The organism is Actinoplanes sp. NPDC049316 (assembly GCF_040677315.1).
Taxonomy (GTDB): domain Bacteria; phylum Actinomycetota; class Actinomycetes; order Mycobacteriales; family Micromonosporaceae; genus Actinoplanes.
In genome coordinates, this window is sequence record NZ_JBFAQM010000045.1 from 1 (window position 1) to 48,946 (window position 48,946).

At 73.5% G+C, this 48,946-nt stretch carries 46 protein-coding genes and 1 pseudogene; 25 read left to right on the forward strand and 22 right to left on the reverse strand.

The annotated features are described in order from the left end of the window. Nucleotides 1-355 precede the first annotated feature (355 nt). Together AB0K03_RS38610 and AB0K03_RS38615 are read left to right on the forward strand one after the other, a co-directional pair. Entirely contained in the window at nt 356-1,414 is a 1,059-nt protein-coding gene (locus AB0K03_RS38610) for a LacI family DNA-binding transcriptional regulator (RefSeq protein WP_364696269.1), read from the forward strand. A 203-nt stretch (nt 1,415-1,617) separates the two neighbouring features. Continuing rightward, entirely contained in the window at nt 1,618-2,244 is a 627-nt protein-coding gene (locus tag AB0K03_RS38615) for a helix-turn-helix transcriptional regulator (protein WP_364696272.1), read from the forward strand. 441 nt (nt 2,245-2,685) lie between these two features. On the opposite strand, the gene AB0K03_RS38620 is transcribed toward AB0K03_RS38615, so the two are convergent. Genes AB0K03_RS38620 through AB0K03_RS38630 form a run of 3 tightly spaced genes read right to left on the reverse strand, consistent with a single transcriptional unit; the run spans nt 2,686 to nt 6,532 of the window. Then, nucleotides 2,686-3,786 carry an ionic transporter y4hA gene (locus AB0K03_RS38620; protein ID WP_364696275.1) on the reverse strand — a complete coding sequence of 367 codons (1,101 nt, stop codon included), beginning with the start codon at nt 3,784-3,786 and terminating at the stop codon, nt 2,686-2,688. Between the two features lie 27 nt (nt 3,787-3,813). Then, nucleotides 3,814-4,461, reverse strand: coding sequence for a response regulator transcription factor (locus AB0K03_RS38625; protein WP_364696278.1), 648 nt, complete (start codon nt 4,459-4,461; stop codon nt 3,814-3,816). After that, nucleotides 4,454-6,532 (reverse strand): sensor histidine kinase, encoded by a 2,079-nt coding sequence (locus tag AB0K03_RS38630; RefSeq protein ID WP_364696281.1) that lies wholly within the window; start codon nt 6,530-6,532, stop codon nt 4,454-4,456. The genes AB0K03_RS38625 and AB0K03_RS38630 overlap by 8 nt, the downstream gene beginning before the upstream one ends. Nucleotides 6,533-6,703: 171 nt before the next feature. Between AB0K03_RS38630 and AB0K03_RS38635 the strand changes: the two genes are divergently transcribed. Together AB0K03_RS38635 and AB0K03_RS38640 are read left to right on the forward strand one after the other, a co-directional pair. Beyond that, nucleotides 6,704-7,339: a hypothetical protein gene (locus tag AB0K03_RS38635; RefSeq protein WP_364696284.1), complete on the forward strand. Its 636-nt coding sequence runs from the start codon at nt 6,704-6,706 to the stop codon at nt 7,337-7,339. A 173-nt stretch (nt 7,340-7,512) separates the two neighbouring features. Continuing rightward, entirely contained in the window at nt 7,513-8,517 is a 1,005-nt protein-coding gene (locus AB0K03_RS38640) for a glutathione S-transferase C-terminal domain-containing protein (protein ID WP_364696287.1), read from the forward strand. Between the two features lie 190 nt (nt 8,518-8,707). On the opposite strand, the gene AB0K03_RS38645 is transcribed toward AB0K03_RS38640, so the two are convergent. Then, nucleotides 8,708-9,202 carry a MarR family transcriptional regulator gene (locus AB0K03_RS38645; protein ID WP_364696290.1) on the reverse strand — a complete coding sequence of 165 codons (495 nt, stop codon included), beginning with the start codon at nt 9,200-9,202 and terminating at the stop codon, nt 8,708-8,710. Between the two features lie 91 nt (nt 9,203-9,293). On the opposite strand from AB0K03_RS38645, the pseudogene AB0K03_RS38650 reads away from it, so the two are divergent. Then, nucleotides 9,294-10,106 (forward strand): annotated as a pseudogene (locus tag AB0K03_RS38650) (EamA family transporter); the annotation flags it as partial. Nucleotides 10,107-10,218: 112 nt separating this feature from the next. Here AB0K03_RS38650 and AB0K03_RS38655 read toward each other — a convergent pair. Beyond that, on the reverse strand, nt 10,219-10,863 hold the full coding sequence (locus AB0K03_RS38655; RefSeq protein ID WP_364696293.1) for an NAD(P)H-binding protein: 645 nt from the start codon (nt 10,861-10,863) through the stop codon (nt 10,219-10,221). Between the two features lie 325 nt (nt 10,864-11,188). On the opposite strand from AB0K03_RS38655, the gene AB0K03_RS38660 reads away from it, so the two are divergent. The 4 genes from AB0K03_RS38660 to AB0K03_RS38675 are packed head-to-tail and all read left to right on the forward strand — an operon-like array spanning nt 11,189 to nt 18,777. Further along, the gene (locus AB0K03_RS38660) at nt 11,189-14,062 is read left to right on the forward strand and encodes an SWIM zinc finger family protein (RefSeq protein ID WP_364696296.1); all 2,874 of its coding nucleotides are present in this window, start codon (nt 11,189-11,191) and stop codon (nt 14,060-14,062) included. After that, a complete protein-coding gene (locus AB0K03_RS38665) occupies nt 14,059-15,195 on the forward strand; it encodes an AAA family ATPase (RefSeq protein ID WP_364696299.1) in 1,137 nt (378 codons plus the stop codon). The genes AB0K03_RS38660 and AB0K03_RS38665 overlap by 4 nt, the downstream gene beginning before the upstream one ends. Beyond that, on the forward strand, nt 15,188-17,605 hold the full coding sequence (locus tag AB0K03_RS38670) for a DUF5682 family protein (protein WP_364696302.1): 2,418 nt from the start codon (nt 15,188-15,190) through the stop codon (nt 17,603-17,605). Before AB0K03_RS38665 ends, AB0K03_RS38670 begins: the two co-directional genes overlap by 8 nt. Beyond that, the gene (locus AB0K03_RS38675; protein WP_364696305.1) at nt 17,602-18,777 is read left to right on the forward strand and encodes a VWA domain-containing protein; all 1,176 of its coding nucleotides are present in this window, start codon (nt 17,602-17,604) and stop codon (nt 18,775-18,777) included. The genes AB0K03_RS38670 and AB0K03_RS38675 overlap by 4 nt, the downstream gene beginning before the upstream one ends. Before the next feature lie 91 nt (nt 18,778-18,868). Here the strand turns inward: AB0K03_RS38675 and AB0K03_RS38680 are convergent, their stop codons facing one another. From AB0K03_RS38680 to AB0K03_RS38690, 3 genes are read right to left on the reverse strand one after another with little or no spacing between them, the layout of a single operon-like run. Continuing rightward, the gene (locus AB0K03_RS38680) at nt 18,869-19,702 is read right to left on the reverse strand and encodes an aminoglycoside phosphotransferase family protein (protein ID WP_364696308.1); all 834 of its coding nucleotides are present in this window, start codon (nt 19,700-19,702) and stop codon (nt 18,869-18,871) included. A gap of 24 nt (nt 19,703-19,726) precedes the next feature. Continuing rightward, entirely contained in the window at nt 19,727-20,410 is a 684-nt protein-coding gene (locus AB0K03_RS38685) for a response regulator transcription factor (RefSeq protein WP_364696311.1), read from the reverse strand. After that, nucleotides 20,407-21,810 carry a histidine kinase gene (locus AB0K03_RS38690; protein WP_364696314.1) on the reverse strand — a complete coding sequence of 468 codons (1,404 nt, stop codon included), beginning with the start codon at nt 21,808-21,810 and terminating at the stop codon, nt 20,407-20,409. The genes AB0K03_RS38685 and AB0K03_RS38690 overlap by 4 nt, the downstream gene beginning before the upstream one ends. Before the next feature lie 152 nt (nt 21,811-21,962). Between AB0K03_RS38690 and AB0K03_RS38695 the strand changes: the two genes are divergently transcribed. Next, the gene (locus tag AB0K03_RS38695) at nt 21,963-22,322 is read left to right on the forward strand and encodes a DUF6223 family protein (protein ID WP_364696317.1); all 360 of its coding nucleotides are present in this window, start codon (nt 21,963-21,965) and stop codon (nt 22,320-22,322) included. A gap of 10 nt (nt 22,323-22,332) precedes the next feature. Here the strand turns inward: AB0K03_RS38695 and AB0K03_RS38700 are convergent, their stop codons facing one another. Next, nucleotides 22,333-22,968, reverse strand: coding sequence for a 4'-phosphopantetheinyl transferase superfamily protein (locus AB0K03_RS38700; protein ID WP_364696320.1), 636 nt, complete (start codon nt 22,966-22,968; stop codon nt 22,333-22,335). A 106-nt stretch (nt 22,969-23,074) separates the two neighbouring features. Between AB0K03_RS38700 and AB0K03_RS38705 the strand changes: the two genes are divergently transcribed. The 3 genes from AB0K03_RS38705 to AB0K03_RS38715 are packed head-to-tail and all read left to right on the forward strand — an operon-like array spanning nt 23,075 to nt 24,829. Next, complete coding sequence (locus tag AB0K03_RS38705; RefSeq protein WP_364696323.1) at nt 23,075-23,992, forward strand: hypothetical protein; 918 nt, start codon at nt 23,075-23,077, stop codon at nt 23,990-23,992. After that, nucleotides 23,989-24,384, forward strand: a complete 396-nt coding sequence (locus AB0K03_RS38710) for a GNAT family N-acetyltransferase (RefSeq protein WP_364696326.1) — start codon at nt 23,989-23,991, stop codon at nt 24,382-24,384. Before AB0K03_RS38705 ends, AB0K03_RS38710 begins: the two co-directional genes overlap by 4 nt. A gap of 10 nt (nt 24,385-24,394) precedes the next feature. Beyond that, nucleotides 24,395-24,829 (forward strand): nitroreductase family deazaflavin-dependent oxidoreductase, encoded by a 435-nt coding sequence (locus AB0K03_RS38715; RefSeq protein WP_364696329.1) that lies wholly within the window; start codon nt 24,395-24,397, stop codon nt 24,827-24,829. 194 nt (nt 24,830-25,023) lie between these two features. Here the strand turns inward: AB0K03_RS38715 and AB0K03_RS38720 are convergent, their stop codons facing one another. From AB0K03_RS38720 to AB0K03_RS38735, 4 genes are read right to left on the reverse strand one after another with little or no spacing between them, the layout of a single operon-like run. Next, a complete protein-coding gene (locus tag AB0K03_RS38720) occupies nt 25,024-25,830 on the reverse strand; it encodes an ABC transporter ATP-binding protein (protein ID WP_364696332.1) in 807 nt (268 codons plus the stop codon). Continuing rightward, nucleotides 25,830-26,861, reverse strand: a complete 1,032-nt coding sequence (locus tag AB0K03_RS38725; RefSeq protein ID WP_364696335.1) for an iron chelate uptake ABC transporter family permease subunit — start codon at nt 26,859-26,861, stop codon at nt 25,830-25,832. Before AB0K03_RS38725 ends, AB0K03_RS38720 begins: the two co-directional genes overlap by 1 nt. Beyond that, complete coding sequence (locus AB0K03_RS38730; RefSeq protein ID WP_364696403.1) at nt 26,858-27,892, reverse strand: iron chelate uptake ABC transporter family permease subunit; 1,035 nt, start codon at nt 27,890-27,892, stop codon at nt 26,858-26,860. The genes AB0K03_RS38725 and AB0K03_RS38730 overlap by 4 nt, the downstream gene beginning before the upstream one ends. A gap of 53 nt (nt 27,893-27,945) precedes the next feature. Beyond that, on the reverse strand, nt 27,946-28,959 hold the full coding sequence (locus AB0K03_RS38735; RefSeq protein ID WP_364696338.1) for an ABC transporter substrate-binding protein: 1,014 nt from the start codon (nt 28,957-28,959) through the stop codon (nt 27,946-27,948). A gap of 153 nt (nt 28,960-29,112) precedes the next feature. Between AB0K03_RS38735 and AB0K03_RS38740 the strand changes: the two genes are divergently transcribed. Continuing rightward, complete coding sequence (locus AB0K03_RS38740) at nt 29,113-30,258, forward strand: DUF5925 domain-containing protein (RefSeq protein WP_364696341.1); 1,146 nt, start codon at nt 29,113-29,115, stop codon at nt 30,256-30,258. 17 nt (nt 30,259-30,275) lie between these two features. On the opposite strand, the gene AB0K03_RS38745 is transcribed toward AB0K03_RS38740, so the two are convergent. Further along, complete coding sequence (locus AB0K03_RS38745) at nt 30,276-30,626, reverse strand: hypothetical protein (protein ID WP_364696344.1); 351 nt, start codon at nt 30,624-30,626, stop codon at nt 30,276-30,278. A 4-nt stretch (nt 30,627-30,630) separates the two neighbouring features. Between AB0K03_RS38745 and AB0K03_RS38750 the strand changes: the two genes are divergently transcribed. Beyond that, complete coding sequence (locus tag AB0K03_RS38750) at nt 30,631-30,870, forward strand: hypothetical protein (protein WP_364696347.1); 240 nt, start codon at nt 30,631-30,633, stop codon at nt 30,868-30,870. Here AB0K03_RS38750 and AB0K03_RS38755 read toward each other — a convergent pair. From AB0K03_RS38755 to AB0K03_RS38770, 4 genes are all read right to left on the reverse strand, one after another. Beyond that, the gene (locus tag AB0K03_RS38755) at nt 30,867-32,081 is read right to left on the reverse strand and encodes an adenylosuccinate synthetase (RefSeq protein WP_364696350.1); all 1,215 of its coding nucleotides are present in this window, start codon (nt 32,079-32,081) and stop codon (nt 30,867-30,869) included. The two genes, AB0K03_RS38750 and AB0K03_RS38755, sit on opposite strands and share 4 nt — an antisense overlap. Then, nucleotides 32,078-33,040: a hypothetical protein gene (locus AB0K03_RS38760; RefSeq protein WP_364696353.1), complete on the reverse strand. Its 963-nt coding sequence runs from the start codon at nt 33,038-33,040 to the stop codon at nt 32,078-32,080. The genes AB0K03_RS38755 and AB0K03_RS38760 overlap by 4 nt, the downstream gene beginning before the upstream one ends. Nucleotides 33,041-33,113: 73 nt before the next feature. Then, nucleotides 33,114-34,088 (reverse strand): molecular chaperone DnaJ, encoded by a 975-nt coding sequence (locus AB0K03_RS38765; protein ID WP_364696356.1) that lies wholly within the window; start codon nt 34,086-34,088, stop codon nt 33,114-33,116. An 86-nt stretch (nt 34,089-34,174) separates the two neighbouring features. Further along, a complete protein-coding gene (locus tag AB0K03_RS38770) occupies nt 34,175-34,948 on the reverse strand; it encodes an NUDIX domain-containing protein (RefSeq protein WP_364696359.1) in 774 nt (257 codons plus the stop codon). A gap of 136 nt (nt 34,949-35,084) precedes the next feature. Between AB0K03_RS38770 and AB0K03_RS38775 the strand changes: the two genes are divergently transcribed. Next, on the forward strand, nt 35,085-36,263 hold the full coding sequence (locus AB0K03_RS38775) for a glycosyl hydrolase (RefSeq protein ID WP_364696362.1): 1,179 nt from the start codon (nt 35,085-35,087) through the stop codon (nt 36,261-36,263). 148 nt (nt 36,264-36,411) lie between these two features. Next, a complete protein-coding gene (locus AB0K03_RS38780; protein WP_364696365.1) occupies nt 36,412-38,157 on the forward strand; it encodes an IPT/TIG domain-containing protein in 1,746 nt (581 codons plus the stop codon). 344 nt (nt 38,158-38,501) lie between these two features. On the opposite strand, the gene AB0K03_RS38785 is transcribed toward AB0K03_RS38780, so the two are convergent. Next, nucleotides 38,502-39,215, reverse strand: a complete 714-nt coding sequence (locus tag AB0K03_RS38785) for a hypothetical protein (protein ID WP_364696368.1) — start codon at nt 39,213-39,215, stop codon at nt 38,502-38,504. A 138-nt stretch (nt 39,216-39,353) separates the two neighbouring features. Between AB0K03_RS38785 and AB0K03_RS38790 the strand changes: the two genes are divergently transcribed. Beyond that, the gene (locus AB0K03_RS38790) at nt 39,354-40,187 is read left to right on the forward strand and encodes a patatin-like phospholipase family protein (RefSeq protein WP_364696371.1); all 834 of its coding nucleotides are present in this window, start codon (nt 39,354-39,356) and stop codon (nt 40,185-40,187) included. Here the strand turns inward: AB0K03_RS38790 and AB0K03_RS38795 are convergent. Next, nucleotides 40,184-40,801 (reverse strand): hypothetical protein, encoded by a 618-nt coding sequence (locus tag AB0K03_RS38795; protein WP_364696374.1) that lies wholly within the window; start codon nt 40,799-40,801, stop codon nt 40,184-40,186. The two genes, AB0K03_RS38790 and AB0K03_RS38795, sit on opposite strands and share 4 nt — an antisense overlap. A 109-nt stretch (nt 40,802-40,910) precedes the next feature. Here AB0K03_RS38795 and AB0K03_RS38800 point away from each other — a divergent pair, with 109 nt between their 5' ends. From AB0K03_RS38800 to AB0K03_RS38820, 5 genes are read left to right on the forward strand one after another with little or no spacing between them, the layout of a single operon-like run. Then, nucleotides 40,911-41,432 carry a SigE family RNA polymerase sigma factor gene (locus tag AB0K03_RS38800; protein ID WP_364696377.1) on the forward strand — a complete coding sequence of 174 codons (522 nt, stop codon included), beginning with the start codon at nt 40,911-40,913 and terminating at the stop codon, nt 41,430-41,432. Further along, entirely contained in the window at nt 41,429-42,157 is a 729-nt protein-coding gene (locus tag AB0K03_RS38805) for a hypothetical protein (protein ID WP_364696379.1), read from the forward strand. Before AB0K03_RS38800 ends, AB0K03_RS38805 begins: the two co-directional genes overlap by 4 nt. Before the next feature lie 38 nt (nt 42,158-42,195). Beyond that, complete coding sequence (locus AB0K03_RS38810) at nt 42,196-42,795, forward strand: sulfite oxidase-like oxidoreductase (RefSeq protein ID WP_364696382.1); 600 nt, start codon at nt 42,196-42,198, stop codon at nt 42,793-42,795. Then, nucleotides 42,765-43,514, forward strand: coding sequence for a ferredoxin reductase (locus AB0K03_RS38815; RefSeq protein ID WP_364696385.1), 750 nt, complete (start codon nt 42,765-42,767; stop codon nt 43,512-43,514). The genes AB0K03_RS38810 and AB0K03_RS38815 overlap by 31 nt, the downstream gene beginning before the upstream one ends. After that, nucleotides 43,511-43,804: a DUF6510 family protein gene (locus AB0K03_RS38820; protein WP_364696388.1), complete on the forward strand. Its 294-nt coding sequence runs from the start codon at nt 43,511-43,513 to the stop codon at nt 43,802-43,804. The genes AB0K03_RS38815 and AB0K03_RS38820 overlap by 4 nt, the downstream gene beginning before the upstream one ends. Here the strand turns inward: AB0K03_RS38820 and AB0K03_RS38825 are convergent. Both AB0K03_RS38825 and AB0K03_RS38830 read right to left on the reverse strand, forming a co-directional pair. Then, on the reverse strand, nt 43,781-44,167 hold the full coding sequence (locus AB0K03_RS38825; protein WP_364696391.1) for a hypothetical protein: 387 nt from the start codon (nt 44,165-44,167) through the stop codon (nt 43,781-43,783). The genes AB0K03_RS38820 and AB0K03_RS38825 overlap by 24 nt on opposite strands. A gap of 55 nt (nt 44,168-44,222) precedes the next feature. Beyond that, nucleotides 44,223-45,158 carry a sensor histidine kinase gene (locus AB0K03_RS38830; protein WP_364696394.1) on the reverse strand — a complete coding sequence of 312 codons (936 nt, stop codon included), beginning with the start codon at nt 45,156-45,158 and terminating at the stop codon, nt 44,223-44,225. Nucleotides 45,159-45,415: 257 nt separating this feature from the next. On the opposite strand from AB0K03_RS38830, the gene AB0K03_RS38835 reads away from it, so the two are divergent. Together AB0K03_RS38835 and AB0K03_RS38840 are read left to right on the forward strand one after the other, a co-directional pair. Next, on the forward strand, nt 45,416-45,769 hold the full coding sequence (locus AB0K03_RS38835; RefSeq protein WP_364696397.1) for an STAS domain-containing protein: 354 nt from the start codon (nt 45,416-45,418) through the stop codon (nt 45,767-45,769). After that, the gene (locus AB0K03_RS38840; protein ID WP_364696400.1) at nt 45,756-48,635 is read left to right on the forward strand and encodes a SpoIIE family protein phosphatase; all 2,880 of its coding nucleotides are present in this window, start codon (nt 45,756-45,758) and stop codon (nt 48,633-48,635) included. Before AB0K03_RS38835 ends, AB0K03_RS38840 begins: the two co-directional genes overlap by 14 nt. Nucleotides 48,636-48,946 lie beyond the last annotated feature (311 nt).

Consider the following 48,946-nt stretch of genomic DNA (forward strand, 5'->3'; position numbering starts at 1 on the left):
GACCTTTTCACCCTCATCCACCCCGACCACCCCTCGGGGGGGGGGGGCTGGGGGGCCCCCCCGGTCCCGGCGGGCGGCGGCGCGCGCCGGCCGCCGGCCGCCGGGCCCGGCGGGGTCCGGGCACGACCGCGCGACGCCGGGCCGGGGTGCGGGGACACCGGGTGCTCGGCGGAGGAACGGGTTGGAGAGCGCTTTCCGAAGTCTTACGCCCCCGGTACATGGACGTCAATACGCGGTCGGTTCCGGAACCTTCGCACGCTCAGGGCCACCGCGTGGACGCCCGCGGCGCGCGGTGTCGGAGAGCGCTCTCCAACCTGTGCTATAAAGCTTGCATGCAGACCCGGACCCCCGCCCGATGACCGCCACGAGCGGGCGCGTGCCCGTCGGGGAGCGGCTGCCCACCCTGGAGGACGTGGCCAGGGTCGCCGGGGTCTCCCGGGCCACCGTCTCCCGAGTGGTCAACGGGATCCGCAACGTCGATCCCCAGCTGCACACCGTGGTGTGGGACGCCGTGGAACGCACCGGGTACGTGCCCAACCGGCTGGCCCGGTCGCTGGTCACCCGGCGCACCGGGACGATCGCGCTGGTGGTGTCCGATTCCGAGTCGCACGACGACGATCCGTTCATGGGGCGGTTCTTCGCCGACCCGTATTTCGGCCGGGTCGTGGGCGGGCTGATGAGCGTGCTGCGGGCGGCCGGCATCCAGCTCGCCCTGCAGATCGTCGGCACCGAGCAGCAGCGCGCCCGGCTCGTCGGCGACCTGCGGCACGGTCAGGCCGACGGCGTCGTGGTGCTGTCGCTGCCGGCCCACGATCCGCTACCCCGGATGCTCACCGACGCGGGCGTGCCCGCCGTGATGATCGGGCGGCCGGCTGACCCCGTACCGATCAATTATGTGGACCTCGCCAACGACACCGGGGCGTCCCTCGCGGCCGACCACCTGGTCGGCCGGGGATGTCAGCTCGTCGGCATGATCTCCGGTCCGGCGGACGTGCCGGCGAGCAGCGACCGCATCGCCGGTTTCCGCCGCTCGATGGCGCGGCACGGGCACGCGTGGGTGCCACAGGCGATCGGCAACTTCACCCAGGTGAGCGGCGAGGTGGCGATGCGCGAGCTGCTCGCGGCCCACCCCACCCTCGACGGCGTCTTCGTCGCGAACGACCTCATGGCGCTGGGCGCCCTGCTCGCCCTGCGCGCCGCCGGCCGCGAGGTGCCGGGCGACGTCGCGGTGGTCGGCTTCGACGACAGCAGCGCGGCGGTGGCGGCGAACCCGGCGCTGACCACGATCCGCCATCCCCTCGAGGACATGGCCGCCGAGGCCGCCCGGCTGCTGATGACCCGCATCGACGACGCGACCATGCGGGTGTCGTCGGTGATCTACGAGCCGACACTGGTGCGGCGCGAGTCGGCCTGAGCCGGCGGTCGCACACGGGGACGGCGAGCCGTCCCCAAGCCGGCACCGCCGGCACGGTCCCCGCGACGCGGGGATCCGAGCCGGAGACGCGGCTGGCAGGAGTGCTCCCGGCCTGACGGTTGAACGTCAACCCTGCAGGCGTGCCGGCTGTTCGGGCGTGGCCGTATCGTCGACCTCGAGTGTCAAGCGTGCGGGGTGCTTCCATGTGGCATGAACAGCTCCGCGCCACCCGGCGGGCCGCCGGGTTGTCGCTGCGCGAGCTGGCCGCCCAGGTGCACTACTCCCGCGGGTACCTCCACGACCTGGAGACGGGTCGCCGCCGACCGAATCCCGAGACGGCGGCCCGCCTGGGCCTGGTGCTCGGCGTAGACCTCCCGCTGTCCGACGAGGACGAGCGGCTGTCCTGGACCGCCGCGCACCCTTTCCACCCCGAGCCGGGGTCGGCTGACCACCTGAGCGTGATCCTCGCCGGGCTCCGGCGGCTGGAGGACAACCACCGGGGCGGCAGCCGTGCTCCCGCCGGTGCTGGCCCACGTGGACCTGGTGACCTCGCTCGCGGACGAGGTGCGCGACCGGGACCGCCTCGCGATGGTCGATCAGCTCGGCCAGTGGACCCAGTTCGCGGGCTGGCTCCACGCGGCGACCGGGAATCTCCAGGGGCCGGCGAGTTCTACGGCCGCGCCCTGGGCGCCGCCCTGGGGGCCAACCGGCTGGACCTGGCCGCCACCGCGCTGTCCATGCGCGGACACCTCTCCTGGCAGACCAAGCGGCCCGGCCCGTTGCTCAGCCTCACCGAGGCGGCGCTACGCCAGGCGGTCGGCCCGGTGTGATGGACGCACCGGAAGTGAGGGAGGCGGAACGGTGACGCGACACCGGCGGCGGACCTGGCTACTGACCAGGTGGTCCAAGCGGCAACAACAGGCGGTGCTCGATGCGGCTCGGGCGGCCGAGGAGGTCGAACAGCGGGCGGCCCGGCAGCGGGTGCTGAAGGCGGCCACCGAGCTGTTGCCAGAGGTCCCTCCCGTCGCTGTCCGGCGACAAGTCCGGGACACGCCGCTCCTCACCCCGGGCCAGGCCGCCCGCTCGCGGTGGGCCGACCGATGACCCCCGGCCGGGACCTGGAGAAGCTGCATGAGCGCGGCGAACGCATCGCGGTCCGCTGGCCGGGTGGCCCGTACGACTTCGTGATCCTGTTCGACTACGCCGAGGCCTCCCCTACGGGCTCCACGTTTGCCTGCACCCGGTGGAGGGCGAGGAGCGACCGATAGCGATTAAGGGCTGGCGGCCAGGAAGAGGAAGACCGCCAGCAGTCCGACGTGGATGCCGCCCTGCAGCACGTTCGCCCGGCCCGGCACGACCGTGAGCGTCCCGACCACCACCGTCAGCGCCAGCAGCACCATCTGGGTGCCGCCCAGCCCCAGCAGCAGCGGCCCCTCCAGCCAGATCATCGCGATCGCGATCGCCGGGATGGTCAGGCCGATGCTGGCCATGGCCGAGCCCAGGGCCAGGTTCAGGCTGGTCTGCATGCGGTCGCGGGCGGCCGCGCGGACCGCCGCGATGGTCTCCGGCAGCAGCACGAGCAGGGCGATGACCACACCGACCACGGACTGCGGCAGGCCGGCGCCCTCGACCGCCGATTCGATGGACGGTGAGACGCCCTTGGCGAGGCCGACCACCGCGATCAGCGCGACGAGCAGCAGGCCCAGGCTGGTCAGGGCCGCGCGGCCGGTGGGCGGGTCGACGTGGTCCTCGGCGTCGATCACCTCGCCCGCGGTGGTGATGGGCAGGAAGTAGTCGCGGTGCCGGCGGGTCTGCACGGTCACGAAGAGCAGGTAGAGGCCGAGGGAGGCCACCGCGGCGAAACCCAGCTGGGCCGGGGAGAACTGGGGGCCCGGCCGGCTGGTGGTGAAGCTCGGCAGGACGAGACTGAGCGCGGCGATCGTGGCGACCGCCGCCAGCGCTCCGCCCGTACCCTCCGGGTTGAAGACGGCGATGCGCCGGCGCAGCGCGCCCACCAGCAGGGACAGGCCGAGGATGCCGTTGCAGGTGATCATGACGGCCGCGAAGACGGTGTCGCGGGCCAGCGACTGGGTCTTCTCGCCGCCGCTGATCATCAGGGTGACGATCAGGGCGACCTCGATGACCGTGACGGCGACGGCGAGCACGAGCGAGCCGAAGGGTTCGCCGACCTTGTGCGCGACGACCTCGGCGTGGTGGACGGCCGCGAGCACGGCGCCCGCGAGCAGGATCGCACTGATGATCACCAGGGCCGGCGGCAGCTCGCGGCCCCAGGTCAGGACGAGGGCCACCACCGCGACGATCGGGACGTAGATGGTCCAGCGGGCCAGGTACGTACGGATCTTGGCAGCCATTCGTCAACTCTGCCAGAAACCCCGGTTCTACCGCCCGAGACCCGCGTCTCTTGCCCGCACGATCGCCTCGGCCCGGTCGGCGACCTGAAGCTTGGCGAAGACGTTCGAGACGTTGTTGCGCACGGTCTTCGGCGACAGGAACAGCGCCGCGGCGATCTGGGCGTTGGACCGGCCCGCCGCCAGGAGCTCGAGGATCTCCCGTTCCCGCGCCGTCAGCTGCGGGAAGACCGTGGTGGGCGTCGGCGGCCCGGCCGCGAAGAACTGGGCGATGCGGGCGGCGAGGGTGGCCCCGAAGACCGCGCCGCCGGACGCCACCGTGGTGATCGCGCGGACGATCTCCTCCTGCTCGGCGCCCTTCACCAGATAGCCGCGGGCACCCGCGCGGACCGCCGCGAAGACCGTGCCGTCGTCCTCGCTCATGGTGAGCACCACGATGCCCACGCCCGGCGCCTCCGCGGCAAGCCGCCGGGTGGCCTCGACGCCGTTGAGCTCCGGCATCTGCACGTCCATCACGACCACGTCGGGCAGCAGCCGGGTCGCGGCGGCCACCGCCTCGGCCCCGTTGGCGGCCGTGGCGACCACCTCGATGCCGTCGACGGACGCCAGCAGCATCGCCAGCCCGTCCCGGAAGACGGGGTGGTCGTCGGCGACGACCACCCGGATCGCCTCACCCATGCGCCCCCTCCAGTCCCAGCGGCAGGCGGGCCGTGACCACCGTGCCGCCGCCGTCCGGGCACTCTATCCGGCAGTCCCCGCCCAGCTCGGCGGCGCGCTCACGCAGCGACACGAGGCCCACTCCGGTCGGGGTGCCGGCCGGGATGCCGGCGCCGTCGTCGGCTGTCTCGACGACGAGCTCGTCCGCCGCCCGGGTCAGCAGCACGCGGACCGAGGTCGCGCGGGCGTGCTTGGCCACGTTCGTCAGGGCCTCGGAGACGATCCGGTACGCCGCGACCTCCACCGCCGCGGGCAACCCCGCCAGGTCGTCACCGTCGACCGTGACGGCCAGGCCCGGCGCGCGGAGACGTTCTGCCTGCTGGCGTACGGCGCCCAGCAGGCCGACGTCGTCCAGGGCCGGCGGCCGCAGATCGTGCACCAGCCGCCGGACGTCCGCGACCGCGGTGGTGACGTCCTCGCGGGCCTGGCGCAGCAACGTGTCGGCCTCCTCGGGCTTGCGCGCGGCCAGGTTGCGCGCCGCGTCGATGCGCAGGCCCACGCCGCCGAGGGTGGGGCCGAGACCGTCGTGCAGATCCCGTCGCAGCCGGCGACGCTCCTCCTCGCGCGCGGCGACGATGCGTTCCCGCCCGCGCTGCAGCTCCCCGGCCAGGTACGCGGTCCGCGCGGCGATCGCCGCCTGCCGCACCATGTCCCCCAGCAACCGCTGGTCGCGGGCCGACAGCGACGCCCGTTTCGACGGCAGCAGCAACCGGCCCACGGTCTCACCCCGGTACGCGATCGGCAGCACCTGCACGCGGTCCGGCGCGGTGCCGTAGGTGGCGACGACGCTCTCGCCGCCCGGCCGGTCCACCTCGACGGCGACGTACGGCACCCGAAAGGCGGTGGCGACGCTGCGCGCCACGGCGACCAGCTGCTCCTCCGGGCTGTCGCGGTGCTCGAGCTGCTCGGCCAGGCCCGCGACCACGTCGTACGGGTCGTCGCGGCGGCCCAGCACCAGCCGCCGGACGAGCAGCCACAGCCGTTGGCGCAGCGGCCCGTAGACGGCGGTCACCAGCAGCAGGGCCAGGACGGCGGCGTCGCGTTCGGCGAGCCGCCCGCCGAGGACGGCACCGGCGACGCCGAGCACGCACGCGTCGACGATGAGCACGGAGACGGCCATGGCGGCGTACAGGACCGTGCCGCCCAGCAGCCGGTCGATGTCGACGGCCTGCGGGGCGATGATGCCGATCGCCAGCGCGACGCCGGTGAGGGCCACGGCCGTGGTCAGGGCCACCGACGTCCAACCCTGCGGCAGCACGATGGTGGAGACCATCACCAGCACGTCGACCAGCGCGGCCCACAGCAGCCAGCGCATCCGGGCACGACGGCGGGCGTCACCCGCGGAGCGGCGGTAGCGGCCCACGACCACCACGAACGGCACGACGAGGCTGAGCGGCACGAGCGCCCCGGCGACGGCGAGCAGCACCCGCCACACCCCGTCCGGCAACGGCAGGCTCGCCGGGTCGAGGTTCAGCCCGGCGAAGGCCGCGGGCAGCGGTCCCCCGGCGTCGGCCTGTGCGACGTCCGAGGGGGCGAAGAGCAGGACGGCCGGGAGCAGGGCGGTGCTGGCCAGGCCGGCGATCGAGGCGGTACGCCAGCGCCCGCGGGGCAGCCGGCCGTCCGGGTAGAGCAACAGGATCAGCGGCAGCGACAGCAGCAGCGCCGCACCCAGCCGCTGGTAGATCCAGAACGCGGCGGCCGCGCCGGGCAGCGCCGGTTGCCGCAGGGTCGCGTACGCCAGCCAGGCGCAGGCCAGCCCGTCGTACGCCCAGTGCACCCCGGTGACGACGAGCACCCACGCGACCGGATGCCGGGGCAGCCGGCGCAGCAGCAACGCACCGGGCACGGCGAGGGCGACCCCGGACACCGCGGCTACCCAGCCGAGGTCCAGCCGCGCGACGGCGCGATGCGACGCCGGTACGGCGGCGTCGAGAGCGGCCGCGCCGGCGAGGGCGGCGAGCGTGAGGACGACGGCGGCGACGCCCACGACGGTCGGGGCGGCGCTCCGGCGCGCGGGTGCCTGCGATGTCACCGGGTCATCGTCGCAGCGCAGGTGTCCCGTACGCCCGAGGACCGGTGTCCCGGATTTCCCGGGACACGCTTCGGGACGGGCCCGGGGGCGCGCGGCCCTGCCGGCCCGGGACGCCTCCCCGGAAAAGTTCTCCCCGTCACCGACGACCTCCACTTCCGCAGGGAGAACGACATGAGCATCACCACCACGCCGGCCCCCGCCCGGACCGACGACACCACGCCGTCGCCGGCGCCGGCGACGCTGCGGCGGGCACGCCGGACCGGCTTCGCCGTCGCCGGCGGCGCGCTGATCTGGGCGGCCGCGATGGCCGCGTTCAGCCCGCAGGCCACCGACAACCTCAGCATCACGGTCAACGACCTGGGCGCCCTGCCCTTCCAGGCCTCGCTGTTCGCGCTGGTCACGCTCCAGCTCCGGACCGGGGCCACGGGTACGTCGCGGGTGTCCCGCGGCATGCTCCGCGTCGAGTACGGCCTGCTCACCCTGGCCACGCTCTGGACCGTCGCCCACGGGTTCGTGCCCGCGTTCCGCGACGACGCCTGGCTGAGCGTGCTGGACGCGTTCTGGCCGCTCTCGATGCTGGGCATGTTCATCATCGGCGTGAAGATCGCCTTCGCGGGCCGCTGGACGGGTCTCGCCCGCATCTGGCCGCTGGTCGCGGAGAGCTGGGCGGTCGTGACGGTCCCGGCCATGGGCATCCTCGGCGCGACGGCCGGCCGCTTCGTCGGCACCGGTCACCTGCTCGTCGGGTACGCCACCCTCGGTCTGATCCTGGTGCTGCGCCCGCACCTGACCGGCGCCCGCGACTGACCCGGTTTTGAGAGTGACCACTCGCGCAGGCTGCAGGGCGCGGAGAGCCGTTCAGGAGCCCCCGGGCGACTGGCTCTCCGTGCCCGGCCTCGGCGTGAGCAGCGATCTGTACCCACCACCCGGCTACGACAGTTTCCGCTTTTCAAATCCCGTGACGCGGGGAAGATGACGACATGGCCTACGTCTCCACCTCCGGCGAGTTCAGCCGCGACCAGCGCTACATCGCCACCCGCATCACCGCCGACGGCCGCGACGGCTATCCGGTCGAGCCGGGCCGCTACCGCCTGGTGGTGAGCCGCGCCTGCCCGTGGGCCAACCGCGCGATCATCGTGCGCCGGCTGCTCGGCCTGGAGGACGTGCTCTCCATGGGAATCGCGGGCCCGACGCACGACGAACGCAGCTGGACGTTCGATCTGGACCCCGGCGGCCGCGATCCGGTGCTCGGCATCGAACGGCTCCAGGAGGCGTTCTTCAAGCGCTACCCGGGCTACGACAAAGGCATCACCGTCCCGGCGATCGTGGACGTGCCGACCGGCGAAGTGGTCACCAACGACTTCGCGCAGATGACCCTGGACCTGTCGATGGAATGGGCCGACCACCATCGCGAGGGAGCGCCGGAGCTCTACCCGCCGGAACTGCGCAACGACATCGACGACATCAACAAGTACGTCTTCGCCGACGTCAACAACGGCGTCTACCGGGCCGGCTTCGCGGGCTCGCAGGAGGCGTACGAGAAGGCGTACCACCGCCTCTTCGACCGCCTCGACAAGCTCACGGACCGCCTCTCTCAGCAGCGCTACCTGGTCGGGGACACGATCACGGAGGCGGACGTCCGGCTGTTCACGACCCTGGTGCGCTTCGACCCGGTGTACCACGGGCACTTCAAGTGCAACCGGAGCAGACTCACGGAGATGCCGGTGCTGTGGGCGTACGCCCGGGACCTGTTCCAGACGCCCGGCTTCGGCGACACGATCGATTTCGTCCACATCAAGCGGCACTACTACGAGGTCCACCGGGACATCAATCCGACCGGGATCGTGCCGGTGGGCCCGGATCTGAGCAATTGGCTCAGCGAGCACGGGCGGGAGAAGCTGGGCGGACGGCCGTTCGGGGACGGCACACCTCCGCCCCCGCCGAAGGCCGAGGAGGTCGTGCCGGAGGGGCACGGGGCTTCCTGAGCCGGCTTCTGCGCGGGCGCCTGGTCGTCCGGCAAACGGCCGTGGTCGGCTTTCGGGCCTCCGGTTGACCGTCTCGCGCGGAGCGCGGGCGTCCGCGCGGCCCGTTTGCGCGCGACCGGAATCGGCGAGCCTGCCTGTTTCCGCACCGAGCGCCTTCCAGGCCGTCCACTCTTGGCGCCGGCCGCCTTCGTCAGAGGCCGCGGGGTGCGAGGGTCTCGCGAAGCAGGTCCGCGAGCTGTTTCTGCTTGCCCGGCGGCAGATGCGAGAGCAGCCGCCGCTGCTCGGCGAGACCGGCGCCGACCGCCTGGTCGATGACGTCGCGGCCCTTCGTCGTCAGCTGGACCTGGACGCTGCGCCGGTCCGTGGGCGACGGCAGGCGTACGACCAGGCCTGCGCGCTCGAGCCGGTCGAGCCGGGCGGTCGTGCCGCCGGTGCTGAGCATCATCGACGCGGCCAGGGCTCCCGGTGAGAGCTGGAACGGCTCGCCGGCGCGGCGCAGGGTCGCCAGGACGTCGAACTCGGGGCGGCCGATCCCGTACGGCGCGTACGCCTGCTCCACCGCGTCGCCCGCCAGGCGGGACAGGCGGAAGATCCGGCCGAACACGGCCATCGCCGTGGTGTCCAGGTCGGGGCGCTCCGCGCGCCACTGGTCGATGATCCGGTCGACTCCGTCGGTGGTGCTCACCCGACCATTATCTCGACGTCGAACTTCTTGACAAGAAGAAAACCGTGGCGGAGTCTCTTGATGTCGAGATACTTGACGTGGAGGTAATGCCATGCGCTCGCCGGTGCTGCTCGTGACCGCCCTGACCCCTGTCGCATGGGGCACCACGTACGTGGTGACGACCGAGTTCCTCCCCGCGGGGCGGCCGTTCCTCGGCGGGGCGTTGCGGGCGCTGCCCGCGGGTCTTCTCCTGCTGGCGCTGACCCGGCGATTGCCGCGCGGCGACTGGTGGTGGCGTTCCGTGGTGCTCGGGACGCTCAACATCGGGCTCTTCTTCGGTCTGCTGTTCGTCAGCGCCTACCGGCTGCCCGGCGGCATGGCGGCTGTGCTCGGTGCGGCGCAGCCCCTGGTCGTCGCCGGCCTCACGGTGCTGGTGCTGCGCAAACGGGTGTCGATGCGTACGGTTCTCTGCGCGGTCGCCGGCGCGGCAGGAGTGACCCTCGCCGTTCTCACCGCGACCGCGCGCCTGGATCCGATCGGGATCGCCGCCGGGTTGGCCGGCACCGCCTCGATGGCGCTCGGAATCGTGCTGACCAAACGGTGGGGGCAGCCCGGCGTCTCACCGCTCACCGTGACGGCGTGGCAGCTGACGGCGGGCGGCCTGCTGCTGGCGCCGCTGACGCTCGTGCTGGAGGGGCCACCGCCCGCGCTGACGGCTGCGAACGTCGCGGGGTACGCGTATCTGTCGCTGGTCGGCACCGCGCTCGCGTACACGGTCTGGTTCCGCGGCCTGGACCGCCTGCCGGCCACGCGGGTCTCCCTGCTCGCGCTGTTGTCACCGCTGGTCGCGACGGCGCTGGGCTGGGCGGCGCTGGGGCAGGCGCTCTCCGCGCCGCAGGTGGCCGGCATGGTGCTGGCATTCGGCGCTGTGGTGGTCGGCGCGTCGGCCCGCGACTCTGACGGCGGGGCAGGCGTCGGGGTCCGCCACGACGATCGAGACCTGCCGGGCACGGGGGCGGGCGCGCGGGAACCCGGCGCTAGCGGAGGTCGGTGTTCTCGACGATCCGGGTCGGGAAGCCCGTACGAGCCGCGCGCAGCATCGCCTTGCCGAGCCGGTCGGTTGTCGTCGCGTACCGCGGCAGGTAGCGGACCAGCAAAGGGGTGAGCGGGGCCATCACCGTGTAGACAGCGCGGTACAACCGGGTCTTCGAGGTCGCGCCGTGCGTCGGCTGGATGAACCCGGGGCGGAAGCCGTACCCGTGCTTGAAGAGCTTGATGACCTCCAGCTCGGTGCGGCCCTTCACCCGCGCCCACATCGCCCGGCCGTCCACATCGGTCCCCGCGCCGGAGACGTAGATGAAAGTCATGCCGGGGTTGTGCTTCGCGAGCGTGCGGGCCGCCGCGACCGGATAGTCGTAGGAGACACGCGTGTACGTCGCCTCGTCGACGCCGGCCGACGAGATGCCGAGGCAGTAGAAGCACGCGTCGTACCCGTCGAGCCGGTCGTCGATCGGGGTGAGGTCGGCGAAGTCACCCAGCGTGATCTCGGTCAGCTTGGGGTGACGTACGCCCGTCGGCTTGCGCACCACCGCGAGCACCTCGTCCACGTCCTGCGCCAGCAGACTCTCGCGGAGCGCGCCCTGGCCGACCATGCCGGTCGCGCCGAAGATGATGACCTTCATTCCTCGTCCTTCGTCAGCAGCGGGACGGCTCGGGTGATGATCGTGCACCGGCGCAGGACCCCGTCCGGCAGGGACCGGGACCTGAGGAAAGCCCGCCGGGGTTTCCTTTCCGGGGATGCCGCAGCGCCGGGACCCGGCCCACCGGCCGGGGCGCGCAGCCGGGCCGGACGTCCGGATGGAACGAGCGCGGACGGGCGTCCACGACGCGGGCGCCGGGGACCGCCAGCATACGCCGCCGACCGGCCGGCCACCTGTCATTCCGCCCGTGAGCTGGGACGTCACCCGTCCGGCGGAAAACGTCGTACCCGGCTTCTACAGTGCTCCGGTGCCCGTTGAACGATGGTCCGCAGCCCAGGTCACCGCCGTCGCCCCCGACGCCGGGTCGCTCAAGGGCGCCCGCAGCGTCAGCTCTCCCGGGAAGTGGCAGGAGTGCGGCCTGCTCGACGACGTGCTGTGGGGGCTGTGCAAGGGCAGCGGCAAGAATCCGTACCAGGTGTGCGTGGACCTGTCCGGTCCGGCGTACAAGTGCTCCTGCCCGAGCCGTAAGTTCCCCTGCAAGCACGCGCTGGGCCTGCTGCTGATGTGGGCCGAGGGCGGTGCTGCCGACCCGGCCGCCACGCCGCCCGCGTTCGTCGCGGAATGGCAGGCGGGCCGCGCCGCGCGGGCCGCCAAGGCGGCCGCCCCGAAGAGCGCCGGACCGGCCGACCCGGCCGCCGCGGAGAAGCGCGCCCGCCAGCGCGAGGACCGGGTCGCGGCCGGCATGGCGGAGCTGAGCCGGTGGCTCGACGATCAGGTGCAGCACGGGCTGGCGGCCGCCGAGCAGGCCGGTCACCGCCCGTTCGACACGATGGCCGCCCGGCTCGTCGACGCCCAGGCCCCGGCCGCCGCGTCCGCGGTAAGGCGGCTGGGCAGCGTGGCCGGGATCGGTCCGTCCTGGGCCGACCGGCTCCTCGGCGACCTGGCGATGCTGCGGTTGCTGGTCGCCGGCCACGAACGTCTCGACGCCCTCCCGCCCGACCTGGCGGCCACCGTGCGGGCGCGGATCGGTTTCCCCGTCGCCACGGAGGACGTCCTCGCCACACCCGCCGTGCACGACCACTGGCAGGTGCTCGGCCGGACCGACAGCGACGACGGCACGATCACCACGCGGCGCATCTGGCTGCTCGGTGTCGAGAGTGGACGGTTTGCGCTGCACCTGTCGTTCGCCGCGCCGGGGCAGACGCTCGCCGCGGATCTGGTGCCCGGCACGTCGTTCGATGCCGACCTGTGCTTCTATCCCGGGGCCGCGCCTCTGCGCGCGCTGCTCAAGGACCGGCAGACCACACCGCGCCCGATGGCCGCGCCCGTCGGCGCGACGGGCCTGCGGGAAGCGTTGAGCCGCTGGACCGACGTGCTCGCCGCCGAGCCGTGGCGTCACGACGTGCCCATGCTGCTCGCCGGCGTCGCACCCAGCGCGGACGGGCATCTCACCGACGCAGCGGGCGAGTCGCTGCCGCTGGCCGCGGGTCACCGGGAGCCCTGGTGGTTGCTGGCCGCCGCCGGCGGCGCGCCTGCGACCGTCGCCGCGGAATGGACACCGGCGGGGCTGCGGCCGCTCTCGGCGTGGGTGGACGGCAGGTTCGTCCCCGCGGCGCCCGGCGTCTTCGACGGCAGCGCGCCCCGCGCTCCCGAGCTGCCGCCCGACCTGCTGGCCACCGCGCTCGTCGGCACGGCGCGCCGGCCCTGGACGTCCTCCACAGTGGTCGTCGGTGACCGGCCGCTGCCCGTCGGGGCCGGGAGCTCCCTGCTGGAGTCGGCCGCGGCCGCCCTCGTCTACCGCCGGGCCGGCACGACGCCGGCCGGCGGGCATCCGGCCGTCGAGCCCTCCCCCGCCGAGACCGACCGGCCGCTGCCCGCCGCGGCCGGTGCGCGGCTGCTGCGGCTGTTGACCGACGGCGGGGCGCCCGGCGGGACCCAGCAGGTGCAGGAGTTGCTCGCTCAGTGGCTCACGGCTGCCGCCTCGCATGGCGGGCACGTGCCACCGGAGTCGCTGCCGGCATTGCTGGACGCCGGCCGCCGCAACACCGTGATCCGGCCGGCTGTCGGCCGGGTGGCGGGTCAGCGCGGCTCCTGGCTGGCCGCCATGCGGCCCGACTGGCGGTGGTTGCGCGACGAGGCGCCGGGCACGCCCGTCGCCGAGGATCCTGCGGTCTGGCAGACGGGTACGGGCGGAGAACGGCTGGCCCACCTCACCCGGCTGCGCGAGGCCGACCCGGCCGCCGGGCTCGCCCTGCTGCGCAGCACCTGGGGCACGGAGGCGCCGGAGGACCGCGCGCGGTTCGTCGGCGCGCTGCGCACCGGTCTCTCCCCCGCCGACGACGAGTTCCTGGACACGGTGCTGGACGACCGCCGCAAGGAGGTGCGCGAGGCCGCCCTGGACCTGCTGCAACGACTGCCCGGGTCGACCCTCGGTCGCCGGATGGCCGAACGTGCCGTCGCCGCCGTACGCCTCGAGCGCCGTACCTTCGGCCGCGACCGGCTCGTGGTCACGCCGCCGGCCGAGCTGACCCCCGAGCTGCGCCGCGACGGGGTGGCCGCGCAGCCCGCCCGCGGCACCGGCGTCCAGGCGTGGCTGCTGGAGGAGGTCGTCGCCGGCACGCCGCCGGCCACCTGGACCGAGGCGTTCGGCCGGGACCCCTCGGCCGTCGTGGACCTCGCCCGCGGCAACGACTGGGAGACGCCGCTGCTGCACGGCTGGGCGAAAGCGGCGATCGTGCAGGGCGACTCGGCCTGGGCCGCGGCGCTCGTGCACAACGACACCCGGGAGAACACCGCCGGGCTGCGCGAGGCGGTGCGCTGGGACCTGCACCTGCTGCTGCCCCCGGCCGACCTCGCGCGGATCGCCGCCGACTTCCTGCGCCGCGAGGACCACCTCGCTCATCGGCTCCTCGCCGTCCATCCCGGCGTGTGGCCCGACGAGCTCGCCGTCGCGGTCGTCGAGACGATCGCGCACCGGGCCCGTACCGACCGGCACAGCTGGCAGCTCGCGGAGCTGTGCCGGGCCGCCGCGCTCGCCATGCCACCCGCGTACGCGACGCACCTCGCCACGCTCGCGGCTCAGCTCGACCAGGATTCCGCCGACCCCTCGCGGGTACGCCCGGTGGCCGAGCTGGCCCGCATCCTCACCTTCCGCCACGAGATGCTCCAGGAGTTCCAGTGACCGACCGCACCGAACAGCGCCTCCCGCAGGCTCCCGGCGACGCCGGGGAGGGCGCGTCCGGTAAGCCCGGCCCGACGGCTCTGCGCCCGCACGCCGAGGACCAGTACGCCGACGAGCTGGCCCTGCTCGCCGCGACCGACGACCGGCCCCGCCCGCCCGGCTGGCGGCTGTCCCCGCAGGCGGTCGTGACGTACCTGCTCGGCGACGGCGCGAAGATCACCCCGAAGTACGTCGGCCCGCGCCGGCTCATGGAGGTGGCGGTCTCCACCCTGGTCACCGACCGTGCGCTGCTGCTGCTCGGCGTGCCCGGCACCGCCAAGACCTGGGTGTCCGAGCACCTCGCCGCGGCGATCAGCGGAGACTCGACGCTGCTGGTGCAGGGCACGGCGGGCACGGCGGAGGAGGCCATCCGGTACGGCTGGAACTACGCCCGCCTGCTCGCCGAGGGCCCGTCCGAGGCGGCCCTGACCCCCAGCCCGGTCATGCGTGCCATGCAGACCGGCGCGATCGCCCGCCTCGAGGAGCTCACCCGCATCCCGTCCGACGTGCAGGATGCGCTGATCACGATCCTCTCCGAGAAGACGCTGCCGGTGCCGGAGCTCAATACCGAGGTCCAGGCGCAGCGCGGCTTCAACCTCATCGCCACCGCCAACGACCGCGACCGCGGCGTCAACGAGCTGTCCAGCGCGCTGCGCCGGCGGTTCAACACGGTCGTGCTGCCGGTGCCCGCCTCGGCCGACGACGAGGTCGAGATCGTCGCGCGCCGCGTCGCCCAGATGGGCCGCTCGCTCGACCTGCCGGAGGTGCCCGCCGCCCTGGAGGAGATCCGCCGCGTGGTGACGGTCTTCCGCGAGCTGCGCAGCGGCATGACCGAAGACGGCCGCACCAAGCTCAAGTCGCCGACCGGCACGCTCTCCACCGCCGAGGCCATCTCCGTCATCACCAACGGTCTCGCGCTGGCCGCCCACTTCGGCGACGGCACCCTGCACCCGGGCGACGTCGCCGCCGGCATCGTCGGCGCGGTGGTCAAGGACCCGGTGTCGGACAGCGTGGTGTGGCGCGAATACCTGGAGACGGTGATCCGCGAACGCAGCGACTGGCGTGACTTCTACCGCGCGGCCCGCGATGCCTGACAGCACCCGGTCCGCGACGCTCGAGGCCGCGCCGCCCGCGGTGGGCGAGCGGCTCTACGGCATCCGGCATCACGGCCCGGGGTCCGCCCGTGCGGTGGTGGCCGAGCTGGACCGGCAGCGCCCGTCGATCCTGCTCGTCGAAGGGCCGCCGGAGGCCGACGACCTGGTGCGCTGGGTCGCCGACGAGGGCCTGCAGCCACCGGTCGCGCTGCTCGGCTATGCGGCGGACGATCCGCGGCGGTCGGCGTTCTGGCCGTTCGCCGTGTTCTCGCCGGAATGGCAGGCGATCCGGTGGGCGGTGACGAACGGCGTGCCGGTCCGGTTCTTCGACCTGCCGTATGCGTACCGGCTGACGGACACACGCACGCCGGACACGCCGCCGGCCGCGGGACCGCCGTCCCCGGGTGGTCAGGCGGCCCCGGGCGGTGGGGTCCTTCCCTCGGCCGGCGGACCGTCGTCTGTGGACGACGACGTCCCGTCGGCCGCACCGGAACCCGAGAATGCGGGCCGGCCGGCGGCCGGGAGCACGGCTCAGCCGCCGGCAGAGGACGAGGCCGAGACCGTGGACCAGCCGCCGGCCAGGTTCCGGCCGGTCGATCCGATCGGTGAGCTGGCGCGCGCCGCCGGGTACGACGATCCGGAGCGGTGGTGGGAGGACGTCGTCGAGCATCGGGGCATGCCCGCGTTCGAGGCGATCGCCGAGGCGATGGCCGCGATCCGCGAGTCGTCACCCGAGGATCCCGAGGATCTGGTGCGCGAGGCGTACATGCGGACCGTGCTGCGGGAGGTGCGGCGAACGCATCAGAACATCGCCGTGGTGTGCGGTGCCTGGCATGTGCCCGCACTGGCTCGCAAGGTTGCCGTCAAGGACGATGCCGCGCTGCTCAAGGGGCGGAAGAAGACGAAGGTCACCTTCACGTGGGTGCCGTGGACGTACGGGCGGCTCGCCTCGTGGTCCGGGTACGGGGCCGGGGTCCGGTCGCCCGGCTGGTACCACCACCTGTTCGCCACCGGGTCCGATGTGGTCCCGCGGTGGCTGGTCGACGCCGCCGGGGTGTTGCGGGCCGAGGGGGTGCCGACGTCGTCCGCGCACGTCATCGAGGCGACGCGGCTGGCCGAGGCCCTCGCCACCCTGCGGGGCCGGCCGCTCGCCGGGCTCGCCGAGGTCACCGAGGCCGCCGAGGCGGTGATGTGCGACGGGGAGCCGTTGCGCACCGAGCTGATCGGGCGGCGACTCGTCGTCGGGGAGCGGCTGGGCGCGGTGCCCGACGACATGCCCGCCGTACCGTTGGCCAAGGACCTGGCCGCGCAGCAGCGGGCCGTACGCCTCAAGCCGGAGGCCCTGGAACGGTCCCTCGAGCTGGACCTGCGCCGCGACATCGACCTGGCACGCAGCCGGCTGCTGCACCGGATGCGCGCGATCGGCGTGCCGTGGGGTGAGCCCGACACCGCGCGGCGCGGCACCGGCACGTTCCGGGAGCAGTGGCGGCTGCGGTGGCTACCCGACTTCGCGGTCCAACTGGTCGAGGGCAGCATGTACGGCACGACCGTGGCGGCCGCCGCGACCACGAAGGTGACCGACGCCGCCCGCGACGCCGCCACGCTCGGGGACGTGACCGCGCTGGTCGAGGTGTGCCTGCTCGCCGATCTGGGTGACGCGTTTCCGCCGGTGCTCGCCGCGCTCGACGCCCGGGCCGCCGTCGACGCCGACCTCAACCATCTGATGGCCGCGATCCCCGCGCTCGCCCGCACGTTGCGGTACGGCGACGTGCGCCGTACCGATGTCGCGGGCCTGGAGTCGGTGGCCGCCGGGCTGCTCACCCGGGTGTGCGCGGGCTTGCCCGCGGCGGTGGGTTCGCTGTCCGACGAGGCCGCGAAGGAGCTGCGCACCCATGTCGACGGGGTGCACCGGGCGGTCGGCCTGCTCGACGACGACGAGCTGCGTGACCGCTGGCTGGCCACGCTGGAGTCGGTGTCACGCCGCGCCGACCTGCACGGGTTGCTCGCCGGCCGGCTGACGCGGCTGTTGCTGGACGCGGGCCGCCTCGAGACCACCGAGGTGCGGCGGCGATTGCGGCTGCCGCTGACGATCGGCACACCACCCGCGCACGGCGCCGCGTGGGTGGAGGGCTTCCTGTCCGGGGGCGGGCTCCTGCTCGTGCACGACGACGCGCTGCTGGCGTTGCTCGACGAGTGGCTCGCCGACATCCCGGCGGACGCCTTCGACGACGTGCTGCCGCTGCTGCGCCGGACGTTCGGGGCGTTCGCCACCGGTGAGCGCCGCGCGATCGGTGAACGGATCGCCGGCACCGGGGCGCGCGGCGCGGAGACACCGGTGGAACTGGATCACGAAAGGGCGGCGCGGGCGCTGCCCACGCTGGGGATTCTCTTGGGCAGGGAGGTCGGATGACCGGCATCGAAGACCCGGCGCGGCGCGAGCGCCTGCGCCGGTGGCGGCTCGTGCTGGGTGGCCCGGCCGACGAAGCCCTGGGTACGGCGGAGGGCCGCGACGCACGCATGGACGCCGCATTGGCCGCGCTCTACGACGGTACGGGCGAGAGCGAGGGCACGCGCACGTCCCGGTCCGCGGGGCTGGGCGGGTCCGCACCGAAGGTGGCCCGCTGGCTCGGCGACATCCGTGAGTACTTCCCCAGCACGGTCGTGCAGGTCATGCAGGCCGACGCGATCGAGCGCCTGGATCTGACCAGGCTGCTGCTCGAACCCGAGATGCTGCAGGCAGTGGAACCGGACGTCCACCTCGTCGGGACGCTGCTGTCGCTCAACCGGGTCATGCCGGAACAGACGAAGGACGCGGCCCGTCAGGTCGTCCGCCGGGTCGTCGCCGACCTGGAGCAGCGGATCAGCCAGAAGACCCGGGCGGCGATCAGCGGGGCGCTCAACCGCGCGGCCCGGATCAACCGTCCGAAGCTGACGGACATCGACTGGGACCGTACGATCCGCGCCAACCTGAAGCACTATCAGGCGCAGCACCGTACGGTCATCCCGGAACGGCTCGTGGGCTACGGCCGCCGCACCACCGCGATCCAGCGCGACGTCGTCCTCTGCGTCGACCAGTCCGGCTCCATGGCGGCGTCGGTGGTGTTCTCCGGCGTGTTCGGCGCCGTGCTCGCCTCGATGCGGTCGCTGAAGACGTCGCTGGTGGTGTTCGACACGGCGGTCGTCGACCTGACCGACCAGCTCGCCGACCCGGTGGAGGTGCTGTTCGGCACCCAGCTCGGCGGTGGCACCGACATCAACCGCGCCATCGCGTACGGCCAGCAGCTCATCACCCGCCCCCGGGACAGCATCTTCGTGCTGATCAGCGACCTGTACGAGGGCGGCGTCCGGGAACAGATGCTGCGGCGGGTGGCGGAGATGACGGCGGCCGGGGTGCAGGTGGTGGTGCTGCTGGCGCTGTCGGACGAGGGCGCGCCGGCGTACGACCACGAGAACGCCGCGGCGCTGGCGGCCATGGGGGTGCCGGCGTTCGCGTGCACGCCCGACGCGTTCCCGGATCTGATGGCGGCGGCCATCGAACGGCGGGATCTCATGGCGTTCGCGCAACGGCTCGCGGACAAGTAGATGGAGGCGGCGGCTGGACGGGGCAAGCCCGTCGGGAACGGCGCAGCGGTACGTGCGCTCGGGCGTCACGACCGTGTGTCGCCGCCCTGGCTCACGGCTGGAAGAGCCAGGAGAGGGCGGTGAGGCTCTTGGTCGCGTACTCGTGACGGCCGGTTTCGATCCCGTAGGCGAGGTCGGCGACGAGACCGCAGCGGGCATGGAACCAGACCCGCTGGACCGCCGCCGGGTCCTCCGGCGGCGAGGCGGCCGCGAGGGCGGCCGGGCCGAGGTCGCGCAGGATGAGGCCGTAGTCGCGGGCCGGGTCGCCGACCGCGGCGTCGCTCCAGTCGATGACGCCGGTCACCGTGCCCGTGCCGGGGTCGACGAGCACGTGCTCGATGCCGAGGTCCTGGTGCGAGAACACCAGCACCGGCGCGGGCTCCGGCGGCGGGGTGGCGAGGAACGCCGCGACGGCCGCACGGTACGCCGCCGGCACCCGCTCGGCGACCGACGGCCACAGCTCGCGCGCCTCGGCCAGCCACTCCTCCGGCGGCGCGTCGTCCACCTGGGCGAAGCCGGCGACCCGCTCGGGCGGCACGGCGTGCAGGGCCGCGAGGAGAGCGCCGAGCTGCGCCGCCACGTCCGGGCGAGGCTCGACGGCGATGAGCGGTACGCCGGGCAGCCGCGGCCAGGCCAGGCAGCCGCCGCGAGGGTCGGCGAAGATCGGATGAGGCACGGGCACCGGCGAGATGCCGGCCACGAACTCCAGCAACCGAGCCTCCGCGCCCACATCGACCCCAACCCCGCCGCCGACCGTGCCCGCAGCCGGCGCAGGTGGTTCCGCGTCGGCCGCCGGGGCTCGGCGGAAGCGGACCACGAGGTCGCCGTTCAGCAGGTACGCGTTGTGCTCCAGCCCCGCGCCCAGCGGCTCCACCGTAGGAAACACCCGTCGACCGTAGCCCCCACGCCGCTACGGGGTGACGAGTCCTGTCCGGTACGCGATGACGACCAGTTGCGCCCGGTCGCGGGCGCCCAGCTTGACCATGGCGCGGCTCACGTGCGTACGGGCGGTGGCCGGGCTCAGGAACAATGCCGCCCCGATCTCGTCGTTGCGCAGTCCCTGGCCGACGAGCGCCACCACCTCGCGTTCGCGGTCGGTGAGGACGGCGAGCCGGTGCGAGGCTGCCTTGTCGGCCGTTCGCCGGGCCGTGAACTGGGCGATGAGCCGTCGCGTGACGGCCGGTGCGAGCAGGGCGTCTCCCGCGGCCACCACGCGGACGGCGTGCAGCAGCTCCGCGGGGCCGGCGTCCTTGAGCAGGAAGCCGCTGGCGCCGGCCTCCAGGCCCTCGAAGACGTACTCGTCGGTGTCGTACGTGGTCAGGATCAGGATGTGCACCCCGTGCAGCCCGGCCGTGGCGGCGACCTCCCGGGTGGCCTGAATGCCGTCCATCCCGGGCATGCGGATGTCCATGAGCACCACATCGGGGCGCAGGGCGCGGGCCTGTGCCACGGCTTCGGCGCCCGTGGTGGCCTCCCCGACGACCGTGATGCCGTCCTCGCTGTCGAGGAGCAGCCGGAAGCCGGACCGTACGAGGCGTTCGTCGTCGGCCAGCACGACCGTCACGGGCCGCGCCGGGATGCCCGGGCCGGTCATGCGTTCGCCGTTGCGGTGGAGGTGAGCGGCAGCGTGGCGGTGACAGCGAACCCTCCGCCGTCCCGCGGACGGGCGTCGAGGTCCCCGCCCAGCAGCCGGCAGCGCTCGCGCATGCCCGTTATCCCGCGGCCCGGCCCACCGGGATCCGGGCCTGCCGGGGACGGTCCGGCCGCTGCGGAGGCGGGCCGCCGAGGCGCGGCACGGGTGGGGCGCGGGCCCTCGTCGGTCACCCGGATCCGCACCTCGTCGGCGTCGTAGTCGACGGCCACCGTGACCCGCGTCGGCCCGGCGTGGCGGATCACGTTGGTGATCGACTCCTGCAGGATCCGGTATACGGCGCTGCCCACGGCCGTCGGCACGGCCGGGGGCGCGGACGCCGCTTCCAGCCGTACGTCGAGGCCGGCCGCGCGCGCCGCGGTGGTGAGCTCGCCGATCTCGCCGAGACCGGGGTGCGGGGCCCGCCCGTCGCCGGCGCCGCGCAGCACTCCCAGGATGGTCCGCATCTCCTGCAACGCCCGCGCACTGGTCTGCTCGATGACCTCGAGAGCCTCCCGCGCCCGATCCGGCGGTCGCCCGGCCTGGGACCCGGCACCACCGCCGGCGGGCCCAGCATCGGCAAGAGCCTCGGACCCAGCACCACCGCCGGCGGGCCCGGCAACGGCAAGAGCCTCGGACCCAGCACCACCGCCGGCGGGCCCGGCAACCGCAGGAGCATCAGGACCAGCGCCACCGTCCCGGGCGAGCACGTGGGCGGTCACCCCCGCCTGGACGTTGATCACCGCGATCGCATGCGCCACCGTGTCGTGGACCTCGCGGGCGATCCGGAGGCGTTCCTCGGCAACCCGGGCCGACGCCTCCCGCTCCCGGGTTCGTTCCGCCAGTTCGGCCCGCTGCACCGCTTCGGCCGCGATGACCTTCCGGGTACGGACGCTTTCGCCGAGGGCCGCGCTCATCACCGAGGCGCCGATGCGGAAGAACACCCAGCCGATCGCGGCCGGCGGCTGGATGCCGTCGGCCGCGATCAGCCAGACGGTGGCGAGGACGGCGATCCCGGTTCCGGCCACGATCAGCGACCGGCGTCCGTCGCCGAGGGCGGTGAGGGTGTAGAGGGCCACGAAGAGGCCGAGCCAGCCCGGCCCGTCCGGGAAGCCGAGGACGTAGTAAGCCACGCTGATCAGCGCGGTCGTGGCGAAGACGGCGACGGGCCGGCGGCGGCGTACGGCGATGACCGCGCCGCCCGCGATCAGCAGGACGTAGCCGAGGTGGCCGAGGTCCGTCAGCGGGCGCACGACCGTTCCGGGGTCGCCGTGCGTACGCGAGACCGTGCCCTGGACCTGCATGACGACGACGAACAGTGCCAGCAGCAGGTCCTGCGCCCACACGGGCGGGCGGTACGGCATGCCGTGAGTCTAGGAGCCCGGCACCCGCACCGGATCCTCCCGGCGGCGTAGCGGCGTACGTCGAGCTGCGTATGCGCTGTCGCCCACCGGCGGGCGACGGGCCGGTTCCGGGACGCGACGATCGACGGCATCGTCAGAGAAGGAGGGCTCCCATGTCGTACGAACTCGGCGAAGGGCGGCTCGTGCCCAGCATCGCCGCCCTGATCGCCCTCGCCGGTGTGGTGGCCGCGGGATGGGCACTGGCCCGCGCGGGGCGGACCGATCGCACCACGAACGCCACCGCCGCGGAGAAGGCCGCAGTCGCGGCGGCTGCGGCGGGGATCGTCAGCGCCGTCGTCGGCGGCCTGCACGCCGCGAACGCCGCCGGCGGCCTGGGCACGGGCAACGGCCTGGCCGGGGCGGTGGTCGCCCTGGTCCTGGGAGTGATCGCGACGGTCCTCGCCGGCGTCGCGCTCATGAGAAGCCGAACCCGGGGCCGCAGAACCGAGAAGCAAGGCCGAGCCCTGAGCTGAGGGGCCGAGGTCAGGAAAGGACGATCGCCGTCAGCACAAGCCCGTCGACGACCAGGAACCGCCCCGCCAGCGAGGAGAACGGACCATCCCGCAGCACCCGCGCCGAGAACCCCGCACCGTGAGGATCGAAGGTCACCTCGGCTTCCTCGAACCCCAGCCACTCTCCCGTACGCGGAAACCACACCTTGTAGATCGACTCCTTCGCGCTGAACAGCAACCGTTCCCAGAAGACGTCCGGGTGCTGCTGCGCGAGTTCCGCGAGGTGCTCCCGTTCGGCGGGCAGCGACACCAGGTCGAGGACGCCGCCGGGCAGCGGTCCGTGCGTCTCGGCGTCGATGCCGACGCCGGTGACGTCGCGGGCGCGCGCGACCGCCGCCGCCCGGTAGCCCGCGCAATGCGTGAGGCTGCCGACGATCCCGGACGGCCAGATCGGCGCGCCGCGGTCGCCGCGCAGGATCGGCGCCGGGGGGACGTCGAGTGTCGCGAGGGCTTGGCGGGCGCAGTGGCGTACGGTCGTGAACTCGTTGCGGCGCTTGGGGGCCGCGGTGGCCACCAGCGCCGCCTCCTCCGGGAACAGGGTGGCCGTGGGCGGGTCGTCGAGGGCGTACGCCGAACGGACGGTCGCCGGCAGGATGCGCGCGATCATGCCGCGACGGGCGGAAGGAAGGCGTCGTCGACCGCGGCCGGCTGGTCCACGCCATCGGAGACGATCGAGGGCATGGCCGGAACCCTACCGGGCGGATACTGATCGGGTGGGACCCGAGATCCGGCGCATGATCGCCGCGTTGCCGTCGTCGCCGGGCGTCTACCGGTTCCGGGACGAGCGGGGCCGGGTGCTCTACATCGGCCGGGCGACCGGGCTGCGCTCGCGGGTGGCCTCGTACTGGGGCGGCCTCGGCGATCGGCGGCACCTGGCCCGGATGGTGCCGCGGGTGACCCGGATCGAGGCGCTGAGCTGCGATTCGGTGCACGAGGCGGCCTGGCTGGAGCGGAACCTGCTCGAGGAGTCGCTGCCGCGGTGGAACAGGACGCGTGGCGGCCAGGAGGTTCCGGCGTACCTGGTGGTGGATGCCCGGCCGGCCACCGCGGGGGTGCGGGCCGTCCACGAGCCGGTGGCCGCGACGCCGGGCGTGACCCTCTTCGGTCCGTACCTGGGCGGGGTGCGGGCGCGGACGGCGGTGCAGGCGCTGCACCGCGTGCAGCCCTTGGCGTACACGAGGACGGGACTGACCGGCGCGGAGCGTGACCTCGCCGCACGCCGCGGGGTCGCGCCGGCCGATCGCGAGGATCTCGCCGCGACCGTCGCGTCGGTCCTGCACCGCGAGGCCGGCGCGGTCGCGGCGGCCCGGGCATTCCTGGAAGGGGTACGCGACAGAGCGGCCGCAGCGCTCGCGTTCGAGCTGGCGGCCCGCGTGCAGGACGAGGTGCGGGCGCTGGAGTGGGTGACCGCGCCGCAGCAGGTCACGACCCGCGAGGCGGTGGCCCTCACGGTCGAGGGCTGGTCGGACGGGCTCCTGGTCTCGTGCACGGTGCGCGACGGCCGGCTGCGGACGTGGACGCAGCGCCGCACGAGCCGCCCGGCCGAGCCGGCGCCACCGGGCTGGGCGGCGTTCGCCGTGCGCAACGCCACCCTCGCCGCGGCGCTGGCGCGCTCTACGCTTCAGGCGTGACGATCGCGTACGGGTGGCGGGCCGGATTCGTCAACGCCGAGCTCGACGCGTTGCACGCCGAGGGTTTCGGCACCGGGCCGCTGGGCACCGACTGGGAGGCCCGGGTACGCCGGCACAGCCTGGGCTGGGTCTGCGCGTACGACGGGGACCGGCTGGCCGGCTTCGTCAACGTGCCGTGGGACGGCGGCGAGCACGCGTTCGTCGTCGACACGGTCGTGGCCGCGGACGTGCGCGGCGCCGGGGTCGGCACGGCCCTGGTCGCCGCCGCCGCCGACGGGGCCCGCCGGGCCGGGTGCCGCTGGCTGCACGTGGATTTCCTGCCGGAGCTGTCGTCGTTCTACCTGCGGGCGTGCGGTTTCCGGCCGACCGCCGCCGGACTACTAGCACTGTGAAGGGATCACCATGCCACTGACCGGCGAGTACGCTCCCAGCCCCTCCGACTGGGCGCGCGAGCAGGCGGAGAAGTTCGAGGCCAGCCGCGGCGCCGAGGCGAACACCCTGCAAGGCGTGCCGATCATCCTGCTCACCACGCTGGGCGCGAAGAGCGGCAAGCTGCGCAAGACCCCGCTCATGCGGGTCGAGCACGACGGCGAGTACGCGGTCGTCGCCTCCAAGGGCGGCGCGCCGACCCACCCGGTCTGGTACCACAACATCGTCAAGAACCCGCACGTCGAGCTGCAGGACGGCGCCGAGAGGCACGACTACGCGGCGCGGGAGGTCTCCGGCGAGGAGCGGGACACCTGGTGGCGGCGCGCCTGCGAGGTGTGGCCGGCGTACGCGGACTACCAGACCAAGACCGACCGCCTGATCCCGGTCTTCGTCCTCACCCGCATGTGATCCCGGCGCGCCCGGCCCGGCGCAGGCAGCGGCCCGAGCGGCGACCGCCGGCGGGTCAGCCGCCCGGGCCCCGGCAGCGGGCGTCAGCAGGTCAGGCGGGCGGGCCCGGGCAGCGGGGCGTCAGCGGGTCAGGCGGGCGGGCCCGGGCAGCGGGGCGTCAGCAGGTCAGGCGGGCGGGCCCGGGCAGCGGGACGTCAGCGGGTCAGGCGGGCGGCCCGGGCCGAGCGGGCGGCCGGCACCACCAGCGGGGTGCCGGTCTGCGGGTCCGGGATGACCTCGCAGGGCAGCCCGTACACGTCGTGCACCAGGTCCGCGGTGATGATCGTGCCCGGGTCGCCGGCCGCGACCACCCGCCCGTCCTTCATGGCGATGAGGTGGGTGGCGTAGCGGCAGGCGTGGTTGAGGTCGTGCAGCACGGCGACCAGCGTGCGGCCCTGCTCGTTGAGGTCGGCGCAGAGGTCCAGCAGGTCGATCTGGTACGCGATGTCGAGGTACGTCGTCGGCTCGTCGAGCAGCAGCAGGCCGGTCTGCTGGGCGAGCACCATCGCCATCCAGACCCGTTGCCGCTGCCCGCCGGAGAGCTCGTCGACCGCCCGGTCCGCGAGCGCCGTCACGCCCGTGGCGTCCATCGCCGCCGCGACCTGGTTCTCGTCCTCCGGGGTCCACTGTCGCAGGAGTCTCTGGTGCGGGTAGCGGCCGCGGGCGACCAGGTCGGCCACCGAGATGCCCTCCGGCGCGGTGGCCGTCTGCGGGAGCAGGCCGAGGCGGCGGGCCACCTCCTTGGCGCGGTAGGAGCCGATCTCCCTGCCGTCCAGCACCACCGCGCCCTGTTTCGGGGTGAGCAGGCCGGCGAGGGCGCGCAGCAGCGTGGACTTGCCGCAGGCGTTGGGGCCCACGATGACGGTGAACGAGCCGTCGGGGATGCTCACGTCGAGCCCGGCGGCGACCACCCGGTTGTCGTACGCGAGGGTCAGCTCCGAGCCGGACAGCCGTGACGTCATCAGCTTCCCTTCCGCCATTGCACGCTGAGCAGCCAGGCCAGGTACACCCCGCCGACCGCGCCGGTGACCACGCCGACGGGCAGCTGGGCCGGGGCCAGGAGCCGCTGCGCGACGAAGTCGCTGAGCACCATGATCAGGGCGCCGGTGACCGCGGCCGGCACGAGGGGCGGCGCCGCCGAGCCGGTGAGGCGCCGGGCGATCTGCGGCGCGGCCAGGGCCACGAACGCCACCGGGCCGCTCGTCGCCGTCGCCACCGCGCAGATCGCCACCGCCAGCAGGACGAGGATCAGGCGGGAGCGGTGCACGCGTACGCCCAGCGAGCGCGCCGGCTCGTCGCCCATCTCCAGCATCCGCAGCCGCCGGCCCAGCAGGAGCAGCGGCGGGGTCAGCACGAGCAGCGCCAGGGCGAGCAGGCGCACGTACTCCCAGGTGCGGCCGTTGAGCGTGCCGACGAGCCACACCGCGGCGGCCTGGGCGGCGTCGAGGCGGGCGCGGCCGATGAGGTAGCTGTTGAGCGCGACGAGCATCGCGCTGATGCCGATGCCGACGAGCACGACGCGCCGGATCGCGCCACCGCCGACGGCCGCGAGGGCGTACACGATCAGGGCGGTGAGGATGCCGCCGATGACCGCGCCGACGGCCGCGCCGCCGGGGCCGGTGCCGCCGACCAGGAGCGCGAGGACGGCGCCGGAGGCCGCGCCGGTGGTGAAGCCGACGATGTCCGGACTGCCCAGCGGATTGCGCGACAGGCTCTGGAAGACCGCGCCGGACAGGCCGAAGGCGGCGCCGGTGAGCACGGCCAGGGTGACGCGCGGCAGCCGCAGGTCGAGCAGGATGAAGCGGTCCGCACGGCGGCCGCCGCCCTGGAGGATCTCGGCGATGCCGGCGAGCGGCAGGCGTACGCCCACCGCCACGACCGTCCACACCACGACGGCGGCCGCGGCGACGGCCAGCAGCGCCGTCACCGCGAGCGTGCGCAGGTCGAGGCGCAGGGCGACACCCGGCGCGCGCAGGGTCAGCCGTCTGCTCACAGCGGCACGATCCGGCGACGGAGGATGACGGCGAGGAAGACCGGCGCGCCGATGAACGCCGTCACCAGGCCCGCCTGTAGCTCTCCCGGGCGCATGAGCACCCGCCCGGCGATGTCGGCGGCCAGCAGCAGCGTCGGCGCGAGCACCAGCGCGTACGGCAGCAGCCACCGCTGATCGGGCCCGACGAGCGTACGGGCGATGTGCGGCACGGCGAGCCCGACGAACGCGATGGGCCCGACCGCGGCGGTGGCCGCCCCGCAGAGCAGGACGACGGCCACGGCCGACAGCACCCGCGTGCGGGCGAGGCCGGCGCCGAGGGCCCGGGCGGTGTCCTCGCCGAGCGCGATGACGTTCAGCGACGGCCCGAGGGCGAGGGTGATCAGCGTGCCGGCGGCGATGAACGGCAGGACCCCGTACAGGACGGAGAGGTCGCGGCCGGCGAGCGCGCCCACCTGCCAGAGCCGGTAGCGGTCGAAGGTCGTGACGTCGAGCAGCGAGACCGCGTTGACGACCGCGAGCAGGGCCGCACCGATCGCCGCGCCGGCCAGCGCGAGGCGTTCCGGGGAGGCACCGGAGCGGCCGCGGGTGCCGAGCAGGTAGACGACGGCGAACGCACCCGCCGCGCCGGCGAACGCGAACCAGATGTAGCCGGTGAGCGAGGCCACACCGAGGACGCGGATCGCGAGCACGACGGCCGCCGCGGCGCCGGCGTTGATGCCGAGGATGCCGGGGTCGGCGAGCGGGTTGCGGGTCAGCGCCTGCATGAGCGCGCCGGCGAGGCCGAGCGCGACCCCGGCGGCCAGGCCGATGAGGGTGCGCGGGAGGCGCAGGTCGAGGACGATGCGGACGTCCTCGGCGCGGCCCGGGAGGCTCGGGCGCCCGTCCAGCGCGTCCCAGACGGTGCCGAGCGGGATCGCCTTGGTGCCGACCGCGATGCTGAGCGCGGCGACGGCCGCCAGCACCGCGACCGCGGCGACGAGGCCGAGGCCGCGCGTGGTGAGCCCGCCCCGGGCGCGCACGCGCGCCGGCAGGGCGGGGTATCCGGCGCGTTCGGCGGCCGCGTGGTCCCGCTCGGCCACCGCGGTCACGCCAGGGCGTCCTTGACCATCGGGACGAACTTCTCCAGCGTGTACGGCGTGCTCAGCACCGAGTTGGTGGAGAACGCGTTGACCAGGTCGGCGTCGTCGATGACGAGCAGCCGCCCCGCCTTGGCCGACGGGATGCTGTTCAGCACGGCGTCCTTCTTCAGCTCCGCGCCCGCGCCGATGCCGAAGATCACGGTGAGGTCCGCGTCGAGCAGGCCGACGCGCTCCTTGGAGACCTCGGCGTAGAAGTTGGCCGGCTTGAGGTCCTCGATCTTCTGGGAATTCTTGAAGCCGAGCGCCTCCATGAACTGCACCCGGCCGTCCCCGCGGGTGTACGCGCCGTACTGCCCGTTGAACGCGGCCGCGACCACCACGCTCTTGCCGGCGAACCCGGGGTTGGCCGCCTTCGCGTCGGCGAGGGCCTTGTCGTTGGCGGCGACCAGCGCCTCGCCCTCGGACTTCCGGCCGAGCGCCTCGGCGATCGTGAGCGTCTGGTCCTTGAGCGTGGTGCCGTACGGCTGGGTGCCCGCGGGACCGCTGAGCGTGGGCGCCAGCTTCTCCAGCTGCTCCCAGGTGGTCTTGACGTTGTCGCTCTTGGTGAACGTGACGAGGTCGGGGCGCAGCGTGGCGACCTGCTCGAAGTTGATCTCGGGTCCCTTGAGGACGGTGGGCTTGGCACCGCCGAGCCTGTCCTGCGCCCACGGGCCGACGCCGACCGGCCAGGCCTGGAACCAGTCGAGGATGCCGGTGGGGATGACGCCGAGCGCGAGCAGCACGTCGGCATCCGCCCAGCCGAGCGAGACGACGGTCTTGGGCGCCTGCTCGACGGTCGTGGTGCCGAACTGGTGGGTCACCGCGGCGGGGAAGGATCCGCCGCCGGCCGGCGCGGACGAGCCGCCGGCCGCGGGGGTGTCGGCGTCGCTGTCACCGCACGCGGCGAGCAGCCCGGCAGCTGCGACGCCCGCTGCGCCGAAGAGCAGACCACGGCGCGAGATGAGCGGGTGGGTCGCCATGTCGGGGCCTCCTGGGTCAATCGGTTAGGTAAACCTCACCTTACCTGTGATCGTTGATCTTGAAAAATGCAGCCTCGCAGGCCAGGGTCCCGTTCGGGCCAACCTGGCCGAAAACGGGATGACCGCGGACCCCGGCGAGCCGATCATGGAGGGATGCGCACCCCCCACCAGTCCGTCGACCGGCTCGGCAGCCGCCCTGTGGAGCCGGCGGCCGTCCCGCCCACCCACAACCCGCTGCCGCTGGCCGGATCCGTCGACGACGGCGACCGGCTGGTGGACGTGGTCGACCTGCTCGCCCTGGACGCCTTCGTCACGGGCCGGGAGCCGTTCGGCCGCACGAGCTACCTCGAGAACGTCCGCGCCGACGCGCCGCTCACCACCGACGACGCCCGGGTCGTGCGCGACGCCCTCGAGGAGGACAGCCACGGCCGCCTGTCCACCGGCGACGGCTGGACGCTGCACGTCACCCGCTGGAAGCAGAGCCGCCGCGCCCGCGTCACGGTCACCGCGGTCAGCGCCGAGCTGGCCGAGTCCGTGCTCGCCACGGCCACCGCCGGCGCCGTCGAGGAGCCGGAGCCCGCCGCGGACAGCGTGCCGATCGGCTTCTGGCACTTCGGCCCGCACGGCCCCCGCCGCGTCCAGCGCGAGATCGACGCGGCGCCGTGGGAGAACATCCGGGCTAACTACGCCGCTCCGGTCGCCCGTACGCTCGAGCAGCTGATGACCCTCGACGGCAGCGCGGTCAACGGCCGCCTGCTGCTCCTGCACGGCGAGCCGGGCACCGGCAAGACCACCGCGCTGCGGGCGCTGGCCCAGCAGTGGCGCGGATGGTGCCAGGTGGACTGCGTGCTGGACCCCGAGCGGATGTTCGGCGACCCGGCGTACCTGATGAGCGTGGCGCTGGGCGGTGGCGACGACGACGAGCCGCGCTGGCGGCTGCTCATGCTCGAGGACTGCGACGAGCTGATCAGCGGCGAGGCGAAGGCGAGCGCGGGACAGTCGCTGTCGCGGCTGCTCAACCTCACCGACGGCCTGCTCGGCCAGGGTCGCAACGCGTTGATCGCCATCACCACCAACGAGGACCTGGCGTCGCTGCACCCCGCGGTGGTGCGGCCCGGGCGGTGCCTGGCCAGCATCGAGGTCGGGCGGCTGCCGCACGCGGAGGCCACCGCCTGGCTGGGCACGCCGCAGGGCATCGGCCCCGACGGAGCGACCCTCGCCGAGCTGTACGCCCTCAGGACGGGCGCCCAGCCGGTGACCGTCCCGGCGACCGACCCGCCGACGGGCATGTACCTCTAGCGGCGAGCTGAACCGGTTCAGATCACCTCGCTCGCCTCCCGCGTGCGCCCGGCCGACGAATGCCGGCCGGGATGACCGACGAACAGGGTGCAGTCGCCGTCGTCCCGGCTCGGCACGGCCGGCTCGCGGGCCGGGCACCACGTGTACGGGTTGATCTCCGAGGCGCTCAGCGTCCACTGGATCCACCACATGGTCTCGCCCACCTGCTGGCCGAGGGCCGCGTGCGAGCCCTCGTGGCCCTGTTCCAGCTCACAGCGCAGCTCGGACTGCAGGCTCGGCGCCTCCGCCGGAAGGCTCCCGAAGAAGGCGATCTGGGCGGCGTCCAGCGTGATCCGGGCGGGACAGATCACCGGCTTCTCATCATCCATCGACATGCCTGCATGCGTTTCCACCCGGGGCGGTTCCTACACGTCTCCACTGAACCGGTTCTTCCACCATCCGCGCTGCGGCACCGTCTGGGTGCACGGACCCGCGGCCCGGGTGCCCGTCACCGGGGACGAGCCGCGGACGGCGTACGGCGACTACGGCACCGGCAAGGCGGCGATCGAGGAACTGCCGCGCCGCGAGACGCCGGCCGGCGGCGTGCCCTCGGTCGGCGGGGCCACTCTCTAGCCGACCGAGGCGGCCACCGTGCGCTTGTCCGCGCGGTCGGGTCCCCACGACTCCAGCCGTACCGGCGCGCCCAGCAGGTCGCCGATCTCGCCGGCCCAGTCCACCGGGCGGTGCAGCCGCCGCGGACGTGCGAGCCGCAGGGTCTCGGTGAGCCGGGCCTGGTGGTCCAGGTCGCGCGACGGCCCCGGCTCGATACGGTCCCATTCCACCCCGCCGACCTCGTACGACGTGCAGATGCGCAACTGCGGGCAGCGGGCCGGGGCGTCGAGGTGGGTGACCGCGAGCGCGTCCACGCCGCCGGCCACCTCGGCCGCGTACCGGTGGGCGACCGCGTCGAAGTGCCCCACCCGGAACGCGCCCTGCCACTCCCCCGTGCCGTTGTGCCGCTCGGGCAGGTCGAGGGGCGCCTCCGTGACGAACGGGCCGGCGCCGTGCCGGGTCGTGTACGTGCGGACCACCCCGAGCCGCTCGAACGAGTCGCACAGCGCCGCCACGTTGTCGAACGTCGTCGTGGACCAGGTCGTGTACGGGTGCCAGCCCCGCCACTCGTCCAGCAGCACGCCCTGCGCCCCCTCGAAGACGCACGGACCCCGGCCCAGCAACCGGTCCGCGTACGACGAGTCCACGATGGACACGGTGGCGCCGAACGCGGTGAAGGCGTCGGCCACGTCGTCCAGCGGTGGCGCGTCGAGCTCCCCGTAGGTTGCCGTCAGCCGGTCGCGCACCGCGGCGAGACGGCGGCGCAGGCGGGCGGGCGAGAGCACGTCGGCCACCCGCGGGGCGTCGGCGTGGCTCAGTGCGTACGCCATGGTCTGCCCGATGCCCATCCCGCACGAACCGTGCCGCGCCCCGCCGCGCCGGCGCTCGGCGGCCCGGTTCGCGGCCCGGTGCCAGGGCGTGGCGAGCAGTGCCGCGCCGTCGACGGTGAGCAGGTGGAACGGGTTGCCCAGCGACGCCGCCTCGGCGGCCAGCGCGAGCGGGTCGACCACGACGAACCGGGAGAGGTGGGTGGGCACCCCGTGGAAGGTGCCCGACCCGAACTGCGCGAACGTGTGGTGCCGGCCGCCGGCGACGACGTTGTGCGCGGCCTGCGCTCCCCCGTTGAACCGGATCACCGCGGCGATTCGGTTCGAAGCGCAGATCGCGTCCACCACCGTGCCCTTGCCGGCGTCGCCGTAGCCGAGGTCGGCGACCGCGAGGTGCCCGTTCACAGCCGCTCGTTCCCCGACCCGGCCGTTCCGGTGTCCACAGCGGACCGGACCACCGCGCCGCGGCCCGACCCGATCGGCGCGAGCGCCCGGCCGACCGAGGCGCCGGCGGCCGAACCGACCTCGACCAGGTCGGCCAGTCCCGCGTCGAGGTCGATCGCGTCCTCGCCGAGCCCGACGGTCAGCGCGATCGTCTCGCACACCGCGTCCAGGTCGTCCAGCTCGATGACCTGCTGGCCGAGCAGCCGCTTCCAGTGCGCCAGGATCTGTGCGTCCCCGCCCCAGCCGGCCGCGGTGGGCACGATGAAGTACACGTCGAACGTGCGCTGCAACTCGGCGATCATCCGCTCGACGGGAATCGGCTCGCGCAGGTCGTCGCCGATGAACTTATTGACCTCCTTCGGCTTGACCGTCGCGTACGGCATCTCGTCGCCGATCAGGAACAGGTAGCCGCGCCGGCCGCGCTTGGCGATGCTGTCCAGGCTGGTGTGCCGGGCCATGAAGTACATCGCCAGCTCGTACGACTCGGTGCGCTGCCCGCCACCGCCGCCCTCGAGGACGATCCGGGCCAGGTCCTCGTCCATCCGGTTGTCCGACTCGAACTGTCCCACCTGCAGAGGCACCCGGTCGCAGGTGGCGTCGCCGACCGCGCCGAACATGATGTGCGGGTCGGTCGCGTATCCCTTGCGGGTCAGCAGGCCCAGCAGCTGCGGCAGCTTCGTCTGCAGGGTCCGCGGGACGGTGCCCATCGAGCCGGTCACGTCGAACAGGACGGCGATCGGCGTGCTGCAGGGGTGTTCGTCGCTGTCGCGGCTCTCCCGCGCGCCGACCCCCTGCGGGTCCAGCGCGGGGTGGGCCTTGCGGGCGCCGCTGTCGCTGTAGGCGAAGGCGCTCGTGCCGGTCGCGGCGCGGTAGGAGGCCGCAGCCGAGTAGACGTCGGTGGACCAGCGTCCGCTTCCCATGATGATCTCCTCTCAGCGGCCGGCGAACACGCCGGCGCGTCTCATCGGCCGGCGGTGACGCCGGCCGGCTTCCTCAGCGGGCCGGTAGCGCGAAGGGGCGGAACCGGCGGGGGCCGTACAGGTCTTCCAGGAGCTCGTCGAACTCGGCGAGCAGCTGCCACGCGTCCTGCGGGCGCATCCGCGGCGCGTCGTAGCGGCAGCCCGCGGCGAAGCGCCGCATCCGCGCGGGCGGGTTCTCGATCAGGCGCAGCATCAGGCCGGTCGCCATGAAGATGTCGGTGGCCGCGGTGGCCGGCCGCTTGCCGGGCACCTCCGGCGGGTACGCGGCGCGGTGCCGCGCGACCACGGCCGGCACGGTGCCGCCCGGCGCCACGCTGTAGCACCAGTCCACGAGGACGAGGCCGTGCTCGCCCGGGTGGATCAGCACGTGCTCCGGCAGCACCGCGCCGTGCACCACGCCCGCGCGGTGCGCCCAGCCCAGGCCGGTGAGCAGCCGCCGCCACATCCACGCCACGTCGCGCGGGTCGAGGCGGTGCTCCAGGCCGGTCAGCGGGACGAACCCGGCCTGGCGCTCCAGGATCGCCGCTGTGCGCCGGCAGCCGCGGTCGTCCTCGTGGGTGAAGGACTCGATCAGGCGGGGGGCGTAGGCCCGGTGCCGCGGGTCCCCGTCGCGCCACAGCGTGGTCAGGGCGCTGATCTCGGCGCGCATCAGGTCGTTGTCGCCGGGCTGCCGTGGCAGCTTCAGCAGCGCGTCGTCGCCGGCCTCCCACAGCTCGGCGATGTCGCCGCTCGCCACCCGATCGCCCAGGCGGTAGGTCGCGCGCCGGGTGGTCAGCGTGCGGTTCTGCGCCCGCGCCCACAGCGCGGACAGCTTCGCGGCGGCCTGCGTCGCGGTCGCCCGCCGTGCCGCCGGCACGACATCCGGGTGCACGATCTTCACAAGCATCCGGTACGCGTGACCCGGGCCGCCAACCGCAAATTCCCCGTTCAGCAGATCAGGAAAGGCGTCGGCGCGCGCGATCGCCGCAACAGCGTCCTCGAAGGACATCGCTGAGCCTGCCGGGTGTGTCCTCCTGGCCCTCGCCGTCACGGCCGTTCCCCTCCCACTGAAGCGATGCTCGGTGCAGTCGGACATCACCGGATCCCGTCCTCTCCGGCCGGACGAAGAAGCGCAGGATGCAGGAGCCGGGCGTCACCGGCGCGATAGAGGCGGGGCTTGGGGCCGCCGCGTTCGCCGGCGCGCGGCGCGGTCTCGCCGGTGCTCTCGACGAAGCCGGGAACGGAGAGCACCTTGCGGTGGAAGTTGCCGGCGTGCAGCTCCTCGCCCCACACCGCGGCGTACACCGCGCGGAGCTCGGCGATGGTGAACTCGGGCCCGACGAACGCGGTGGCCAGCGGCGTGTACTCGAGCTTGGCGCGGGCCCGGTCGAGCCCGTCGGCGAGGATGGCGGCGTGGTCGAACGCGAGCTCGCCCGCCTCGTCGACCGGGACCCAGAACGCGCCCGCGGCGTCCGTGCCGGCCCGGGGGTCCGGGAGGCTGGGCGCGAACGCCAGGTACGCCACGGAGACGACCCGCATGCGGGGGTCGCGGCCGGGGTCGCCGTACGACCGCAGCTGCTCCAGGTGCACCCGGTCGAGCACGCCTTCGCCGGGACGCAGGCCGGTCTCCTCGGCGAGCTCGCGCAGCGCGGCCGCGTCGAGCGTCTCGTCCTGGACGAACCCGCCCGGCAGCGCCCGCCACCCGGCGAACGGGTGGCCGCCGCGCTCGACGAGCAGCACGTGCAGCCGGCCGTCGCGGATGGTCAGGGCGACGATGTCCACGGTCACGGCCACCGCCGGGAAGCCGGCCGGGTCGTAGCCCTCGAGGAACGTCCGCTCGTCCACGCTCGCCTCCCAGGTTGTTCTCATAATTAGTAAAACTCGATCTGAGAACAACCTAGCTTGTTCTCATCCTGAGGTCAACCCCGCCCGCCGATCCGACCACGGGAACCGTACGAAGTTGCCAGAATGGGGCAAAGCGTTCGATGGTTCGGGGGTTCGCGCGATGGCCGAGGGACGACAGCGCGGACGCCGGTCGCTGGCGCTGGCCGGCTTCGCCGCGCTCGTGGTGCTGTCCGGCCTCGGCGTCGGCGTCGCCACCACGGCCCAGGAGGAGACCTCGGTCGAGGCGCCACCTCCCCCGGCCCCGTCCGCCGCCACCTCCGGGACCGCGCCGGGCACCGCATCGCCTCGGGCATCGTCGTCGCCCGCGGTCAGCCGTACCGCCGGAAAAGCGGATCCCCGGTCGGCCCGGCAGCAGATCGCCCTGCGCCGGGCGAACGGGGCCTGGCCGGCGGCGGACGGCCTCTCCGGCGTGAACGGCGACCCCGTCCTGGACACCTCCGCGGTGCAGGCGTTCTGCGCCGCGCGCGGGCGGCCGTGCCGGGTCGCGCAGACCTACACCGACCGCAGTTCATGGGAAACCATGACCAGCGGTACGGGATGGACCTTCGAGCTGTTCTCCGGCTTCGACGGCGTGCTGGTGGTCTCGCAGGGCCTGGTGCCCGACGGCGCGCCCGGGGACCTCGGGGCGTGCGCCGCGGGCGACCACGACGAGCAGTGGCGCGCGTTCGGCAGCCTGATGCGCCGCCACTACCGGGGCGACTCGGTGGTCCGTCTCGGCTGGGAGTTCAACGAGCAGACGTCGTCCTGGCGTGCCGACGACCCGCGGACCTGGATCGCCTGTTACCGGCGGGCAGCGGACAACATCCGGGCCACGAACCCCGACGTACTCCTGGACTGGACGATCAACGCCCACAACACCCCGGCGGGGGTGTGCGGCGGCGTGAGCACCAACTGCTATCCCGGCGACGATTACGTCGACATCGTGGGCATCGACAACTACGACCACTATCCGTGGTCCCCGACGAAGGCCGCCTTCGATCGCACCGCGGCCCGCCCGGAGGGCCTCACCTGGCTGTACGACTTCGCCCGCGCGCACGGCAAGCCCTTCGCGGTCGGCGAGTGGGGCGTGGTGCCCACCGGGGACGCCGGCCGCGAGAACCCCGACTACATCCAGTGGATGCACGACTGGTTCGCGGCGCGCGCTTCCCACCTGGCGTACGAGGCGTACTTCTCCGACTGCGGCGAGGGCGGAGTGCAGTCCAGCTTGTTCCGCACCGACGATGCGTGCCGCAGAAACCCCCGGTCAGCGGCCCGGTACGCGGCTCTGTTCGGCGCTTAGGGTGCAAATCCACTGAACTTTGTCACTCTGCGCAATCCCCCGCATACGTCAAGTTACGCTCCCTGCTGAGACGGCCCGGCACTGGTTCTCACGCGCGGGCCCACCAACCCAACCGACGCGGTCGCTGATGACCGTAGGAGGACCTCGCATGCGCAAGTCCACGTCCACACGATCTCGGCTCGCACGGGCCGGGATCGCCACCGGGGTGATCGCGGCCGCCGTGCTCGCGACCGGGGCCCCGGCGTACGCGGCCGACACCGCCGTCGTGCTCAGCCCGACCACCGGTCCCACCGGTGGCGGCAACACGGTGACCTTCACCGGCACCGGCGTCTTCACCGGCTCCACGGTCTACAGCGGCCGCCTGATCCCGGGCGCCGGCACCTGCGCCGTCGCGCCGGGTACGGCCAACACGACCACCAACGTGACCGTGGCCGTCACGAAGGTCGACAACGACAACGGCAGCTTCGTGGTTCCGAACCTCGCAGTGGGCTCCTGGCGGTTGTGTCTGTTCAACGTGGCCACCACGTCGACCACCGGCACCCTGATCGGCCACTCCAGCAACACCTACACGGTGTCGCTGGCCTCGCCGACCCTCAACCCGTCGGCGGGCCCCGGCGGCACGGCAACCTCCATCACCGCCACCGGATCACCGACCGGCAACACCTTCATCGGCAGCGCCAGCACGGTCGGCGCCGTCTTCTCGCTGACGTCGTGCCCGACGACCTACACGGCGACCGGCAACGTCGTCGCGACCGCCACGAAGACGTCGACCTCCGTGGCGACCATCAGCGCGCCTGCGACCCTGGTCGCGCCGAACACCTACAACGTGTGCCTCTACAACGGCACCGCCGCCACCAGCGCCCTCATCGGTACCAGCACGTACAGCGCGCTGCCGACCGTGACGCTGAGCCCGGCCGTCGGTCCGGACGCGGGCGGCAACACCATCACGGTGTCGTCCACGACCGCGTTCCTCGCCGGCGTGGCGTCGCCGACGGCGGTCTTCTCGCGAGACAACTGCACGCCGTACTACCCGCAGACGGGCTCGCCCATCGCATCCACGACGGTCAACCGGATCACGGACAACAAGGTCGCCATCCTGGTTCCCGTCGGTGTGGCCCTGAACGTCGGTGAGACCACGGCCCCGTACAACACGTGCATCTACACCGGCACCACGGCCTCGGACGCGCTGGTCGCCGTCCCGTCGACGTACACGATCGCACCGGCTCTCACGGTGACGAGCGTCAGCCCGGCCCAGGGGCCGGCGCAGGGCGGCAGCCTCGTGACGATCACCGGCGCCGGCTTCCCGACCGCCGCGGACGCCGTCGTCAGCGCCGCGGTCGGCGGCAGCCCGCTCACCCGGGTCAAGGTGCTGAACGGCACCACGCTCACCGGCTACACCACGGCGCACGCGCCGGGCAGCGCCAACGTCAGCGTCACCACCGCCGCGGGCACCAAGACCGCGTCCGGCACTCCGTACACCTACACCTACGGCATCACGGTCTCGCCGAACACGGCGCCCGCCGGCACCACGCCGTACGTCGACATCCTGGGCGCCGGATTCTCCAGCCTCACCTTCGGCACCACCCCGCAGGACGCCGACACGCACGTGTTCCTCGTCGACGACCGCTACGACCCGGCCGGCGGCAGCGGCACGTGGACCAACCCGCCCGTCACCGAGTGCACGGGCGTCATCGTGATCAGTGACACCGAGATCATCTGCCAGCTCGACCTGGCCAACACGCTGACCGCCGCCGGCGGCAGCAGCACGTCCGACCCGGCGGAGGGAACCTACACCCTCGAACTGGTCACCGACGCCACGCCCGGCGCCACCCTGGCCGCCACCGCCACGTCGATCATCTCGAGCGGTTCGACGTTCACCGTCGCCCCGTACTGATCGGCGGTCCCGCTTCACTTGACGGTCATGACAGCGCAGAGCACGAAACGGTGGCCCGGAGCGTTCCGCTCCGGGCCACCGCCCTGTATCCCCGCGACTACCGCCGCGAGCACGGCGCCGAGCTGCTCGAACCGCTGCCCACCGAGGGCCGCCGCCCGCCCGTGCGGGAGGTGGCGAACCTCTGGGGCACGGTCTGCGCGCCCGGATCGGCCGGCCGGCGAGCGGCGAGGTGGTGGCCTGGGCGGTGCTCACCACGCTGATCGCCGGCGTGTTCGGCGCGGCCTCCATGGAACCGGCCGGCCGCGGATGAGGCGGCCGGCCGATCACCTGCGGTGCGGGCCGGGTCAGGAGAGGGCCGACCACGCCTTGTCGATCTGGGCGACGCTCGCCTTGGCGGAGGGCTTGCCCTTGAGGTCCACGGCGACGGTGTAGACGCTCTTGCTCGCGCTGGTCCGCCAGCAGAGCAGCAGGGACGGGCGGACCCGCGCCGGCAGGTCCGGGCTGACCCGGATCTTCTGGGTGCAGCTCGCGGCGCCGACCTTCTCCCCCTTGTCGGCGGCCAGGCGCAGCTCGCGCTGCCCGGTGAGGTCGAGCCGGGCGGACACCACCTTCATGGTGGACTTGTCGTCCTTCAGCGAACCGATCGTCGCGACTGTGAGCGCGGAGTCCGAGACGGCGCGCGCCGGCGCCGGCAGCGGCCGCCGGATCCGCTGGGCCGTGTTCTTGGCGGCCGCGCCCTTGACCGCCTCGATCTGTTCCTTCGTGGTCTTCGGCTTCGCCGCAGCGGCGGGTGCCGAGGCCGCGGCGTCCGGCGCCGCCGCGGCCGCGGCGGTGGCCTGCGGGGAGGAGGCCGCCCCGGCGGCTGCCGGCGCCCGCCCGTCCGCGGCGGTGCGGTGGGTGCGGGTCTCGGCGGTGACCTGTGAGTTCACCGCGAACGCGGCGACACCCAGCACGGCCAGGCCGCCGACCCCTGCCAAAGCTTGCTTGCGGCGACGGTTGCGGCGCGCGACCCCCGTGTCGGAGACGGTCTGGTTGTCGTCGTGCACTTCGTTGCGCATGCTCTCAAATCCTTTGCGGGTTCTCGACTGGGTCGGCCCCGCGGTCTCGCGGGCGCAGGCCCCGAACCGCCATCGTCCCAAACAAAACAGACATAGCAGGCCCGAACCAGCAAACCCCGGATGCGCGATAGTGGGCGCATGGACAAGCGTGCGCTCGTGCTGGGTGGTGGTGGCGTCACCGGCGTCGCCTGGGAGATCGGCCTGCTGCACGGCCTCGCCGAGCATGGCCTCGACCTCACCACCGCGGACCTGTTCGTCGGCACGTCCGCCGGGTCGGTGGTCGCGGCCCAGCTCACCGGCGGCACCCCGGTCGCCGAGCTGTACGAGCACGAGCTGACCGACACCAGCGGCGACCCGAACGCCACGATCGGCACGCGCGTGCTCCTGGGCTTCGTGCTGGCCGCTCTCTGGCCCGGCGGGCGCGCGAAGGGCCGGGCCCGGCTGGGGCGTGCCGCGCTCCGCGCCCGCACCGTGCCGGAGTCGGAGCGGCGTACGGCCATCGCCTCCCGCGTACGCCGCGACGAGTGGCCCGCGGCCCGGCTGCTCGTGCCGGCGGTGCAGGCCCGGACCGGCGAGGTGGCCGTCTTCGACGCGCAGAGCGGGGTGTCGCTCATCGACGCCGTGGCCGCCAGTTGCGCGGTGCCGCTGGTGTGGCCGCCGATGACGGTGGCCGGCCGCCGGTACGTGGACGGCGGCGTCCGATCGGTCGCGAACGTCGACCTGGCCGGGGGCTACGACCGGGTCGTCGTGATCGCGCCGATCGTCGCCGCCGCCCGGCGCGCCGATCGCCCGGCGGCACAGGCGCGAGCGCTCGGCCCCGGCGTACGCTCCGCCGTGGTCAGCCCGAGCGATGCCGCACTGACCGCGATCGGCCGCAACCCGCTCGACCCGTCGCGCCGGGCCCCCGCCGCGAAGGCGGGCCGGCACCAGGCGGCCGACGTGGCCGAGCGGGTCCGGAAGGTCTGGGACTAACCCACGCCGATCTCGGCGTTGCCGACCGGCAGCTTCTTCCCGGCCGCGTCGAGCGCGGTCAGGTCCGACACCGGCCCGGTGGCCGCGGAGAACCAGAACGCCTTGACCGACTCGTCCTCGCTCCACGCCGCCGGGGTGGCGGTGACCGTACGGCCGCCGGCCCGTGCGGTGATCTTCGCTGCGGGGCCGACGTAGTAGCCGAACGTCGGCGTCGGCTCACCCGAGACCTCCATGGTCCCCTCGACCGCGTGGAAGCCCGGCGCCCGGTCGGAGCCGGTGGTCTCGTTGGTCATGACGTCGGCGGTGACCGCGCCGCTCGCCTGCCGCCGCCCGGCCATGAGGCCGAAGGACGTGCCGGGCATGTCCTTCACCGGCACGAAGCACAGCACCCAGGAGCCCTGCTTCGCGGCGATTCCCGTGTCGATGACGTCACCGAGCGTACGCGGGGCGGGCGGCGGCGCGTCCGGCGTGGACGGACGGCCGGGCGCGTGCGACGCCGGGGCCGCAGCCGGATCCTGGGCCGCGTTGGCGGCGACGGCGCCGGCGATCGCGACCGAGACGGCCACGCCGGTCACCCCGGCGGCAAGGATCCAACGGTTGCGGGAGAGATTCATGGGCTGTGCTCCTGCAGGATGGGCGGATGGTACGGACCGCAGAACGAGACGTCCGGGGATCGCAGAAGGTTGCCGCAACCTTTTGCGCCGCCCGCTCGTCGTTGACGCCGTGAGATCAGGCCGACGAAGCGACGAAGAGTTCGTCGAGTTCGCGCGTGCGAACTCGGCGCGGCTGCAGCGTGCCGCATACCTGCTGACCGGTGACCGGCACCAGGCGGAGGAGGCGGCCCAGGCGGCGCTCGTGCGCGTGTACGCGTCCTGGGGCCGGGTACGCCGCAAGGACCCGTACGCGTACACCCGTACCGTCCTCGCCAACCTGCTGACCGACCAGTGGCGCCGCCCGATGCGCGAGTACGCGACCGAGCAGCTGCCGGAACAGCCGGTCGCCCGCGACGTGGCCGACGACGTGACCCGCCGCCGCTGGCTGATCGGGGCGCTGAAAGCCCTGTCGCCGCGCGAGCGCGCCGTCGTCGTGATGCGGCACTTCTTCGACATCACCGAGGTGGACGTGGCCCGCGAGCTCAACCTCTCGCTGGGCACGGTGAAGAGCCTCAACTCCCGGGCGCTCGCGAAGCTCCGGGTCTCGATCCCCTCGCCCCGGCACAGCATGGAGAGCGGAGCCGCCCGATGAACGACCTCGAGGACCTGAAGGACGCCATGCACTCGACGCCGGACTTCGAGCCACGCCCCCTCGACCTCGACGCGGTGCTGGCCCAGGGCGGCCGGTTGCGTCGCAAGCGCCGCCTCGCCGTCGGCGCCGCCTCGGGCGTGGCCGTGCTGGCGCTGCTCGTGGGCGGCGCGCAGGTGGCCCGGCTCGGCGGCGACGGTAACGGCCCGGGGACGGTGGCCGCCGCCCCGCCCGGCCAGGTCGCCGCGTCCCCCGCGGGCGACGTGCTCGGCGATGTCATCCGGACCGGGCTGACCACCCCCGAGGGCGAGCAGGTGCTCTGGGTCAAGCCCCTCGAGGAGGACACGCTGCCCGGCGTGACGTTCGGCCTGGTGCTGGGCCGGCGGACGGCGGACGGCAAGCTCGTCAGCGACGTCCTCGTCAACGAGACGAAGGGCTCCGACCGCGCGCCGGGCTTCCACTCGCCCGAGGGGCCGATGCAGGTGAACGGCGTCGTCACGCCGGCGTTCGGCTACTACTCCGGCGCCGATGCGGCCACGATCACCACGACGGTGAACGGCCGCCGGGTGCAGGCGCGGACCGCGGTGTGGAGCGAGGACCCCTCGATCGTCGTGTTCTGGTTCGATCCGGCCGCGGTCAAGCCCGGCGCGTCGCTGACGAAGCTCACCGCGTACGACGAGAAGGGCCGGACCCTGCCCGGAGCCGGCGCGACCTTCGGCGTGGGGTGACCTGTCGCCGCACGTGATCTTCGGGTTTACTGCTGGGCATGAGCATCATCTCTCCCGGGTTCGGCGGGCGGCGGCGCTCCTCGCGCCCCGACCTACCACCCGGGCAGTACCTCACCCACGACTTCCCGGTGCTCTCGGCAGGGCCGACGCCCCGGATCCCGCTGGACCGCTGGTCCTTCACGATCACCGATGAGATAGGCGGGCGGACCAGCTGGTCCTGGGACGAGCTGAACGCGTTGCCGCAGGAAGAGTTCACGGCCGACATCCACTGCGTGACGAAGTGGTCCAAGCTGGGCACGACGTGGCGCGGTGTCTCGCTGGACACGCTCTTCGAGAACGTCGAGAGCACCGCCGACTTCACGATGGTGCACAGCTACGGCGGCTACACCACCAACGTGCCGCTGGAGGACCTGCTCGACGGCAGGGCGTGGATCGCGCACACCTTCGACGGCGAGCCGTTGCACCCCGAGCACGGCGGCCCGGCCCGGCTCGTCGTTCCGGCGCTGTACTTCTGGAAGTCGGCGAAGTGGGTCGACGGCATCCAGATGCTCCAGCAGGACGAGCCGGGCTTCTGGGAAGAGGCCGGCTACCACATGTACGGGGACCCATGGCGCGAGCAGCGATACCAGGGCGATTGAACTGGCGGGTCGCCACCGTGGCCGAGGCCCGGTGGGAGACCCCGTCGGCGCGCACGCTGGTCCTCGACGTCCCGCACTGGCCGGGCCACCTGCCGGGCCAGCACGTCGACGTCCGCCTCACCGCCCCCGACGGCTACTCGGCCCAGCGCAGCTACTCCATCGCGTCCGCATGGCGCGACGGCGGGACGGTGGAGCTGACGATCCAGCGTGTGGCGGACGGCGAGGTGTCGTCGTACCTGACGGATGTGCTGGAGCCCGGCCGGCAGCTCGAGCTGCGCGGGCCGGTCGGTGGCTGGTTCGTCTGGCGTGGCACGCCGTCGCCGGTGCTGCTGGTCGCCGGCGGCTCGGGGGTGGTCCCGTTGATGGCGATGATCCGCGCGCGGGGTGACGCCCGCGGGCGGCAGCCGTTCCGCCTCATCTACTCCGTCCGCACCCCGCAGGACACCCTCTACGCGGGTGAGCTGGCCCGGCGGGTCCGCGACGACCCGGGGCTGGACGTGCGCTTCGTCTACACCCGCAAGACTCCCGACGGCTGGCCGGAGCCGCCCGCCCGGATGGGCGTGCCGGTGCTCAACTCGCACGGCTGGCCGCCGGATTTCGCGCCCGACGTCTTCGTGTGCGGGCCCACGTCGTTCGTGGAGGCGGCCGCGGACATCCTCGTCGCGTTGGGCCACGACGCCGCGAAAATCAGGACCGAGCGATTCGGGGGTACGGCATGACCACCGGTTTCGAGCTCGACGGCAACGCCATGGCCGGCGACCTGCGGGAGATCTTCGCGGTCGACCTGACCGGCGCGGTGGCGACCTGCGCGGGCTGCGGGCGGCCGAGCGCCGTGGCCGCCCTGCGGGTGTGGGGGCCGGCGCCCGGGCTGGTGGCCCGCTGCCCGGGCTGCGAGGACGTGGTCCTGCGGCTGGTCCGCGCGCCGGGGCGGGCGTGGCTCGACGTGCGCGGCGCGGTGTCGCTGCGGATCGCGCTGCCCGAGGAGTCAGTCGCGGAAGGTCCGGCGTAGCCGCTCGGCCAGCCCGACCGGGCGCGGCGCGGCGGCGGGCAGCGGGCCCGTGGGCGCGCGGCCGGGAGCGGACCGACCGATGGGCTGGTCGTAGTCGGCGGCGGCGACCGCCTCGATGATCTGCTCGTCGGTGAAGTTCTCCGAGCCGGGGATCGAGGGCACGAAGCCGACGAGGACCCCGTTGCGCATGATCTGCGCCTCGAGTCCCGCGGTGCCGTCGTTGTCCCAGATCGCCTCGCGGCCGTCGGGCAGGACGACGCGGATGCCGTACTGCGTGATGCCGGCGTGCGGCAGCTTCACGTGCGCGAAGACGTTGCGAGCGCGGAGCGTCTCGACCACCCGGCGGGCCCTGTTCTCGTCCATGCCGCCGACGCTAATCCGCGCGACTGTGCGGTTGCTGAAGACCGGCTGTGGATTGTCAGCGGAGCGGGGACAGCGAGATGTAGAAGCGGACGGTGGTGCCGTGGTCGCCGACGTGCATCCGGACGAGATCGGCGACCATGTTGACCAGCAGCACCCCGCGACCGCTCACCTCCGTCGGGGGCACCGGCCGCCGCCCGACGAGGTCGTCGGCGATCCGGCCCTTGCTGGCCACCTCGCAGACGAAGTGCCGATCGTCGGTCCACGAGCGCAGCAGCCCGGCGCCGCCGCCGTGGACGACCGCGTTGGTGGCCAGCTCGCTCACGGCCACCGCGACGTCGTTCAGGCGCTCCGGTGGCGTCCCGCCGGACCGTGCCCGCTCCACGACGACGCGGCGCAGCCCGGCGAAGGTGTCCGCGTCGAAGGCGAGGGTGGCCGCGGTCCCGGGCACGGACAGCTCGTGGTTCACGGCGCGCAGGGCCACGCCGGGCGCATAGCGATCGTTGTGCCGCCGGTGCCGGCCCTGCACGACCGTCCGGTGGGTCAGCCGCGCGTCCGCGAGCGCGGCGTGGGGCAGGTGCGTGACGTCGTACGGGCACAGCACGCTCACGGACCGGCCGCTCAGCACGCGGTCCACCAGAGCCTCGTGCTGGACGCACGCCGGGTACTCGGCCGCGGTGCGTTCCGCCCAGGTGGACTCGGTGACGATGTGGACCGGGCCGGCGGGGTGGTCGTCGGCGACGGCGCAGAGCACCGACGGGATGATCCGGCCGGGGTTGCGGCCGGACTCCGCCATGTCGATGAAGCGCACCTGCCGCCCGGCGGCCCCCAGCGCGTCACGCAGGCACTGGAGGCGGGGCGAGGGCACGGCGACGGCCACCCGCGCTCCGGCCGCCAGCCCGGCGCGGAGGAAGGCGAGCGTCCCGGCGAGATACTCGTCGAGGTCGGCGTAGAACAGCGCGGCATGGCCGGCGACGCCGGGCGACGGCCTCACCCGTCCACCGGCCGAGCCGCCACCGGGCATGCGGAGCATCGAGTCACGAACACCGGCCGATCACTCCAGAGCGCCTCGGGCCAGGACCGCCGCGGCGGGACCTGACTGCCCACCGAGCTCACCTTGCATCGCAATACGAAGACGCCCGGCTCTGTCGCACCGGGAGTGCGAAGGACGGCGATGGATCCTGCTGTGGAATGTGTCGAAGCGGCGCAGGAGTCGTGCGGCTACGGCGGTGCCCGAAGGGAGGAGCTTTGATGGACCCGGCTGATCGAGTCCCGCCGACGCAGCTGACCGTCGAGCGCCGGGGCTACGACGGTGGTGTCGTCACGCTCGCCGTCGCCGGCGACATCGACATGATGACCGGCGACCGCTTCGTCCGGGCGCTCACGGAGGCGCTGGACGAGCCGGGTGTCACCCGTCTGCTGGTGGATCTGGCGGCGTTGCGCTTCATCGACTCGAACGGCGTGACGGCGCTGCTGCGGGCCCACCGGGCCGCCCGGCGGCGGGAGGCCACGTTCGGTGTCTTCAACGTCAGCGAACCGGTCCGCAGCATCCTGACCATGCTCGGCGTCCACGACCTGCTCACCGCCGCCGATGACGTCAAGTGAGCACCACGCCGAGTCCGCGCTGCTGGACGCGGTGCAACAGGCGGTCGTCACCACGGACACCGACGGGCGCATCACCCACTGGAGCGCGTACGCCGAGCACCTGTACGGATGGCCGGTCACCGAAGCCCTGCACCGGCCGCTCACGGAAGTCGTGGCAGCGCCGGCGCTCGGCGCGATGCTGGCCCGGGGGAAACGGTGCCGCGGAGAGTTCGAGGTCCGCCGCAAGGACGGCAGCATCTTCACCGCGTCGATCGTCACCGGCCCGCTCCTGGTGGACGGGGAACCGCGTGGCGCCGTCGTCGTCTCCGAGGACGTGTCGGCGGACGTCGCCGCCCGGGCCGCGGCCCTGCGCAGGGATCAGCGGCTGCGCGCCCTCTCCGACGCTCTGGACGAGGGCTACTGCCTGTGCGAGATGGTCGTGGACGACGACGGGAACCCGGTCGACTACCGCTTCCTCGAGGTCAACGCGCTCTTCGAGAAGATGACCGGCCTGCGCTCGCCGGTGGGCAGGACGGCTCTCGAGCTGGTGCCCGGCCTGGAACGCGCCTGGATCGACACGTACGCCCGCGTCGGCCTCGGCCGCGAGTCCGTGCGGCTCGAGCAGGGAGCAGCGGCCATGGGACGCTGGTTCGAGGTGTTCGCCACGCCGGCCGAGCCGTACGGACGCTTCTCGGTCGTGTTCAAGGACCAGACAGCGCAGCATTTGGCGCAGGAGTCGTTGCGGGAGAGTGAGCAGCGCTTCCGCGACATGACCGACCACCTGCCGCTGCTGATCTGGCAGCACGATGCCCACGGTGCCATGACCTGGGTCAACAGCACCTACTGCGAGTTCTTCGGGGTCACCCGGGAGGCGATGCGCGACGACCGGTGGCAGCTGCTGCCGCATCCGGACGATGCCCGCTATACAGAGGGGTTCCTCGCCGCTGTGGCCGACCGCCGCTCGTTCCACGGCGAGGTCCGCGTACGCCGGGCCGACGGCGAGTGGCGGTGGCTGGAGTCCTGGAGCCGGCCCCGCCACGGTCCCGACGGCGCTTTCCTGGGCCATCTCGGCACGAGCAAGGACATCACCGCGCGCAAGCAGGCCGATCTGACCCTGCGCGCGTCGGCGGCCGCGGACGCCTATCGGGCGCGACTGTCCGACACGCTGCGCACCCTCACGGACCCGGCCCGGATCCAGGTCGAGTCCGCCCGGCTCCTCTGCGAGCACCTGGGCGCCACCCGCGTGCACTACGCCGAGGTCGACGAGGACGGCATGTACGTGACCGTGCCGGCCGACTATCACCCCGGGGTGGCCGGTGTGCGAGGACGGCACCGCCTCGACGACCACGGCGCCGCGGTCATGGACGACTTCCGCGGGGGCCGCCCGGTCGTCGTCGACGACGTCTCCCGGGACTCCCGCCTGGACGCCGCGCAGCGCGCCGCGGCGTCCGCATTGGACATCGGCGCCTATGTGCTCCTGCCGCTGATGCGGGACGGGCGGCCGGTGGCGGCCTTCGCCGTCCACGACGCCCGCCCCCGCCGGTGGACGTCCGAGGAGCTGACGATCATCGCCGACACCGCGGAACGCACCTGGACCGCGGTCGGTCGGGCCAGGGCCGAGGAGGCGATCCGCGCCCAACGGGAACGGGCCCAGCTCATCGCGGATCTGCTCAGCTCCCTGGAGCAGGAGACGACGGTGGCGGCCCAGGCGCAACGGCTGACCGATTCCCTCGTGCCGGCCATCGCCGACTACGCCACCCTCGAGGCTCCGTACGCCGACGCCCACCTGCTGGCACTCTCCCACTGGGACGAGGAGAAGGCGGAGATCCTGCACCGCCTGCGTCGCCACCATCGGCTCGGGGCGGACGACGACCACTCGCTGCACCGTTCCGCCACGGGCGGCGCGAGGCTGATCCGGCACGTGACAGCGGAGTTGCGCGCCGCCCTGCCTCGCGGCGAGGACGCCGCAGCCCTGCTCGAGAAGCTCGGCACCCGGTCCCATCTGGCGGTGCCGCTGGCGCTCGGCGACCAGCGCGGCGTGCTCATGCTCGGCATCACCGAACCGGAACGGCCCCTGTTCGGCGACGACGACCTGGCCTTCGTGACCGACCTCGCGGCCCGCGTCGCCCTCGTCCTGACGTCCACTCACGCGCGGGAGCAGCAGCACCGGATAGCCACCCGGCTGCAACGCGCCCTGCTGCCCGACCGGCTCGTCACGCACCCGCGGTTGTCCGTCGCGGCACGGTACCGGGCCGGCAGCGCCCTGCTCGACGTCGGCGGCGACTGGTACGACACGTACACCTGGCCGGACGGCAGCATCGGCGTGATCGTCGGCGACGTCGCCGGTCACACCATGGACTCGGCCGCCGCCATGGGACGACTGCGCGCCGCGACCGCCGCGTTCGTGGCGTACACACCGGCCAGCCCGGCCGCGGTCCTCGACGCCCTCAGCAGCTATGCGCGTGGCCCCAACGGCACCGAGCTCGTCACCGCGGCCTGCATCGTCATCGACCCGGGCACGGACACGCTCACCTACGCCACGGCCGGGCATCCGCCTCCGCTCGTCCTCACACCCGGCCGGCCGCCGCGGCGCCTCGACGACGCGGCGGCTCCCGCGATGTGCGTCCATCAGCCACAGTCGCGGGACCCGCGGCCGGTGGGCCGATCGGCTCTGCAGCCCGGCTCGTTGATCGTCCTCTATTCCGACGGGATCGTCGAACGGCGTGGCGCCACCCTCGAGAATGGGATCGAACGGCTGGCGCGTGCCGCGGCGCCATTCGCGGACCGGCCGATCTCCGATGTCGCCGACCGGATTCTCGACGCCATGAGCGACGACGATCCCACCGATGACGACGCCGTGGTCGTCTGCGTCCGGCTCCGGGAATGAGGCTCGCGACCACGCCGTACCCCGGACGGAATGTGCGACGTCGGCACGGGCTCAGCCGGATACGATTCGCGCGGTCCGGGTCCTCGGTCGACAGATCCGACAGCTGCCCTGGGGGTCGCGTGCGCCGCATTTCTCACGATACTGACAACGATCTCTCGACCAGTATCCGATTCCTTTTCACTTTCCCTTTCGACCGCCATTCCCTGGGGCTCATCCCAGGGTCTTTGCGTTTTCGGCTGATGGCCGTCTGAGCTGCGGTGATGCCAGATGATGAGCCTTTGTGGAGTCGCCCGGGGCGGGTGAGGCCTCGG

Excerpts from the sequence above, each read along its gene's own strand:
- AB0K03_RS38610 (WP_364696269.1), top strand. The coding sequence starts at position 356 with ATGACCGCCACGAGCGGGCGCGTGCCCGTCGGGGAGCGGCTGCCCACC.
- AB0K03_RS38615 (WP_364696272.1), top strand. The coding sequence starts at position 1,618 with ATGTGGCATGAACAGCTCCGCGCCACCCGGCGGGCCGCCGGGTTGTCG.
- AB0K03_RS38620 (WP_364696275.1), bottom strand. The coding sequence starts at position 3,786 with ATGGCTGCCAAGATCCGTACGTACCTGGCCCGCTGGACCATCTACGTC.
- AB0K03_RS38625 (WP_364696278.1), bottom strand. The coding sequence starts at position 4,461 with ATGGGTGAGGCGATCCGGGTGGTCGTCGCCGACGACCACCCCGTCTTC.
- AB0K03_RS38635 (WP_364696284.1), top strand. The coding sequence starts at position 6,704 with ATGAGCATCACCACCACGCCGGCCCCCGCCCGGACCGACGACACCACG.
- AB0K03_RS38640 (WP_364696287.1), top strand. The coding sequence starts at position 7,513 with ATGGCCTACGTCTCCACCTCCGGCGAGTTCAGCCGCGACCAGCGCTAC.
- AB0K03_RS38655 (WP_364696293.1), bottom strand. The coding sequence starts at position 10,863 with ATGAAGGTCATCATCTTCGGCGCGACCGGCATGGTCGGCCAGGGCGCG.
- AB0K03_RS38670 (WP_364696302.1), top strand. The coding sequence starts at position 15,188 with ATGCCTGACAGCACCCGGTCCGCGACGCTCGAGGCCGCGCCGCCCGCG.
- AB0K03_RS38675 (WP_364696305.1), top strand. The coding sequence starts at position 17,602 with ATGACCGGCATCGAAGACCCGGCGCGGCGCGAGCGCCTGCGCCGGTGG.
- AB0K03_RS38685 (WP_364696311.1), bottom strand. The coding sequence starts at position 20,410 with ATGACCGGCCCGGGCATCCCGGCGCGGCCCGTGACGGTCGTGCTGGCC.
- AB0K03_RS38690 (WP_364696314.1), bottom strand. The coding sequence starts at position 21,810 with ATGCCGTACCGCCCGCCCGTGTGGGCGCAGGACCTGCTGCTGGCACTG.
- AB0K03_RS38695 (WP_364696317.1), top strand. The coding sequence starts at position 21,963 with ATGTCGTACGAACTCGGCGAAGGGCGGCTCGTGCCCAGCATCGCCGCC.
- AB0K03_RS38700 (WP_364696320.1), bottom strand. The coding sequence starts at position 22,968 with ATGATCGCGCGCATCCTGCCGGCGACCGTCCGTTCGGCGTACGCCCTC.
- AB0K03_RS38715 (WP_364696329.1), top strand. The coding sequence starts at position 24,395 with ATGCCACTGACCGGCGAGTACGCTCCCAGCCCCTCCGACTGGGCGCGC.
- AB0K03_RS38720 (WP_364696332.1), bottom strand. The coding sequence starts at position 25,830 with ATGACGTCACGGCTGTCCGGCTCGGAGCTGACCCTCGCGTACGACAAC.
- AB0K03_RS38735 (WP_364696338.1), bottom strand. The coding sequence starts at position 28,959 with ATGGCGACCCACCCGCTCATCTCGCGCCGTGGTCTGCTCTTCGGCGCA.
- AB0K03_RS38740 (WP_364696341.1), top strand. The coding sequence starts at position 29,113 with ATGCGCACCCCCCACCAGTCCGTCGACCGGCTCGGCAGCCGCCCTGTG.
- AB0K03_RS38745 (WP_364696344.1), bottom strand. The coding sequence starts at position 30,626 with ATGGATGATGAGAAGCCGGTGATCTGTCCCGCCCGGATCACGCTGGAC.
- AB0K03_RS38750 (WP_364696347.1), top strand. The coding sequence starts at position 30,631 with ATGCCTGCATGCGTTTCCACCCGGGGCGGTTCCTACACGTCTCCACTG.
- AB0K03_RS38760 (WP_364696353.1), bottom strand. The coding sequence starts at position 33,040 with ATGGGAAGCGGACGCTGGTCCACCGACGTCTACTCGGCTGCGGCCTCC.
- AB0K03_RS38765 (WP_364696356.1), bottom strand. The coding sequence starts at position 34,088 with ATGTCCTTCGAGGACGCTGTTGCGGCGATCGCGCGCGCCGACGCCTTT.
- AB0K03_RS38770 (WP_364696359.1), bottom strand. The coding sequence starts at position 34,948 with ATGAGAACAACCTGGGAGGCGAGCGTGGACGAGCGGACGTTCCTCGAG.
- AB0K03_RS38775 (WP_364696362.1), top strand. The coding sequence starts at position 35,085 with ATGGCCGAGGGACGACAGCGCGGACGCCGGTCGCTGGCGCTGGCCGGC.
- AB0K03_RS38780 (WP_364696365.1), top strand. The coding sequence starts at position 36,412 with ATGCGCAAGTCCACGTCCACACGATCTCGGCTCGCACGGGCCGGGATC.
- AB0K03_RS38785 (WP_364696368.1), bottom strand. The coding sequence starts at position 39,215 with ATGCGCAACGAAGTGCACGACGACAACCAGACCGTCTCCGACACGGGG.
- AB0K03_RS38790 (WP_364696371.1), top strand. The coding sequence starts at position 39,354 with ATGGACAAGCGTGCGCTCGTGCTGGGTGGTGGTGGCGTCACCGGCGTC.
- AB0K03_RS38795 (WP_364696374.1), bottom strand. The coding sequence starts at position 40,801 with ATGAATCTCTCCCGCAACCGTTGGATCCTTGCCGCCGGGGTGACCGGC.
- AB0K03_RS38805 (WP_364696379.1), top strand. The coding sequence starts at position 41,429 with ATGAACGACCTCGAGGACCTGAAGGACGCCATGCACTCGACGCCGGAC.
- AB0K03_RS38810 (WP_364696382.1), top strand. The coding sequence starts at position 42,196 with ATGAGCATCATCTCTCCCGGGTTCGGCGGGCGGCGGCGCTCCTCGCGC.
- AB0K03_RS38815 (WP_364696385.1), top strand. The coding sequence starts at position 42,765 with ATGGCGCGAGCAGCGATACCAGGGCGATTGAACTGGCGGGTCGCCACC.
- AB0K03_RS38820 (WP_364696388.1), top strand. The coding sequence starts at position 43,511 with ATGACCACCGGTTTCGAGCTCGACGGCAACGCCATGGCCGGCGACCTG.
- AB0K03_RS38825 (WP_364696391.1), bottom strand. The coding sequence starts at position 44,167 with ATGGACGAGAACAGGGCCCGCCGGGTGGTCGAGACGCTCCGCGCTCGC.
- AB0K03_RS38835 (WP_364696397.1), top strand. The coding sequence starts at position 45,416 with ATGGACCCGGCTGATCGAGTCCCGCCGACGCAGCTGACCGTCGAGCGC.
- AB0K03_RS38840 (WP_364696400.1), top strand. The coding sequence starts at position 45,756 with ATGACGTCAAGTGAGCACCACGCCGAGTCCGCGCTGCTGGACGCGGTG.